Source organism: Rhodococcus sp. NPDC060086 (genome assembly GCF_042730275.1).
In the GTDB taxonomy this organism is placed as follows: domain Bacteria; phylum Actinomycetota; class Actinomycetes; order Mycobacteriales; family Mycobacteriaceae; genus Rhodococcus.
The window spans coordinates 1-56,219 of the sequence record NZ_JBHWWZ010000001.1; the positions used below are offsets into that span (position 1 = coordinate 1).

Annotated in this window: 57 protein-coding genes (1 of these 57 running past the window's edge); 16 read left to right on the top strand and 41 right to left on the bottom strand. The window is 65.0% G+C overall.

The genetic code is table 11. The features are described from left to right. Positions 1-807, top strand: an 807-nt coding sequence (locus tag ACFWB0_RS00005) for a DUF222 domain-containing protein (protein ID WP_378488363.1), incomplete at its 5' end; no start/stop codon positions are given. A 24-nt stretch (positions 808-831) separates the two neighbouring features. Here the strand turns inward: ACFWB0_RS00005 and ACFWB0_RS00010 are convergent. After that, positions 832-1,410 carry a TetR/AcrR family transcriptional regulator gene (locus tag ACFWB0_RS00010; RefSeq protein WP_378488364.1) on the bottom strand — a complete coding sequence of 193 codons (579 nt, stop codon included), beginning with the start codon at positions 1,408-1,410 and terminating at the stop codon, positions 832-834. A 71-nt stretch (positions 1,411-1,481) separates the two neighbouring features. Here ACFWB0_RS00010 and ACFWB0_RS00015 point away from each other — a divergent pair, with 71 nt between their 5' ends. From ACFWB0_RS00015 to ACFWB0_RS00025, 3 genes are read left to right on the top strand one after another with little or no spacing between them, the layout of a single operon-like run. Continuing rightward, entirely contained in the window at positions 1,482-2,045 is a 564-nt protein-coding gene (locus tag ACFWB0_RS00015) for a dihydrofolate reductase family protein (protein ID WP_378488365.1), read from the top strand. A 25-nt stretch (positions 2,046-2,070) separates the two neighbouring features. Then, positions 2,071-3,153 (top strand): alanine racemase, encoded by a 1,083-nt coding sequence (locus tag ACFWB0_RS00020; protein WP_378488366.1) that lies wholly within the window; start codon positions 2,071-2,073, stop codon positions 3,151-3,153. Continuing rightward, positions 3,141-4,301: a PQQ-dependent sugar dehydrogenase gene (locus ACFWB0_RS00025; RefSeq protein ID WP_378488367.1), complete on the top strand. Its 1,161-nt coding sequence runs from the start codon at positions 3,141-3,143 to the stop codon at positions 4,299-4,301. Before ACFWB0_RS00020 ends, ACFWB0_RS00025 begins: the two co-directional genes overlap by 13 nt. A gap of 4 nt (positions 4,302-4,305) precedes the next feature. On the opposite strand, the gene ACFWB0_RS00030 is transcribed toward ACFWB0_RS00025, so the two are convergent. Genes ACFWB0_RS00030 through ACFWB0_RS00040 form a run of 3 tightly spaced genes read right to left on the bottom strand, consistent with a single transcriptional unit; the run spans position 4,306 to position 6,727 of the window. Beyond that, the gene (locus ACFWB0_RS00030) at positions 4,306-4,758 is read right to left on the bottom strand and encodes a MaoC family dehydratase (RefSeq protein ID WP_378488368.1); all 453 of its coding nucleotides are present in this window, start codon (positions 4,756-4,758) and stop codon (positions 4,306-4,308) included. Between the two features lie 28 nt (positions 4,759-4,786). Further along, the gene (locus tag ACFWB0_RS00035; RefSeq protein WP_378488369.1) at positions 4,787-5,533 is read right to left on the bottom strand and encodes a GntR family transcriptional regulator; all 747 of its coding nucleotides are present in this window, start codon (positions 5,531-5,533) and stop codon (positions 4,787-4,789) included. A 42-nt stretch (positions 5,534-5,575) separates the two neighbouring features. Beyond that, positions 5,576-6,727 carry an acyl-CoA dehydrogenase family protein gene (locus ACFWB0_RS00040; RefSeq protein ID WP_378488370.1) on the bottom strand — a complete coding sequence of 384 codons (1,152 nt, stop codon included), beginning with the start codon at positions 6,725-6,727 and terminating at the stop codon, positions 5,576-5,578. A gap of 232 nt (positions 6,728-6,959) precedes the next feature. On the opposite strand from ACFWB0_RS00040, the gene ACFWB0_RS00045 reads away from it, so the two are divergent. Together ACFWB0_RS00045 and ACFWB0_RS00050 are read left to right on the top strand one after the other, a co-directional pair. Continuing rightward, on the top strand, positions 6,960-7,826 hold the full coding sequence (locus tag ACFWB0_RS00045; RefSeq protein ID WP_378488371.1) for an HpcH/HpaI aldolase/citrate lyase family protein: 867 nt from the start codon (positions 6,960-6,962) through the stop codon (positions 7,824-7,826). A gap of 2 nt (positions 7,827-7,828) precedes the next feature. Beyond that, the gene (locus ACFWB0_RS00050) at positions 7,829-8,830 is read left to right on the top strand and encodes a MaoC family dehydratase (RefSeq protein WP_378488372.1); all 1,002 of its coding nucleotides are present in this window, start codon (positions 7,829-7,831) and stop codon (positions 8,828-8,830) included. A 2-nt stretch (positions 8,831-8,832) separates the two neighbouring features. On the opposite strand, the gene ACFWB0_RS00055 is transcribed toward ACFWB0_RS00050, so the two are convergent. The 13 genes from ACFWB0_RS00055 to ACFWB0_RS00115 form a co-directional block, all read right to left on the bottom strand. Next, positions 8,833-9,624 carry an SDR family NAD(P)-dependent oxidoreductase gene (locus ACFWB0_RS00055; RefSeq protein ID WP_378488373.1) on the bottom strand — a complete coding sequence of 264 codons (792 nt, stop codon included), beginning with the start codon at positions 9,622-9,624 and terminating at the stop codon, positions 8,833-8,835. 91 nt (positions 9,625-9,715) lie between these two features. Further along, positions 9,716-10,477 carry an SDR family NAD(P)-dependent oxidoreductase gene (locus ACFWB0_RS00060; RefSeq protein ID WP_378488374.1) on the bottom strand — a complete coding sequence of 254 codons (762 nt, stop codon included), beginning with the start codon at positions 10,475-10,477 and terminating at the stop codon, positions 9,716-9,718. An 11-nt stretch (positions 10,478-10,488) separates the two neighbouring features. Then, positions 10,489-11,328 (bottom strand): mycofactocin-coupled SDR family oxidoreductase, encoded by an 840-nt coding sequence (locus ACFWB0_RS00065; RefSeq protein WP_378488375.1) that lies wholly within the window; start codon positions 11,326-11,328, stop codon positions 10,489-10,491. Between the two features lie 45 nt (positions 11,329-11,373). Further along, a complete protein-coding gene (locus ACFWB0_RS00070; RefSeq protein WP_378488376.1) occupies positions 11,374-12,261 on the bottom strand; it encodes a DUF6282 family protein in 888 nt (295 codons plus the stop codon). An 81-nt stretch (positions 12,262-12,342) separates the two neighbouring features. Further along, complete coding sequence (locus ACFWB0_RS00075; RefSeq protein ID WP_378488377.1) at positions 12,343-13,632, bottom strand: C4-dicarboxylate ABC transporter substrate-binding protein; 1,290 nt, start codon at positions 13,630-13,632, stop codon at positions 12,343-12,345. A 133-nt stretch (positions 13,633-13,765) separates the two neighbouring features. Continuing rightward, positions 13,766-14,551 (bottom strand): SDR family NAD(P)-dependent oxidoreductase, encoded by a 786-nt coding sequence (locus tag ACFWB0_RS00080; RefSeq protein WP_378488378.1) that lies wholly within the window; start codon positions 14,549-14,551, stop codon positions 13,766-13,768. 12 nt (positions 14,552-14,563) lie between these two features. Continuing rightward, positions 14,564-15,667, bottom strand: coding sequence for an acyl-CoA dehydrogenase family protein (locus ACFWB0_RS00085; RefSeq protein ID WP_378488379.1), 1,104 nt, complete (start codon positions 15,665-15,667; stop codon positions 14,564-14,566). Positions 15,668-15,705: 38 nt separating this feature from the next. After that, positions 15,706-16,965, bottom strand: a complete 1,260-nt coding sequence (locus tag ACFWB0_RS00090) for an acyl-CoA dehydrogenase family protein (protein WP_378488380.1) — start codon at positions 16,963-16,965, stop codon at positions 15,706-15,708. A gap of 2 nt (positions 16,966-16,967) precedes the next feature. Further along, on the bottom strand, positions 16,968-19,334 hold the full coding sequence (locus ACFWB0_RS00095; RefSeq protein ID WP_378488381.1) for a CaiB/BaiF CoA transferase family protein: 2,367 nt from the start codon (positions 19,332-19,334) through the stop codon (positions 16,968-16,970). 61 nt (positions 19,335-19,395) lie between these two features. Beyond that, on the bottom strand, positions 19,396-19,536 hold the full coding sequence (locus tag ACFWB0_RS00100) for a hypothetical protein (RefSeq protein ID WP_378488382.1): 141 nt from the start codon (positions 19,534-19,536) through the stop codon (positions 19,396-19,398). Positions 19,537-19,579: 43 nt separating this feature from the next. Then, positions 19,580-19,729: a hypothetical protein gene (locus ACFWB0_RS00105; protein ID WP_378488383.1), complete on the bottom strand. Its 150-nt coding sequence runs from the start codon at positions 19,727-19,729 to the stop codon at positions 19,580-19,582. 210 nt (positions 19,730-19,939) lie between these two features. Then, a complete protein-coding gene (locus ACFWB0_RS00110; RefSeq protein WP_378488384.1) occupies positions 19,940-21,448 on the bottom strand; it encodes a TRAP transporter large permease in 1,509 nt (502 codons plus the stop codon). Beyond that, a complete protein-coding gene (locus ACFWB0_RS00115; protein ID WP_378488385.1) occupies positions 21,445-22,065 on the bottom strand; it encodes a TRAP transporter small permease in 621 nt (206 codons plus the stop codon). Before ACFWB0_RS00115 ends, ACFWB0_RS00110 begins: the two co-directional genes overlap by 4 nt. A gap of 371 nt (positions 22,066-22,436) precedes the next feature. Between ACFWB0_RS00115 and ACFWB0_RS00120 the strand changes: the two genes are divergently transcribed. Together ACFWB0_RS00120 and ACFWB0_RS00125 are read left to right on the top strand one after the other, a co-directional pair. Further along, positions 22,437-22,877: a Zn-ribbon domain-containing OB-fold protein gene (locus ACFWB0_RS00120; RefSeq protein ID WP_378488386.1), complete on the top strand. Its 441-nt coding sequence runs from the start codon at positions 22,437-22,439 to the stop codon at positions 22,875-22,877. A 2-nt stretch (positions 22,878-22,879) separates the two neighbouring features. Next, positions 22,880-24,067, top strand: coding sequence for a hypothetical protein (locus tag ACFWB0_RS00125; RefSeq protein ID WP_378488387.1), 1,188 nt, complete (start codon positions 22,880-22,882; stop codon positions 24,065-24,067). Between the two features lie 57 nt (positions 24,068-24,124). Here ACFWB0_RS00125 and ACFWB0_RS00130 read toward each other — a convergent pair whose 3' ends face one another. Genes ACFWB0_RS00130 through ACFWB0_RS00145 form a run of 4 tightly spaced genes read right to left on the bottom strand, consistent with a single transcriptional unit; the run spans position 24,125 to position 28,815 of the window. Beyond that, positions 24,125-25,417, bottom strand: coding sequence for an acyl-CoA dehydrogenase family protein (locus ACFWB0_RS00130; protein WP_378488388.1), 1,293 nt, complete (start codon positions 25,415-25,417; stop codon positions 24,125-24,127). Positions 25,418-25,456: 39 nt separating this feature from the next. Beyond that, positions 25,457-26,221: an SDR family NAD(P)-dependent oxidoreductase gene (locus ACFWB0_RS00135; protein WP_378488389.1), complete on the bottom strand. Its 765-nt coding sequence runs from the start codon at positions 26,219-26,221 to the stop codon at positions 25,457-25,459. Beyond that, entirely contained in the window at positions 26,218-27,312 is a 1,095-nt protein-coding gene (locus ACFWB0_RS00140) for an NADP-dependent oxidoreductase (protein ID WP_378488390.1), read from the bottom strand. Before ACFWB0_RS00140 ends, ACFWB0_RS00135 begins: the two co-directional genes overlap by 4 nt. A gap of 12 nt (positions 27,313-27,324) precedes the next feature. Next, positions 27,325-28,815, bottom strand: coding sequence for a class I adenylate-forming enzyme family protein (locus ACFWB0_RS00145; RefSeq protein WP_378488391.1), 1,491 nt, complete (start codon positions 28,813-28,815; stop codon positions 27,325-27,327). A 265-nt stretch (positions 28,816-29,080) separates the two neighbouring features. On the opposite strand from ACFWB0_RS00145, the gene ACFWB0_RS00150 reads away from it, so the two are divergent. Both ACFWB0_RS00150 and ACFWB0_RS00155 read left to right on the top strand, forming a co-directional pair. After that, positions 29,081-30,172: a phosphotransferase family protein gene (locus tag ACFWB0_RS00150; RefSeq protein ID WP_378488669.1), complete on the top strand. Its 1,092-nt coding sequence runs from the start codon at positions 29,081-29,083 to the stop codon at positions 30,170-30,172. Positions 30,173-30,195: 23 nt separating this feature from the next. After that, positions 30,196-31,113 carry an enoyl-CoA hydratase gene (locus tag ACFWB0_RS00155; RefSeq protein WP_378488392.1) on the top strand — a complete coding sequence of 306 codons (918 nt, stop codon included), beginning with the start codon at positions 30,196-30,198 and terminating at the stop codon, positions 31,111-31,113. A 36-nt stretch (positions 31,114-31,149) separates the two neighbouring features. Here ACFWB0_RS00155 and ACFWB0_RS00160 read toward each other — a convergent pair whose 3' ends face one another. From ACFWB0_RS00160 to ACFWB0_RS00190, 7 genes are all read right to left on the bottom strand, one after another. Next, positions 31,150-31,563, bottom strand: a complete 414-nt coding sequence (locus ACFWB0_RS00160) for a DNA-binding protein (RefSeq protein WP_378488393.1) — start codon at positions 31,561-31,563, stop codon at positions 31,150-31,152. A 78-nt stretch (positions 31,564-31,641) separates the two neighbouring features. Then, positions 31,642-32,904, bottom strand: a complete 1,263-nt coding sequence (locus ACFWB0_RS00165; RefSeq protein ID WP_378488394.1) for a C4-dicarboxylate ABC transporter substrate-binding protein — start codon at positions 32,902-32,904, stop codon at positions 31,642-31,644. A gap of 32 nt (positions 32,905-32,936) precedes the next feature. Beyond that, entirely contained in the window at positions 32,937-33,974 is a 1,038-nt protein-coding gene (locus ACFWB0_RS00170) for an LLM class flavin-dependent oxidoreductase (RefSeq protein WP_378488670.1), read from the bottom strand. Further along, on the bottom strand, positions 33,974-34,441 hold the full coding sequence (locus ACFWB0_RS00175; RefSeq protein ID WP_378488395.1) for a Zn-ribbon domain-containing OB-fold protein: 468 nt from the start codon (positions 34,439-34,441) through the stop codon (positions 33,974-33,976). Before ACFWB0_RS00175 ends, ACFWB0_RS00170 begins: the two co-directional genes overlap by 1 nt. Positions 34,442-34,446: 5 nt before the next feature. Beyond that, a complete protein-coding gene (locus ACFWB0_RS00180; RefSeq protein ID WP_378488396.1) occupies positions 34,447-35,595 on the bottom strand; it encodes a thiolase family protein in 1,149 nt (382 codons plus the stop codon). Continuing rightward, positions 35,592-36,389 carry an SDR family NAD(P)-dependent oxidoreductase gene (locus ACFWB0_RS00185; RefSeq protein ID WP_378488397.1) on the bottom strand — a complete coding sequence of 266 codons (798 nt, stop codon included), beginning with the start codon at positions 36,387-36,389 and terminating at the stop codon, positions 35,592-35,594. Before ACFWB0_RS00185 ends, ACFWB0_RS00180 begins: the two co-directional genes overlap by 4 nt. Positions 36,390-36,432: 43 nt before the next feature. Then, a complete protein-coding gene (locus ACFWB0_RS00190) occupies positions 36,433-37,293 on the bottom strand; it encodes an SDR family oxidoreductase (RefSeq protein WP_378488398.1) in 861 nt (286 codons plus the stop codon). Positions 37,294-37,405: 112 nt separating this feature from the next. Here ACFWB0_RS00190 and ACFWB0_RS00195 point away from each other — a divergent pair, with 112 nt between their 5' ends. Next, positions 37,406-37,873, top strand: a complete 468-nt coding sequence (locus ACFWB0_RS00195; protein WP_378488399.1) for a nuclear transport factor 2 family protein — start codon at positions 37,406-37,408, stop codon at positions 37,871-37,873. A gap of 19 nt (positions 37,874-37,892) precedes the next feature. On the opposite strand, the gene ACFWB0_RS00200 is transcribed toward ACFWB0_RS00195, so the two are convergent. The 5 genes from ACFWB0_RS00200 to ACFWB0_RS00220 form a co-directional block, all read right to left on the bottom strand. Then, positions 37,893-38,108, bottom strand: coding sequence for a ferredoxin (locus ACFWB0_RS00200; RefSeq protein ID WP_378488400.1), 216 nt, complete (start codon positions 38,106-38,108; stop codon positions 37,893-37,895). A 1-nt stretch (position 38,109) separates the two neighbouring features. Then, on the bottom strand, positions 38,110-39,306 hold the full coding sequence (locus tag ACFWB0_RS00205; protein ID WP_378488401.1) for a cytochrome P450: 1,197 nt from the start codon (positions 39,304-39,306) through the stop codon (positions 38,110-38,112). A 19-nt stretch (positions 39,307-39,325) separates the two neighbouring features. Beyond that, the gene (locus ACFWB0_RS00210) at positions 39,326-40,615 is read right to left on the bottom strand and encodes a C4-dicarboxylate ABC transporter substrate-binding protein (RefSeq protein WP_378488402.1); all 1,290 of its coding nucleotides are present in this window, start codon (positions 40,613-40,615) and stop codon (positions 39,326-39,328) included. Between the two features lie 195 nt (positions 40,616-40,810). Continuing rightward, the gene (locus ACFWB0_RS00215; protein WP_378488403.1) at positions 40,811-41,551 is read right to left on the bottom strand and encodes a FadR/GntR family transcriptional regulator; all 741 of its coding nucleotides are present in this window, start codon (positions 41,549-41,551) and stop codon (positions 40,811-40,813) included. Positions 41,552-41,663: 112 nt separating this feature from the next. After that, positions 41,664-42,743, bottom strand: coding sequence for an enoyl-CoA hydratase/isomerase family protein (locus ACFWB0_RS00220; RefSeq protein ID WP_378488404.1), 1,080 nt, complete (start codon positions 42,741-42,743; stop codon positions 41,664-41,666). Positions 42,744-42,797: 54 nt separating this feature from the next. Here ACFWB0_RS00220 and ACFWB0_RS00225 point away from each other — a divergent pair, with 54 nt between their 5' ends. Both ACFWB0_RS00225 and ACFWB0_RS00230 read left to right on the top strand, forming a co-directional pair. After that, positions 42,798-44,057 (top strand): CoA transferase, encoded by a 1,260-nt coding sequence (locus ACFWB0_RS00225; protein WP_378488405.1) that lies wholly within the window; start codon positions 42,798-42,800, stop codon positions 44,055-44,057. Beyond that, entirely contained in the window at positions 44,054-45,454 is a 1,401-nt protein-coding gene (locus tag ACFWB0_RS00230) for an amidohydrolase (protein WP_378488406.1), read from the top strand. Before ACFWB0_RS00225 ends, ACFWB0_RS00230 begins: the two co-directional genes overlap by 4 nt. Here ACFWB0_RS00230 and ACFWB0_RS00235 read toward each other — a convergent pair. Genes ACFWB0_RS00235 through ACFWB0_RS00245 form a run of 3 tightly spaced genes read right to left on the bottom strand, consistent with a single transcriptional unit; the run spans position 45,439 to position 49,428 of the window. Beyond that, complete coding sequence (locus ACFWB0_RS00235; protein ID WP_378488407.1) at positions 45,439-46,341, bottom strand: LLM class flavin-dependent oxidoreductase; 903 nt, start codon at positions 46,339-46,341, stop codon at positions 45,439-45,441. The two genes, ACFWB0_RS00230 and ACFWB0_RS00235, sit on opposite strands and share 16 nt — an antisense overlap. 31 nt (positions 46,342-46,372) lie before the next feature. After that, the gene (locus ACFWB0_RS00240) at positions 46,373-47,473 is read right to left on the bottom strand and encodes a 2-oxoacid:ferredoxin oxidoreductase subunit beta (protein ID WP_378488671.1); all 1,101 of its coding nucleotides are present in this window, start codon (positions 47,471-47,473) and stop codon (positions 46,373-46,375) included. Next, complete coding sequence (locus ACFWB0_RS00245) at positions 47,473-49,428, bottom strand: 2-oxoacid:acceptor oxidoreductase subunit alpha (RefSeq protein WP_378488408.1); 1,956 nt, start codon at positions 49,426-49,428, stop codon at positions 47,473-47,475. The genes ACFWB0_RS00240 and ACFWB0_RS00245 overlap by 1 nt, the downstream gene beginning before the upstream one ends. 268 nt (positions 49,429-49,696) lie before the next feature. Between ACFWB0_RS00245 and ACFWB0_RS00250 the strand changes: the two genes are divergently transcribed. Further along, positions 49,697-50,389 carry an SDR family NAD(P)-dependent oxidoreductase gene (locus ACFWB0_RS00250; protein WP_378488409.1) on the top strand — a complete coding sequence of 231 codons (693 nt, stop codon included), beginning with the start codon at positions 49,697-49,699 and terminating at the stop codon, positions 50,387-50,389. A gap of 77 nt (positions 50,390-50,466) precedes the next feature. On the opposite strand, the gene ACFWB0_RS00255 is transcribed toward ACFWB0_RS00250, so the two are convergent. The 4 genes from ACFWB0_RS00255 to ACFWB0_RS00270 all read right to left on the bottom strand — a co-directional run bounded on the left by ACFWB0_RS00255 (position 50,467) and on the right by ACFWB0_RS00270 (position 54,296). Continuing rightward, positions 50,467-50,742 (bottom strand): WhiB family transcriptional regulator, encoded by a 276-nt coding sequence (locus ACFWB0_RS00255; protein ID WP_378488410.1) that lies wholly within the window; start codon positions 50,740-50,742, stop codon positions 50,467-50,469. An 11-nt stretch (positions 50,743-50,753) separates the two neighbouring features. Further along, positions 50,754-51,950, bottom strand: a complete 1,197-nt coding sequence (locus ACFWB0_RS00260) for an acetyl-CoA C-acetyltransferase (RefSeq protein ID WP_378488411.1) — start codon at positions 51,948-51,950, stop codon at positions 50,754-50,756. Positions 51,951-52,094: 144 nt separating this feature from the next. Further along, positions 52,095-53,312 carry a CaiB/BaiF CoA transferase family protein gene (locus ACFWB0_RS00265; protein WP_378488412.1) on the bottom strand — a complete coding sequence of 406 codons (1,218 nt, stop codon included), beginning with the start codon at positions 53,310-53,312 and terminating at the stop codon, positions 52,095-52,097. A gap of 87 nt (positions 53,313-53,399) precedes the next feature. Next, positions 53,400-54,296 (bottom strand): LysR substrate-binding domain-containing protein, encoded by an 897-nt coding sequence (locus ACFWB0_RS00270; RefSeq protein WP_378488413.1) that lies wholly within the window; start codon positions 54,294-54,296, stop codon positions 53,400-53,402. A 109-nt stretch (positions 54,297-54,405) separates the two neighbouring features. On the opposite strand from ACFWB0_RS00270, the gene ACFWB0_RS00275 reads away from it, so the two are divergent. Beyond that, positions 54,406-55,326, top strand: a complete 921-nt coding sequence (locus ACFWB0_RS00275; RefSeq protein ID WP_378488414.1) for a CoA transferase subunit A — start codon at positions 54,406-54,408, stop codon at positions 55,324-55,326. Further along, positions 55,323-56,099, top strand: a complete 777-nt coding sequence (locus ACFWB0_RS00280; protein ID WP_378488415.1) for a CoA-transferase subunit beta — start codon at positions 55,323-55,325, stop codon at positions 56,097-56,099. Before ACFWB0_RS00275 ends, ACFWB0_RS00280 begins: the two co-directional genes overlap by 4 nt. Before the next feature lie 91 nt (positions 56,100-56,190). Here ACFWB0_RS00280 and ACFWB0_RS00285 read toward each other — a convergent pair whose 3' ends face one another. Further along, positions 56,191-56,219: the 3' portion of a DoxX family protein gene (locus ACFWB0_RS00285; RefSeq protein WP_378488416.1), read on the bottom strand. 520 nt of this gene lie beyond the right edge of the window; the window shows 29 of its 549 coding nt (coding positions 521-549); its start codon lies beyond the right edge, outside the window; the stop codon is at positions 56,191-56,193.

Here is a 56,219-nt window from a genome sequence, read left to right on the forward strand (position 1 = left end):
GGGGTCGGTCGTGTCGACGGCGAACGTCACGAACCACCGGCCGTCCGCCTCGCGGGAGACAACCACTATTGTCGGGTCGAGCGTGGCGAGGTCGACCCCGCCGCCCTCGAGCAAGCCGCCCGACGCGACCTACGCACCGCCGACCAGCGCCTCCACGACGCCCTCGACGCGATCTGCACCCACGCCCTCGCCACCGGCACACTCGGGCACCACCGCGGACTACCCGTCACCGTCATCGTCACCATGAGCATCGATCAACTCGAGACCGGCCTCGGTTTGGCCACCACCGCCACCGGCGGTGTCATCCCCGTCCCCGACGCCCTCGCCATGGCCGAAAACGTCTATCCTGTGCTTGCCCTCTTCGATCACGCCGGCGCTCCCCTGCACCTCGGCCGCGGCAAACGCCTCGCCAGCGCGGAGCAGCGCCTGTTGCTCACCGCATGGCAACGCGGCTGTACACGCCCCGGGTGCGACATGCCCGCCTCGCACTGCGCCGTGCACCACCTCACCGAATGGCGGCACGGCGGCGCCACCGATATCGACAACCTCGCCCTGGTGTGCGACGCCGACCACACCCGCATCACCGGCACCGAAACCGGATGGCGCACCCGCGTCGATCCGCACGGAGGCAGACCGTTGTGGACGGCACCGCACTTACTCGACCCGGCCCGCACTCCGCGGCGCAATCACCGGCATCATCCCCACGAGATGATCGTGATGGCGATGCTCACGACTCGGCCGGTGCACATCCCGAGAACCGAATGCCGACCGTGGCGAAGACGGAAACCGCGGCCGCCCCGCGAATAATGTTACGAAGCAGCCTGTTTCACATCAGGAATCAGACGGTATCGCGCGGTCCACGGCCGTCCGCACCAGGTCTGCCGCGCGCTTCTCATCGAAGATTCCGGGGAGCGTGAGTCGGTCGAGGATGAGCCAGTTCAACGTGAGATACAGCAGGACCACCGCATCCTCACCGCCGGGCAATCCCGATTCTCGATAGTTGCTGATATTGAAATCCAGATCGGCACGCACCCGATCGGTGAGCAGGGCCTGAAGTTCGGGCCGACGGGTCGCCTCGAGCCGGAGTTCGAGGATCGCGAGATAGCCCGTGCGGAAGCCGGAGACACGCTCGACCACCTCGGTCATCAATTCGGTCATGGACTCGCGGGTCTGCGCGCCATGCGACTCCGCCATCACTTCTTCGCTGGGAATCAGACGCTCGTAGTAGCGGTGCCCCACTTGCACGAGTAAGTCGTCTCGATTGGAGAAATAGTTGGACGCGGTACCCGCGGGCACCGCAGCCTCCTTGTCCACCGCCCGAAATGTCAATCCTCTCGCCCCTTCTCGGGCCAGGACCTCGATCGATGCATCCAGGAGGGCCTGTCGCCGCTCAGGATTCGTACGAACCACTTGACACCACTCCATTTGTAGTACTACGTTCAAACCACTTCACACATAGTACTACGAAAGGTCCGGTGCTTATGCGAAAGCTCGTCTACTACGCGGCGGTCTCTCTCGACGGCTACATCGCAGGCCCAGAAGGAGAATTCGACTTCTATCCGATGAGCGACGACATGTCGTGGATCCGTGAGCGCTACCCGGAATCGATCCCGACCGAGTTGCGCGCCCAGATCGATATGCCGGCCGACACTCCCAACCAGGCGTGGGACACCGTGCTGATGGGCCGCAACACTTACCAGGCCGGGCGCATGACCAGTCCGTACGCCCACATGAAGCAGTACGTTTTCTCGCGCACACTCGAACCGGCCGACAATCCGCAGGTGGAGGTCGTCGACACTGATCCGGTCGACCTGGTCCGCACGCTCCAGAAGCAGGACGGCCTCGACATCTGGCTCTGCGGAGGTGGAAATCTCGCAGGTCAGCTCGTCGACGAGATCGACCGACTGATATTCAAGAGCTACCCGGTGATCGCGGGTGGCGGCATCCCGGCGCTGGCCGGGAACTTCAGGCCGACACAGTTCCGCGTCACCGAGCGTCGAGAATTCGACAGCGGCATGCAGCTCACCTGGTTCGATCGCGCGTAACCCCCATGCCGTCTACGGTCTGGGAATGATCGCTTTTCCCTCTGTCGACGCCACGCCTGCACTCCTCGTCGACCGCGCCGTCCTCGACGGCAACATCGCGCGCATGGCAGCATCGGCGCGCGAGCGCGGTCTCGAGGTGCGCCCGCACGCCAAAACCCACAAGTGCATCGAGATCGCCCATCTCCAGCTTGCTGCCGGCGCGCGGGGACTGAGCGTCGCGACGGTGTCCGAGGCCGAAGCATTCGCACAGACCGGATTCGACGACATCTTCATCGCCTATCCGCTCTGGGTCGACGCCGCACGCGGCGCGCGACTGCTGGCTCTGTCCGAGACTGTACGACTCACCGTCGGTATCGACTCCGTAGCAGGCGCTCGGGCACTCGCCGAACACTGCGACGCCTCGATCGGCGTGCTGGTCGAGATCGACAGCGGTCACCACCGGACCGGCGTCGCACCCGAACAGGCCGGTGCGGTCGCGGTCCGGGCACGCGCCGCGGGGCTGAATGTGCTCGGCGTGTTCACGTTTCCCGGCCACTCGTACGGGCCCGGCCTGCCCCACGTCGCCGCTGCCGAGGAGGCCGAAGCGCTCACCGTCGCGGCAGCGGCACTGCATGACGCCGGGATCGATCCGGTGGTGATCAGCGGCGGTTCGTCGCCTACCGCATTGATCGAGACACCCACCGTGTCAACCGAACTACGCCCCGGGGTGTACGTGTTCGGCGATGCCCAGCAGCTCGAGATCGACGCGATCACCGAAGCCGATCTCGCACTCACCGCGCTCGCAACCGTCGTGTCCACTCGCGGCGAGGTGGTCGTGCTCGACTCCGGCAGCAAGACGGTCGGCGCCGACAAGGCATCGTGGGCCACCGGATACGGTCGTATTCTCGGCGAGCCCGATGCGCGGATCACCGCACTGTCGGAGCATCACGCCACGGTGCACTGGCCGGACGCTGCCACTCGGCCCGACCTCGGACAGCGGGTTCGGGTGATTCCGAATCACGTGTGCAACGCGGTCAATCTCGCGGACGAGTTGATTGTGATCGATGGACGCCACGCCGACGAGGTGGTGGACCGATGGCGGGTCGCTGCGCGAGGATGCACAACGTGACATCCGTATGGCTGGTCCGTGTCGCCGCAGTTGCCCTGGCAGTTCCGCTCGTTGCGTGCTCGTCGCCGGGGCAGGCTCCTGCTGCGCCCACATCCCCCATGCCTGGAGCGCCCGCGCCCCAGGTCACCGACACCGTCGCCACGGGTCTCGACACACCGTGGGGTCTCGCGTTCCTCCCGGACGGCGCAGCGCTCGTCACCGAACGTGACTCGGGACGCCTGCTGTCGATCGGCACGGATCGTCAGGTCCGCGAGGTCGCCACGATCGACGATGTGGTCGCGCGGGGCGAATCCGGACTTCTCGGTGTCGCGGTGTCGCCCACATTCGACACTGACCGTTTCGTGTTCTTGTACGTCACGACGTCCTCCGACAATCGCATCGTGCGCGCCGCGTACGACGGCGCGACCCTGTCGGACCACCAGGTGATCGTCGAAGGTATCCCTGCCGCACGGGTCCACGACGGTGGCCGACTGAAATTCGGGCCCGACGGCATGTTGTATGCCGCGACCGGGGAAGCCGGCACTCCCCCTCTCGCACAGGATCCGTCGTCGCTCGGCGGAAAGATCCTGCGCGTGACAATGGACGGTGAGCCTGCGCCGGGTAATCCCGACCCGAATTCTCCGGTGTATTCGCTCGGTCACCGGAATGTGCAGGGCCTCGCGTTCGATGACGAGGACAGGTTGTGGGCGTCCGAATTCGGACAGAACGATGTGGACGAACTCAACGAGATCGTGGCGGGCGGCAACTACGGCTGGCCAGAGGTGGAGGGCACCCGCACTACCGGGAGTGCCGGCGGCACCGGGAGTGCCGAGGGTAGCGGAAGTGCCGAGGGTAGCGCCCGCGACGACCAGTTCATCGACCCGGTCGTGACATGGCCGGTCTCGCAGGCGTCACCGTCCGGAATCGCCTACGAAGACGGCAACCTGTGGATGGCGTCGCTTCGAGGAGAACGACTGTGGCGCATCGGCATCGAAGAGTTCGACACCACCGAGTTCTTCACGGGCGAATACGGAAGGCTGCGGACCGTCGTCGCCGCTCCGGACGGCTCATTGTGGTTGACCACTTCGAACCGCGACGGTCGCGGGGAACCCGCGGGCGACGACGACCGCATCCTCCGTATCGAAACTCCCAGCACCGAGAATCCCTGACGGGTCAGGGAACGAGAACGACGATCGTCTCGGCGACGAGCGCCGGCTTGCTGCCACCCTCGATCTCGATGGTGTAGCCCACCACGAGGTTCGCGCCCTTCGCGGTGCGCTCGAACGACTTGAACTCGGCCGACGCACGGACCTTCGATCCCACCGGAACCGGCGTGGGGAAACGCACCTTGTTCGCGCCGTAGTTGACCTTCAGTTTCACGCCCTCGAGGGAGAAGATCTGCGATCCGAGCACCGGAAGCAGCGACAGGGTGAGGTATCCGTGGGCGATCGTCGTGCCGAACGGACCGCTTGCAGCACGCTCGGGATCGACGTGGATCCACTGGTGGTCGCCGGTCGCCTCGGCGAACAGGTTCACCCGTTCCTGGGTGATCTCGAGCCAGTCGCTCTGCCCGATGGTCTCGCCGACTGCCTTTTCGACTTCGTCGATTCCGTTGAAGATCCGCATATTCGACTCCCGTGGTTGGTATGTGGCGTCAGTGTCCGGAACGCCGGAGGGTGACGCGATAGGTGTAGTGCTCGGGCAGAAAGTAACTCACCGACAGCTCGGTAGGAACCCCCGCCTCGTTCGAGTACAGCCGGTCGACCCGCAACAACGGGTGCCCGACAGCACAATTCAGAACTTCGGCGACCTGCTCGGATGCAGGTGCAACGGTGATCGACTGCGCAGCCTCGACGATCGGACTGTCGAGATACGGCTCGAGCAACCCGATGACGGTGTTGCGGCTGGATGCACCGAGCTGCAGCGCAGGTTCATCCAGTACATCTGCCGCAACCTCGTCCGGAAGATGAATCGTGGTGTGCACGAACGGTATCCCGTCGTGCACACGTTGCAGCACCACCGTGTACAACAGATCGGTGTCCAAACGCAGCCGACTGGCCGCATCGATATCGACACCGCGCCGCAGCGGCGAGACGATCTCCATGACCGTATCCGCCGACAACGCCAGCAGATCCTCGATCGAACCGAGCTGACGACGGTAACGCCGACCCGACTCGTTCGCGAACGTACCCCGACCGGGCACCCGGTAGACGATCCCGTCGGCCACCAGATCCTGGAACGCCCGCCGCACCGTCTGACGACTCACCCCGTGCTGCTCCGCCAGTTCCGCCTCGGTCGGCAGACGCACACCATCGTTGTACCGACCGGCTTCGACGGCGTCGCGCAACTGACGCGCGAGCTGCGCGTACGCCGGTTCCGTTTCACGTGTTCTGCTGTCCATGACGGAGAAGATCCTAGTGGGCTCAGTGTCCGAGGGGCAGGATCAGAGTCCGCCGCGCGCCACGAGTTGGCTCGCGATGACATTGCGCTGGATCTCGTTGGTGCCCTCACCGACGATCATCAAGGGTGCATCACGGAAGTACCGCTCGACGTCGTACTCGGTCGAATACCCGTACCCACCGTGGATCCGCACCGCGTTGAGCGCGATCTCCATCGCCACCTCCGAGCAATACAGTTTCGCCATGCCCGCTTCCATGTCGCAGCGCTCACCACTGTCGTACTTCTCCGCCGCATGCCGGGTCAGCTGCCGCGCCGCCATCAACTTCGTGGCCATGTCCGCCAGGTAGTTCCCGATCGACTGGTGCTTCCAGATCGGCTTCCCGAAGCTTTCCCGCTGCTGCGCATACGCCAGCGAATCCTCGAGAGCCGCCGTCGCCACACCGAGCGCCCGCGAGGCGACCTGTAGCCGTCCCGTCTCGAGGCCCTTCATCATGTGCCCGAAGCCCTTGCCCGGCTCGCCGCCGAGGATCGCATCCGCGGAGATCCGGTAGCCATCGAAGCTCAACTCGCACGACTCGACACCCTTGTAGCCGAGCTTGGGCAGATCCCGCGAGACCGTCAGACCCGGACCGTGCTCGACGAGCACCACGGAAATGCCCTTGTGACGCGGTGTGGCGGTGGGGTCGGTCTTGCACAGCAACGCGATCAGCCCCGAGCGGCGGGCGTTGGTGATCCACGTCTTGGAACCGCTGATCACCAGGTCGTCACCGTCACGCTTGGCGGTGGTGGTCATCGCCTGCAGATCCGAGCCGCCGCCCGGCTCCGTCAACGCCATCGTCGCGCGGATCTCGCCGGTCGCGAGCTTGGGCAGGTACTTGGCCTTCTGTTCCTCGGTGCCGAACAGCACCAGCAGCTTCGCGACCACCGTGTGTCCGCCCATCGCACCCGACAGCGACATCCAGCCGCGGGCGAGTTCCTCGGTGACCTGCACGTAGCAGGGCATCGACACCGGCGATCCGCCGTACTCCTCGGGCACCGCGAGCCCGTAGATGCCGATCTGCTTCATCTGCTCGATCCACTTCTCGGGGTACTCGTTCGCGTGCTCGACCTCCTGCACCGACGGCTTGACCTCGCGGTCGATGAAGTCGCGGACAGTCTTGACCAGGAATGTCTCTTCGTCGTTCAGGTAGCTCACGGAAGTCCTTAGGCTCGTCGCGGGTCCTCGGTCACCGAAGACGCACACTTTGTACGGCCATTTTGCGGACCGATCCGCTGCCTTGTCAATCGCGGGAGACGCCCTATCTGGACATCGAACCAGTGATATCACTGATCTGTCCCGCTACCCGTTCCTATAGAAGTAGCGCATCACGCCACAATGGCCGTACATTTAACGATGTTCCCCACCGTCGAACTCCACGAGGTTCCCCGTGACTTCCGAGCAACACCTTCGCCGGCGAGCGGTGCTCGTCGCCCCCGGCTCCGATGAACGCAAGGCCGGTAAGGCACTCGCCTCCACCGCCGACGAGGTCGTTCTCGATCTCGAAGATGCGGTCACCCCCGACCGGAAATCTGCCGCGCGCGATCTCATCGCTCCCCTGGTCCGTGAGCACGGCGGCAATCGCACTGTGTCCGTACGCATCAACGGACGCGGCACCGAGTGGTTCGAGGACGATCTACGCGCGTGTGCCGAGCTCGGCACCGCACTCGCGTCGATCGTGTTCCCGAAGGTCGAGAGCGCCGACGACCTCGCCGAGGCCGACCTCATCCTCGGTGCGCACTCCGCCGGCGGCAGCTCTGCAGTCGAGATCCAGGCCCTCATCGAGACCCCGGCAGGTGTCCAGAACATCGACGAGATCGTCGCGGGTCCCAGGCTCGCGGGCGTCATCATCGGCTACGCCGACCTCGGCGCCGCACTGGGACGTGCACGCACCGCGCTGCCCGAGCATTGGGTGTACGTACAGGACCGCGTCCTGCACGCTGCGCGCTCGGCAGGCGTACAGGCCATCGACGGGCCGTTCCTCGGCATCGCCGACGACGACGCGTTCCGTCACTCCGCGCAGTGGGCGTCCGACCTCGGTTTCGACGGAAAGTGGGTCATCCACCCAGCCCAGATCGACTCCGCTGCCGCAGCATTCACACCCACTGATCAGCAGGTCGAAGTGGCCCGCAAGGTTCTCGCTGCCCTCGAGGAAGCCGAAGCACGCGGCGCAGGCGCCGCGCAGCTCGACGGCCAGATGCTCGACGAGGCCGTCGCCGTTGCCGCCCGCCGCACCCTCACCAAGATCGGAGCCTGAACATGTCCAGTACCCCCGCATACGTCGGCGGACCGTACTTCGACGAACTGACCGTCGGCCAGGTCTTCGACACCGCGCCCGCCGTCACCCTCACCGACGGTCTCGCCGCCGCGCACCAGTCGATCCTCGGCGACCGTCTGCGCCTGCCCCTCGACAAGCACCTCGCCACCCGTGTCACGGGGGGGCCGGTCGCGCACGCCGGTTTCGTCACCGACATCGCCATCGGTCAGTCGACCCTGGTCACGCACCATGTCAAGGCCAATCTGTTCTACCGCGGCCTCCGTTTTCGCCGGTTTCCGCACATCGGCGACACTCTCTACACCACCACCGAGGTCGTCGGTCTCAAGGAGAACTCGGCCAAAGCCGGCCGCAAACCCACCGGTCTCGCGGCGCTGCGCATGAACACCGTCGATCAGGACGGCAACACCGTGCTCGACTTCTACCGTTGCGCGATGCTGCCGCTGAGCGAGAATCCCGACCGGAATCGTGTGGTGCACACCGATGACCTGTCGGCCATCGGACCTCAGGACGAACCGCAGTGGGCCGCCCCCGAGGGATGGAACCTCGACGAGTACCGCGCTACCGTACCGGGCGCGCATTTCGACGCCTCGCTTGCCGGATCGGTCCTGCAGTCCAGCGGCGACGTGGTGTCGAGCGCACCCGAACTCGCCCGGCTCAGCCTGAATATTGCAGCGACCCACCACGATGAGCGGGTCGGCGCTGCGGGCCGGCTGGTGTACGGCGGGCACACGATCGGTCTGGCGTTGTCACAGGCGTCGCGTGCCCTGCCGAATCTGGTGACGGTGCTCGGCTGGAAGTCGTGCGATCACACCGGACCTGTGCACGAAGGCGACACCCTCACCAGCGACCTGCACGTCGAATCCGCGGACGCACTCGTCGACGGCGGTGGTGTGCTGAACCTGCGGTCGCTCGTCTACGCACACCGCGGCGACGCCGAGCCCGCGCCGGTACTCGACTGGCGATTCACGGTACTGATGGCCTGAGATCAGAACGCGCTGCGACCACCGTCGACGGTGTAGATACCGCCTGTCACCCAATCGGCCTCGTCGCTTGCCAGGAACAGCGCGATCGAGGCGAGGTCGTCGGGGGTCCCGAGGCGGCGAAGCGGGAACCTGTTCGCGACCTCGGCATCGATCGCGGTCTGGTCGGCATCGGCGTCGGCCGCACCGCGGTCGACGCGCGACTGATAGACCAGTGGTGTGGGGATGGTGCCGGGGCAGATCGCGTTCACCCGCACATTGTCGGGCCCGTAGGTGACCGCCATCTGCTTGGTCATTGCGATGACCCCGCCCTTGGCTGCGGTGTAGGGGAAGATGCCGGGCAAACCGATCAAGCCACCCATGCTCGCCTGGTTGATGATCGACCCGGTACGTCGCTCGATCATGTGTGGCAGCGCGTACTTCGACGTCAGCCACACACCCTTGAGGTTCACCCCGATCACCTTGTCCCACTCGGCTTCCGTCGTATCCGCGGCGTTTCCGGCACCGTTGACACCGGCGTTTGCGAATACGACATCGAGCGTGTCGAACTCCGCGAGGGTCTCGGCGATCATTCTCCGAGAGTCCGTATCGGAGGTGACATTTGCGCTCACCGCCAACGCATGGCCACCCGCCGAGCGGATTTCGTCGGCCACCTCGCCGGCTGCGGTGAGGTCGAGATCGACCACTGCGACGGCCGCGCCTTCCGCTGCGAAGCGGAGTGCGGTGGCCCGTCCGAGACCGGATCCTGCACCGGTGATGAGTGCGGTCTTGCCGGCGAGGCGTCCGGTCGAAGCCATGAGTGAGCCTTTCATTCATTCTCGAGTGATGCTGCGCCGAACAAGTTCGACGAAACAGAATGTCACACAAGCACCGTTGCAGGGAGCCCGACTACTGCGCGGTGAGTCCGCCGTCCGCGGCGACGGTCGAGCCCGTCATGTACGAGGACTCGTCCGAAATGAGGAAACCGATGACGGACGCCATCTCGTCGACGTCCGCTCGGCGACCCAGAGGTGTCTGCGCCAACGCGGTGCTCGTGACACCCCCGGCTTCTCGCGCACGGCGTGCGAGGGGTGTGTCGACGACCCCGGGGCACAACGCGTTGGCTCGCACACCGCGATCTGCGTAGCCGACGGCGATGGACCGGGTCAGACCCAGCACACCGGACTTCGATGCGTCGTAACTACACGTGTTGGTGTTCGCGGAGATGAGCGATGCCACCGAACCGATGGTCACGACCGATGAGCGGCGCTCCTTCAACATGTGGTGCAGTGCAGCCCTGGCCGACAGGAACGAGCCGGTCAGATTGATGCCGACCACGTCGTGCCAATCCTCGACCGACATCTCGTGCACCAGAGCCGACTTCGCGATTCCTGCACACGTGACGAGTCCGTCGAGACCGCCGAGATGCGCCGCCGCGTCGTCGATTGCCTGCCCCACCGAGTCGGGGTCGGATACGTCTGCGCTGACAGCAACGGCTGTGGCTCCCCCATCGCGGAGCTCGGCCGCGAGCGCTTCTGCGGCCGGGCCGTCGAGGTCCAGCACCGCGACGGCGGCTCCCTCCTTCGCGAGCCTTCGAACAGCGGCTGCACCGATACCGCCGGCGCCGCCGGTGACGAGAACCTTGCGTCCTGCGTTGCGACCTTCAGTCATGTCCCAACCTCTCAGCTGATGCGGAGCCCGCAGTCGACAGGGATCGAGATCCCTGTGACATACCGGGCTTCTTCGGACGCCAGCCACAGCACGGCGTTGGTGATGTCCTCGGGCTCGACCCAGGCGATATCCATGATGTTGCGGCCGCGCGCACGCTCACGTAGATCGTCGATGGTCGGATTCTCGAGGTCCGGGCAGAACACTCGCAGCGTCGATTCACTGAAGAGCATGTCGGTGCCGACGTTGCCGGGGTGCACCGCATTCACACGGATCCCTTGACCACCGAATTCGGCTGCGAGAGTCTGCATCAGACCGACCACACCGTGCTTCGACGCGTTGTAGTGTCCGACGTTGCGCGAGCCGTTGTAGGTCACGACAGAACTGGTCAGCACGATCGAACCGCCGCCGGTGCGCAGCATCTGCGGGATCACGGCCTTCGTGGTCTTCCACACGCCGGTGAGGTTGACGTCGATCATGTCCTGCCATTCGTCCTCCGTCAGTTCGACGGTGGGACGGCAGCCGCAGACACCCGCATTGGCGCTGACGATGTCGATGCGACCGAACTGCTCGACGCAGTCTGCCGCCGCTGCGTCCAGACCCTTCTGGTCGCGCACATCGACCTTACGGGTGATGATCCGGCGACCGGTCTTCTCCACGAGTCGGGCGGTTTCGGCGAGGTCTTCTTCCGTCGCCATCCCGTAGGTCAGCGACGCAATGTCCTCGCATGCGTCTGTGGCATAGATGTCTGCGCCCTCGTTCGCGAGCCGCAGCGCATGCGATCGGCCCTGCCCGCGGGCAGCTCCGGTGATGAAGGCGACCTTCCCGGCCACCCGTCCCTGAATGTCGGTCATTTCGGCGTTCCTTCTGGCTCGTAGTTGTACTTGCTTCATGGCCGGCTAGTGCATACCCAGCAACAGCGCCGGGTTGTCGCAGGTCATCACTTTCAGATCGGTTTCGTCGATGCCCTCGTCCCACAATGCGTTCACGTAGGAGTGCAGACCGGCCGCGGGATGAGGAATCTTGGTCGTCCACCCGTAGTCGGTGGCCAGCACCACCTTTGCCGGGTCGAGCCGCTTCAGGGCCGACACCACATTCGCGAACGTCGATGGTTCACCCATACAGGTGTGGGCCGCGAACTCGATGCTGGCACCGAGGTCTGCCAGCTCGATCACCTCTTGTTCGGTCAGACGCGGGCCCGTGGTCGCGTGCATCGCATGGGTGACGAGAACATGACCCTTCGATGCGTATTCCTTCGCCACGGCGAAATGCTCCGCGGTCGACACGTGTCCGGTCGCGAGTACCGCGTCGTATTCGGTGATCAGGTCCAGAATCGTACGTACTTCGGGGACGATCGCACCGTCCGCGTCGATGACACGAATGCCCTCTTCCTTCTCGCCGAAGAACGCCTTCACCTTCGCCGGTGCGTCCTGCTCCGACGACAGCGTGGGCAACCAGACGACCTTTGCTCCCGCGCGCAATGCGCATTCGACCGCATGCGGGTTCAGGCCTCCGACCGGATGGTCGAGACAGATACCGCCGATCGACTGCACCTCGGGGACAGCCACATTGGCCAGGTGTGCCGCGACCGTCGACGGAAACTCGTGCGCCTTCAGGACGATCGCCCGCATGCCGTGATCTGCGGCCTCACGCGCCGCCTCGATCGGGTCCACGCTGTGCGGTGACTTGGCCGCCATTTCCACGAGCGGTTCCGGACCGAAATGGCAATGCATGTCGATCGCACCGTCGAGTGCGATTGCGGCCGTGCCGGAGTGACGTTCGGTCATCGTGTACCCCTCATGAGAGAACGTTCTGGAGGGGACGCAGGGGGCATCCCCTCCAGAACGTGGTCGGCGCCGCCGCGAAGATCAGGACGGGCGGTAGGGAAGGAAGATCTCCTCGTAGACCCGGTCGACGTACGGCGCGATGTCGATCTTGCCGGGCTCGTACCAGGTGGCGAAGCCGTTGTAGTCGGTCTCGTTGGTGTAGCCGAGTTCTGCGATGATCTCGCTCCACTTGTCGGCGCTGTCGCGCACCGACGTGACGAATCCGGCACCGTCGCTCAGACCGCTGTTACCTGCGATCGCCTCGACGATCTTGTTGTTCGCATCCTGCACCGCGACGCGCGCGTCGTCGGCGAACGGTTCGATGGTTCCGCCGTACTGCTGGATCTCCTGGACGGATTCGACGGTGACGGGCCAGATCTTACCCTCGATGCTGCCGGTCACGAACGCGTCGAGCCGGTCCCACATCAGCTGCTGCGCGACGAGCGGAAGCGACTCCCACACATCGAGGTTCATGGCCATGTTGCCGCTGGGTACGGCAAGACCTGCAGCGGGATCGATCACGGTCTGCGGTGCGACCTCGAGGATGCCACCGATCTGCGCGGCCGCGGGGCTGAGCATCGAGCAGTCGATGACACCGCGCTGCAGCGCCTCGTATGCCTCCGTGTACGCGACAGAGGTGGGAGTCGAACCGAGTGCGGAGACCTGCTGGTTGCCGGCGGTGCTGCCGACCGAGATGCTGCGCCCCTGGTAATCGGGGAGCGCGGTGCGCTTGTCGGAGCAGAACAGCGCGTTCATGCCTGCGTTGTAGGCGGGAAGCATCAGCTTCATGCCCTTGTCCTCGAACTCGGCGACGATCTCGGGGGTGTTCAGCGCGATGTCCGCGGGCCAGGCATTCGACTGGAGGACACCGGTGACGACGCTCTGGTCCGACAGCACACTGGCGTCGAGCAGCGCCGACGTTGCGGGGAACTCCTGCGGCTCGTACACGGCGAGAACCTGCCCGATATCGAGACGGCCGTCGACGATGGCGTTGTCGATTTCGGTGGCCTTCGCAATCGCGTCGGAGTAGGCGATGTCGAAGGTGATCTTGCCGTCCGACCATTCTTCGACAGCGGATGTGTAGGCATCGATGAACGCACCGCCGGTCGAGCCCTGAGTGCTGGGCGACTGTGTGAACAGCACAATGGGGTCGACGTCGGCGAAAGCCTCTCGGTATTCCTCCATCGTCGCGCCGAAGGCGACGCCCTCGCCGCCTCCGTTGGAACCACTCCCGCCGGTGGAAGTTTCGGCGCAACCGGCGAGCAGTAGCGCACTTGCCGTCATGAGGATGGCGGCGCGGGGAACCATGCGCGCTCGGGAGAATGTGACCACTTCGAGTACTCCTTGTCAGGCTCGACCGTGAGCTCCAGTGATATCGACACCTTTTTCGGATACTCCACGCGGAGTGATCACCCTCACGGTTACACTGCTAATCATGCGACTAGATTAGGGTGATGTCAAGGCCTCATTCAGCGGTGACGCCACCGTCGACGAGGATCGCTTGCCCCGTCACGTACGAGGCGTCGGACGATGCGAGAAACGCTACGACAGAGGCGATTTCTTCGGCCTCACCGTAACGACCGAGGGGGACGCTCAGCGGCTTCGAGGGATTCTTCACGGTACCCGTCGTCGGCACGATCGCCGCGGTATTGGCGGTGAGATTGGTGCGGACAGCGCCGGGGCACACGCTGTTCACCCGAATACCCTGCGGCGCGTATTCGACCGCGAGCGTCTGGGTCAGCATCTTGACGCCACCCTTCGATGCGCGATACGGCGCGAGACCACCCTGCGTGGCGATGAACGACGACGTCGAACCGCACGTGACCACCGAACCTCCGCCTCTCCGCAGGAGTGACGGCAGGGCACTACGCACGGTGAAGAACGTGCCGGACAAGTTGATGTCGAGAACCCCGTACCACTCTTCGCGAGTAACCTCATGGCTGTCGAGCCGCGCCCCGCTCACACCGGCCGCGGTGAACACCACGCTGATGTCGCCGAGTTGCGACACCACATCGTCCACGGTTGCGTCCAGAGTCTTGTCGTCCCGAACATCCGCAGCGAATGCGACTGCTGTACCACCGAATTCGCGAATCTGCGAGGCAACGGCCTCTGCGGCATCGACGTGGAGGTCGACGATCGCGATCGCAGCGCCTTCCTGCGCCAGCCGGATCGCCGAGGCCGCACCGATCCCGGAGCCACCCCCGGTCACCAGTGCGACGTCACCCTCGAGGCGATGCATCGTTGTCGTCATCTTCAACTCCCGTCAGATGCCGACCAGGTCGGCCAGCATGTCGTTGTGGTGCATCTTGCTTCCGAACAGCGGCTCGATCGCCTTCGCGCGACGGAAGTACAGATGCGGATCCGCTTCCCACGTGAATCCGATTCCGCCGTGGACCTGGATGTTCTGGGAGGCGCACAGCGTGAGGCATTCGGAGCCCTGAGCCTTTGCCATCAAGGCGGCAAGGCGGAGCTCCGTCGATTCGTCGGCAGCGACCATCGACGCGAACATGACCGTCGCCTCGGCTGACTCGATCGCGATCGCCATGTCTGCGCACTTGTGCTTGATCGCTTGGAACGAGCCGATGGGCCGGTTGAACTGGACCCGCTGCTTCGCGTAGTCGACCGCCATGTCCAACACGGCCTTCGAGGAACCGATCGCCTCGTTGGCGAGCAATATCCGGACGAGGTCGACGATCCGTACGATCGCCGCATGGTCGGACCCCAGCAGTCGCGCGGGGGTCTCCGACAAGTCCACAGATGCCAACGGGCGGGTGAGGTCGAGGGTCTCGCGCGACTCGATCGACACACCGGGCGCAGTCGCCTCCACGACGTACAGCGCGACCGCGTCGCCGGACGGAGTCACAGCCGGCACGACGAGCAGGTCGGCGATGGTTCCGAACGCCACGTAATCGACCCGGCCGGTGAGGACGTGCGTGTCGCCTTCGCCGGAGGCGCGAACAGTGGCTCCGTCCACTTCGAGGTCTCGGTCGGCCGACAACGCCAGCGTCCCGATGGCCTCTCCTGACGCCAGACCCGGCACCAGTTCCGTCCGCTGCACTTCCGAGCCCAGCGCTCGGATCGCTTCCATGGCGCCGATCGTAGTGATCATCGGCACGGGAGTGAGTGCACGTCCGAGCTCCTGTACCACCACGCAGGTCTCGAGAAAACTGAAGCCGCTGCCACCGAGGTCCTCTGGAACGTGAATACCGGGGACCCCCATATCGGAGGCAAGCAGACGCCAGGTGTCCGCATCGTATTCACGGGTTTCGGCGAGCTCGCGTACCCTGGTGATCGGTGCACGTTCCGACAGGAGCCTGCGCAATGACGCGCGGAATTCTTCTTGGTCCTCGTTGAATTCGAAGTACACGATTGTTCCGTTCTGCCATGGATCGGCGGAAATCTGGATCAGGCGCTCTTGCGTCGCCCGATTTCCTGGAACGGGCCACTGTCGAGCCGCGGTTCCTTGGGGAGGCCGAGCAGCTGCTCGCCGATGATGTTGCGCTGGATCTGCGAACTGCCGCCGTAGATCGTGGCTGCACGGGAATAGAGGGCGATATCGTCCCAACAGCGCGAGGAGTTCTCGGTTCCGGGCTGCGGGGTCACGAGAATCCCGTTGTTGCCCTGACCTTCCGGCGTCAAAGCCTCGAGTCCGAGAATCTCGAGGCCGATCTCGGTATAGCGCTGGAAGAACTCTGCCCAGTAGATCTTGGAGAACGAGCCGTCGGTTCCGGGGCGCCCGCCTTCGAGCAACCTCGTCAAGGCGCGGTATCCACGGAACCGCATCGTCTGCACCCGCTGCCAGCACCAGGTGAGTTCCTGACGGATATGCGGATCCGACGTGAGCCCTCGTTCACGGGCCAGTTCGATGAGGCGATCGACCTCGCGTCCGAACCGGACCGCGTCGGTGGTGGCGCGCACACCTCGCTCGAAGCCGAGCAAGGTGTTCGTGGTGTGCCACCCCCCGTTGACCTCACCCAGCACATTCGCCGCTGCGGTGCGCGCATCGGTGAAGAACACCTCGTTGAAGGCGGTGTAGCCCGCGGCGTTGATGATCGGACGCACTTCGACGCCGGGCTGATCCATCGGGACCAGCAGGAACGACAGGCCCTTGTGCTTGACAGCCGTCGCATCGGTCCGGCAGATCGCGAAAATCCAGTTGGCACTACTGCCCGCCGAGGTCCACGTCTTCTGGCCGTTGATGACCCACTCGTCACCGTCGAGCACCGCACGTGTCCGTAGCCCCGCAAGATCGGAGCCGGCCTCCGGCTCCGAGTATCCCTGGCACCAGGAAATTTCACCGGACAGCGTCCTCGGAATGAAGTATTCCTTCTGCTCTTCGGTACCGAGGACCGCCATGGTGTTGCACAGGAGCTTGATACCGAGCGTGTCGTTCTCGGTCCCTTCCGGGACACCGAGGCGCATCAACTCCTCGTTGAGCACGACCTGCTCGATATCGGAGAGGCCCCCGCCGCCGTATTCACGCGGGAGCGAAACGGCGAGTAGATCATTGTCGGACAGTACTTTTCGCCACGACTTGAGGAACTCGTCCTGCTCGGCTCCGGGAAGTGCGCCGATTCCCTTCCAGTCGTCAGGCAGGTTCGACTCGAGAAGCTCGCGGATCGACGCCCGATACTGTTCCGCCTCCGGCGGATAGGTGATGTCCATCGTCAGTCTTCCTTCGCTGCTGCCGTGGGCAGTGCACACACGGACGCCATGAGTGAGGTCACCTCGTCGGGGGTGTACCCGAGTTCGGTGAGGATCTCCTGCGAATGCTCGCCGAGCACCGGCGCGCCACCCTTGAATGCACCCGGAGTATCGGACAGGTGCATGACCATGCCGACCTCGCGGCACCAGCCGTATTCGGGATGGTGGTGCTCGACGACCCGGTTCGAGTCGAGAGCCCATTCTTCCCAGAGCAACTCGGGCATGATCGGGTAGTCGAGCGGGATCTCCGCAGGTACGTTGCTGTTGTCGAGGGCCTTGAACGCGGCCTCGCTGTCGAGATCGGCGAACAGGGCGGTCAGGGCGGCGGCGAGTGCGTCGGCGTTGACCGCACGGTCGGTGCTCGTCGCGAAGCGCGCATCCGTCGCAAGCTCGGGACTGCCGAGTGCGCCGGCGAGACGGGTGAACGCGGCGTCGCCGAACACCGCGATCGCGATCCATCCGTCGGCCGTGCGGTAGAGGCGGTAGAGCGGTGACCAGCCAGTCTGGTCGGCATCGAGTTCGTGTGCGGGCACCGCTTTTCCGTCGAGTGTCGCGGAGTGCTCACTGACCACGAACAGGCTCGAGTGCAGCTGCGGGCTCTCGACGGATTGCGTCTCGCCGGTGTTGAGACGGTGATTGAGGGCGAGCAGAACCGTGACCGCACCGAGGAATCCGTTGTACAGGTCTTCGTTGCCGATGACACGGCGGATCGGCGGGTTGCCTTTGCCGGAGCCCTCGAAGTTGAGGCCGACCATGCCGGACACCATCGGCGCGAACGACTTGAGGCTCGACTTCGGCCCTGCCGATCCGAAACCCGGAAGATACGCGTAGATGACGTCGGGGTTGATCGCCTTCAACGTCTCGTAGCCGAGCGCGATCTTCTCCGCCTTGCCGGGCCGGTAGTTGTGCATCACCACGTCGGCGCCGGCCACGAGCCGATGCGCGATCTCTTGGCCCTCGGGCGTCCGCAGGTCCAGTGCGATGTTGCGCTTGCCGCGGTTGGCGCCTTCGAACAGGTCGCCGAGGGGACGCATCTGATCGCCGATGAGCGGCTCGATCTTGACGACGTCGGCGCCGAGATCGGACAGCAGACGGGCGCCGAATCCTGTTGCGAAGTAGGAGCTGAAGTCGAGGATCTTCACACCCTCCAGCGGCCGCGCCACCGGAGCGGGCTTGTCCGACAGGGGTGCCCAGACATCGGATCGAGCGATCTCGGCCGTGCGGGAGTTGTGCTCACCGACCTTCGGCGCGGGTGCGGGGGTCGCGGGCTTCGACTTCTCGAAGCGGATCACCGGGCCGATCTGCTGGATCGTGCCGTGTTCGTCGTCGGGCAGCTGGATCGGCACGCCCGCGAACGTGACCTGGTCGTCCTCGAAGATGTCCTCGGGATGATTGAGGGGCAGCGCAGCGATGTCGGCGGCGTGCAGCAGCTCGAGCCATTCGTCCCGGTTGCGCTGCTTGAACGCCTCGGGCACCTGGTTGCGGGCGATATCGAGCTCGACGTCGTTGAGTGGCACGGCCATTTCGGGTCCGTCGATCGTCTGCGTCCGGTCACCGAATCCGAGGATGTCCATCGTGCGCTTGTACGCGCCCGGTCCACCGGTGTGAGGGACGAGCCATTTGCCGTCGGCACACTGGAACGGGTCGGTGATGAGGCGCTTGCTGCCGAACCCCTTCTGGTTGCCGCTCCGGGCGAGGTAGGAGATGTCCTTCTCGTTCCACCACCAGTTCATCGACGCGATCGAGAGCATGCCGTCGAGCAGGGAGGTGTCGAGCTTCTGGCCGGCGCCGTTGAGCTTCCGTGCGCGCAGAGCCGAGAGGATGCCGATGGTCGTGATGAACGCGGTGCCGTACGACACGGTGGGATGCCCCATGAAGATGGGTCCCTCGCGGTGGCCGGTCTGCTCGGCCATCTGGCCGAGGCGGGCGTTGAGCAGGGCCTCGTAGCCGGGACGCGCCGCGTGGGGCCCGACGTTGCCGTATCCGGTCACCGATACGTAGACGAGTTCCGGGAACTCGGCATGCAGTTCGTCGTAGCCGAGCCCGAGTGCGTCTGCCTTGCCGACACCGAACGACTCGACGAACACGTCGGCGTTCGCGATGAGACCGCGGATCGCTGCGCGTCCCGCCTCGGTGTTCGGATCCGCTTCGACGCTCCACTTTCCGCGGTCGGTGGACTTGCGGACGTTCGCCGTCGAGTCCGGACCTCCGCCGGGGCGCTCGACCTTGATGACACGGGCTCCGTAGTCGGCCAGCATCATCGTCGAGATGGCAGCAGGCATGCCCCAGCTCGCATCGATCACTACGAGTCCGTCGAGTGGACCAGCCATTGCGCGCTCCTTCTTCTCGTACGATGCCGCGTCGGACGCAGCCATGCTTCTTCGGTGTCAGCTAGTCGGACGAGGGCAGAGGCTTCGCCGTGACGAGCTCCATGGGCGTCCCGTGGCAGGTGAACTGCCCCTCGCCCTTCTTGACGCAGATGACCTGGGTTTCGCAGGTGGCGCACGTGTAGCGCTTGCCGACCTCGTTCATGTGAACTCCTGGGGTGTGGTGATGACGACCGAGACGGGGTCGACTATCGGCCGAACGTGATCTCGAGTGCTGCGCCGCAGCAGGTCAGCGACGAGCCGCCTGCCTTGGTGACGATTGCTTCCGAGCCGCAGTTGTTGCAGCGCAGACGGTTGCCGTTCGCAGCTTCAGTTCCCTCGGTGTTCCCTGCACTCATGTCCACTCCTTCGCCGTGTGATGGTCGGGGCGGCGAATGTGCGCCTGCGTCCCCGGGTGAACGTTACCTAGTTCACTATAATGATGCTCATAGATTAGGGCAAGTGTTTGCGGTGAGTACTTTCCCGAACCGACGACGACGCCCCCGCCACCGCGCCCCTACAGGGCCACCAGCGCGAGGGCGTCGACACACCCAGTGTCAGGACGACGCTCAGCCGCCACTCGAATGATCGGGCAGGAACGTCGAGATCTCCGGGAAGAAGATCAGGATCAGGACGACGACGATCGCCATCGGCAGGAACCATGCAGCGGCGACGAACACATCCTTGAGCGGAATATCCTTGCCCAGGTTCACCTTCGGATCCTTCACGATCGAATGGACGATCATCGCCAGGATGCCGACCGGCGGCGAGAGGATCGCGAGCTCACCCATGAAGACGACGAACGCACCGAACCACAGCATCGAGATGTCGAGACTCTCGAGCGTCGGGATCAGGATCGGCACGGTGAGCACCATCATCGGCAGCGGATCCATGAAGGCGCCGAGGATCAGGTAGACCACCATCATCAGCAGGAGGAATTCGACCCGCCCGAGGTTCATATCGGTGATCAGATCGGCGAATCCGTTGCTGATGCCGGTCAAGGTCATCATGCGGGAAAGCGCCTCGACGCCGACGAGCAGGAGGAAGACCGCACCGACCGTCGAGACGGTACCGATCGAACCGTCGAGGAGCGCGCGACTCGCGCCGCCGGTCTTGCGCTTCCAGATGAAGACGACACCGACCGAGCAGAGCGCGGCAACCGCGCCGGCCTCGGTGGCGGTGAAGATGCCCGAGAACATTCCACCGATGATCACCATCACCAGGACCGGAATGGGCCAGATCGACACGAGGCTCTTGAATCGCGTGCTCCACGAGACGCTCGATGCCTCGATCCGGCTTTCCTTCGTCCCCGCGACGTCCTTGGCGAAGACGGCAATCAGGATGATCGCCATCGTGAACATGAGCGAGACGAGGATGCCGGGGCCGATACCGGCGAGCAGCGCCTTACCGACGGGGACCTCGGCGATGCCCGCGTACAGAACGAGCAGGATGCTCGGCGGGATCAGCTGACCGGGTAGGCCTGCGACCAACACCGCGCCGACCGCGAGTCGTCGGTCGTATCCGGCCTTGAGCATCTCGGGAATGCCGATGCGGCCGAGAGCATAGGTGGTTCCGGTCGTGGACCCACTGACCGCAGCGAGACCGGAGCCGGCGATGTTGGTGCCCACCGCGAGACCGCCCGGAAGCCAGCCCAACCACTGACGAGCAGCGGTATAGAGCGAATCGGTCATGCCGGAGCGCCACAGCAACAGGCCCATGAGCACGAACATCGGCACGACGCTGAGGGTCCAGCTCGCCACCTCGTCGTAGGGAAGAGACGTGAGCGCACTTGTCACCGTCCGCTCGCCACGCATCGCGTAGAGGCCTGCGAACGACGGGACGATCATCGTCAGTGCCACCGGAACCCGCAGGCACAGCAGCGTAATCATCATCACCAGCGCTGCGCAGCCGATCGCGACCGGAGTCAGCGGCATGAAGATCGCGGCAGTCGACCCCAGTAGCAGCACCATCAGAGCACCGAACAACACCCATGATCGGGTCGAGAACTTCTTGCTGGGACCGACAACCGGTGGAGTGGGGCTCGAGTCCCGCGCTTCGGCAGTGGTAGTGGTAGTCATTTGCTCTCCGAATTCGGCGCGGTTGCATTCGGCGCGGTTGCAGAAACGGCGGATACACCGGCTTCTTCATCGATCTCGTCGGTGATGCGGGCTACCTCGGCGTCGGTCGCGTCGACCGAGTCCTCCCCTCCGCGGAGGGCACGCACCCCTGCAAGGGCGAACTGCACGCACAGGACACCGAAGGCGATGGGAACGAGGAAGTACACGGGCCACGCCACGACGGTCGAAACGCCTGCAGTCTTTCCGATGTCGCGGGAGTGGAGGGCTTCTTCGAGGCCGAACCACGCAAATCCGAAGAAGACCACGACACCGAGCATGTATCCGAAGAACAGCACTGCTCGTCTGATCCGCGTGGGGAAGTAGTGCGCCACGAGGTCCGCGACGATGTGCTCTCCCCTCGCCTGTGCCGCCATGAAGCCGAGCAGGGCGATGATCGGGACATAGATGTACTGGGTAACCTCGAGCGTGTTCGGGATGGGCGACGACGCGAGCGCTCGCATGAGCGCGTTCGCCGTCACGTGGAGCATCATCACGAACAGCACGATGACTGCAGGTATCTCGATGAGAAGCAGTAGCCGACTGCTCGGCTTGCTGGAAGCGCTCGGGGATGCGCTCATGTCAACTCCGCTGATGTGAGGGGGCAGGCGTGCGGGGACGCCCGAAGGTCATGTCGTAAGCATCTGGACAAGCGCGGTGAGGGCTTCGCCGACTCGACCGAGATCGATGTCTTCGATCCGGTTCTCGGAATCGACGCTGCGGTGCACCATAATTTCGCCTGCCTGTCGTGATCTACATCACTCGTCGGTCATATCATTCGCCTAGATTGGTCAAGAGTCAAGCTTTCATGCGAATGATTTGCCTGAACTTCGATTCGCGGCGACCCCTCCGCGAGGGACGAAGGCTTGACGGGCCGAGACTGGCATCACACAATCACAATAGATGATCACCATTATCTGCAATAGATGTCAATGTCGAACCGAGGACTCTTATGACACCGACAGCGGCCCCACCCAAGCCCTTACCACTGGCAGACGAGACCACCACCCCCTACTGGGACGCCGCGCGCGAACGGCGCCTGACGGTGCAACACTGCGACTCCTGCCTCCGCTACCTGCATCTTCCGGTGGACGCCTGCCCCACGTGCGGTGCCGCGGAGCTGACATGGAAGGACATGTCGGGTCGCGCGACGCTCTACTCGTACACGGTCATGCACGACGCGCCCGCACCGGGATTCGCCGATCATCTGCCGTACATCGTCGTGGTCGCTGAACTCGAAGAGCAAAAAAATTTGCTGATCACCACGAATCTTGTGGACGCCGATCCGGCCGACCTACGAATCGGACTCCCCCTGGAAGTCACCTTCGACGAGCTGGCGCCAGGCGACGTCGTGCCCCAATTCCGACCCGCATCCCGACACAGGAGCGCCTGACCATGTGGGAATACCGCGACAAGGTCGCGATCGCCGGCATCGGCTACACCGAACTCATCCGCCGCAATCCACGTACCCTGCTGTCGCTGACAGTCGAGGCCACCGATGCCGCGCTCGCCGATGCCGGCCTGACCCGCGCAGACGTCGACGGCCTCGCGACCACCCCCACCATGCCGGTGTACGGGGGTGAGAAGGGCAACCACGACGGTATCGACGTCGTCACCCCCGGCCATCTCGCCGGAGCGTTGAGGATCCGCGACAACATCACGTGGCTCGGCAACACCATGCCGATGGTCACCCACGCCGCCATCGACGCGATCAACGCCCTCGTGGCCGGGGCCTGCACACACGTCGTCCTCTACCGCGCTCTGCACATGCCGCAGGGCAGGTACTCGAACTTCACCTCTGCGCGGGCAGGCGGCAAGGACCAATTCTTCGCGCCCTACGGCTTCTCGATGCCCGCAGGGTGGGCCGCGACCGTTGCCCGCCGCTACCTCGATCTCGCGGGCGCAACACGAGAATCGTTCGCGCGCTTCATCGTCGACAACCGCGAACGCGCCCACCTGAACCCGAATGCGTTCTTCCGCGGCAAGACTCTGACGACGGACGAGTACCTGTCGTCGCGCATGATCGCCGACCCCATCACCATGCTGGACTGCGACCTGCCCGTCGACGGAGCAGTCGCCATCGTGCTCACCAGGGCCGACCGCGCCCGCGACCTGCTCAACCCTCCCGCGTTGATCTCCGGCTACGCAACGAGCAACCACATCGGGGCGACCGGTGTGCCGATGACGCTCGAAGATATTCTCGCCGGCTCCGAAACCACCGGAGGCAGACTCTGGAACGCTTCCGGCATCGGCCGCGACGAGATCGACATCGCCCAGCTGTACGACGGATTCTCGATCTTCACGTACACGTGGCTCGAAGGCCTCGGCTTCTGTGGTCGCGGAGAAGCCGCCTCGTTCATCGACGGCGGCAACGCCCTGCCGACCGGGACGCTACCGCTCAACACGGGCGGCGGGTGCCTCGCCGAGGGCAGGCTGCACGGCATGACCCAACTGACCGAAGCCGCCTATCAGGTGACGAATCGCGCCGGAGAGCGTCAGATCCCGGATGCGAAGCGGTCCGTCGTCACGGTCTCCAACGGCTTGGCAGGATCGACGGCCTTCGTCATCTCCGCCGACCACTGACAGCGCACACGAGCAGGGCCGGAACCCGGCGGGTTCCGGCCCTGCTCGTGCTCTGATTCAGTCCTCGAGACCGGCCAACTGTGCCGCGAACTTGCGACGCGCAAGCTCCTCGAGCTCGGGCAGGTGGTAGCTCGGGAACAGCCCGTCGTGCGGCTCGGCATCACGCAGCAGCTGCCGAGCGAGACCCACCTTGTGGATCTCGGTGGCACCATCGGCCAAGCCCATGTGGTAGCTCTCGAACAGCCACTTGCCCAGCGGCAGTTCCTTCGACACGCCCAGCGACCCATGCAGCTGCACCGCACGAGAGGTCACGTCGAGCAACACCTTCGGCATTGCAGCCTTGACTGCAGCGATGTCCTTGATGACCTTCCGATAGTCCTTGTACCGGTCGATCCGCCATGCGGTCCGCAACACGAGCAGGCGGAACTGCTCGATCTGCAACCACGAATCGGCGATCATCTCCTGGACCATCTGCTGGTCGCCGAGACGCTTGCCGCGCGTCGTGCGCGACACGGCACGTTCGAGCATCATGTCGAGCGATGCCTGTACCAGGCCGACGGTGCGCATCGCATGGTGAATGCGCCCGCCACCGAGACGGGTCTGCGCGACCTCGAATCCCTGACCGACTCCGCCCAGGATGTGGTCCTTCGGGATCCGTACATCGGTCCACCGCGTGTACGCATGGGTACCGACCTCGTAGTCGTGACCCCACACGCCCGTGTTCCGGACGATCTCGAGCCCCGGGGTGTCGGCCGGAACGATGAACTGTGACAGCCGTTTGTGCGGCTCGGCATCGGGGTCGGTGACCGCCATGATGATGTAGAACGACGCGAAGCGCGCATTACTGCCGAACCACTTCTCGCCGTTGATGACCCATTCGTCACCGTCGAGGACTGCGGTGGTCTCGAACTCGACGGGGTTCGATCCACCCTGCGGCTCCGTCATCGCGTAGCACGAGACGATCTCGTTGTTGATGAGCGGCTTCAGGTACCGCTCTTTGAGTTCGGGGGTGCCGTAGTGAGCGAGGATTTCGGTGTTGCCCGAATCCGGCGCCTGCGCACCGAACACGATCGGCCCCGAGTGGGTGCGACCGACGATCTCGTTGAGCAGCGCGAGCTTGAGCTGCCCGAACCCCTGACCGCCGAGTTCAGGGCCGAGATGCGTCGCCCACAGGCCCTTCTCCCGCACCTTGTCCTGCAGCGGCGGAATCAGCTTCTGGCGCAGCGGGTCCTTCAGATCCCACGCGTGGGTGATCACCTTGTCGACCGGCTCGACTTCGTTCTTCACGAATTCCTCGGCCCAGTCGAGGACCTCCTGGTATTCGGGATCTGTCTCGAATCCCCAGCTCATGCGCATTCCTTTCTCGAAAAGTCGTGTGTGCGTGGAAGGTCAACGCATCGCAGTACGGCCGCCGTCGACCGGGATGATCGCGCCGCTGGTATAGGTCGATCCGGGGCCTGCGAGGTAGAGCGCGGCGCCGATGATCTCGTCGGGGTTGCCGGCCCGCCCGAGCGGAAGTGCCTTGAACTTCTCGGCGACGACGTCCATGTCCCACGACTTGCTGATGTCCGTCAGGAACGGGCCTGCCATGATCGCGTTGACGCGCACCGTCGGCCCGTACTCCTGCGCGAAGCCCTTCGTGATGATGTTCAGTGCAGACTTGGCCGCCGCGTACGGTAGGTCGCTCGGCGTGGGTCGTTCCGACGCGATGGAACTGATGTTGATCACCGAACCTCCGCCTGCCTCGACCATGCGCGGGGCGACAAGTGTCGTCAGACGGAACGCGCCCTTGAGGTTCACGTCGAAGACCTTGTCGAACAACGCCTCCGTGATGCTGCCGAGGGAGTCGTACAGCGGCGACATTCCGGCGTTGTTGACGAGGATGTCGATCCTGCCGAACTCGGAGTAGACCTGCTCGACGAGGCCTTCCTGGGCGTCCCAGTCACCGACATGGCATGCGATCGGAAGTGCCTTGCGTCCGGTGGTCTCCCTGACCTCGGCGGCAAGCTTCTCGCAGCTGTCGATCTTTCGGCTGACGATAACGGTGTCGGCACCGGCCTTCGCGAACGCCAGCACCATCTCGCGCCCCAGGCCACGGCTTCCGCCGGTGACGAGTGCGACTTTGCCTTCCAACGGCAGCGCCCGGTCGGTCATCGTGTTTCCTCCTTGTCGGGCGAGATCATCCCGCCGGATTCGCTTGTCTTGCAGACCCGCTCGACCCGATCGTGCGCAAGTGGGACGACGGCCTTGCCGGTCGCGTTGCCGTCGAGCATGCCGAGAAACGCGTCCCACGCGCCCTCGATGCCGCCGGTGAACTCCGTGTGAACGGGACGGATCGCTCCGATACGGAGCCACTCGGCCATCCGGTTCTCGAATTCTTCGCGCGCGTCGAGATGATCTCGGAGGAGAAAGCCCTCCATCCTGGCTCGACGCCAGACGAGTTTGATGAGGTTGTTCGGCCCCGGCTGAGGGCTTGCCGAATTGTAGATACTGATCATCCCGCACAACGCGATCCGCGCGTGGTCGTTGATCACCCTGATCGCGGCCTCGAGGTGCTCGCCGCCGACATTGTCGAAATACACGTCGAGCCCCGTCGCTCCCACCTCCGCCATCGCTCTACGGAGCAGATCCTTGACCGGACCGTCGTGGTAGTCGAACGCGGCGTCGGCTCCGAGTTCCCGGACCAATGCCACCTTGTCCGGACTGCCCGCGCTACCGATCACCGTGGCACCACGCAGTTTTGCGATCTGTACAACGGTGGACCCGACAGCTCCTGCCGCGGACGACACGAACACCACATCTCCCGACTCGATGCGGGCGATTCGTTCACACCCCACCCACGCCGTCATACCGGGGATACCCATGAGCCCCAGATGGTCGGCGGGAGCGAGGTCGTCGTGCGCGAGTACGGTGCAGTCGCCCGACGGTACGAGAGCATGTGTCCGCCAGCCGTACTCGTGCTTGACCAGCGATCCGACGGGAACGGATCCGTCTGCAGAGTCGGTGACACGGCCGATCGTGGGGGCGAGCATCGGCTCGTCCAGCGGGTACGGCTCGGCGTAGTTGGCCTCACCACCGATCCTGCCCCGCATGTACGGCTCGACAGACATCATGAGGTTCTCCACCCGCACGAAACCCGGCTCAGGGGAGCCGACCACGACATCGACGAGTTCGACATCGGAAGCACTCGGGCGACCCGACGGCCGGGAACGGAGTATCCATTGGCTACTTGCTACGGAAGACACAGGTCCTCGATCTCAGGCGGATTCGGCGGTGACCTGTGCAACCAGGTCACGACGCACGAGCTTGCCGGTGGCGGTCCTGGGCATTTCGTCGACGAAGAGGACATCGTCGGGGGTGCGGGATCCCCGCAGTCGCTCGCGGCACCACGCCCGAACCTCCTCCGGCTCGGCATGATCGTCACCGACCGGCACGATCACGGCGCAGATGCGTTCGCCCCATTCATCATCCGGGACACCGATCACAGCGACCTCGCGCACGTCGCCATGGCGGACGAGGACGTCCTCGATCTCGGCGGGCGCGATGTTCTCGCCTCCGCGGATGATCGTGTCGTCTGCGCGACCACCGATGAACAGGAACTCGTCCTCGATGCGTGCACGGTCGCGGGTGGGGAACCAGCCGTCGGCGTCGAGCACCGAGCCCTTGCCCATGTATTCGCCGCTCACCTGCGCGCCGCGCACCCACAGGAGACCCGTGTCGCCGTCTGTCAGCACGGTGACATCGTCCTCGGCGCGGATCTGCGCCTCCATGCCGGGCACGACCCGCCCGACGGACGACAGGCGGTGGCGCAGCGCCTGGTCGGCGAGCGCCTCACGGTGATCGTCCGGTCCGAGTACCGCGATCGTCGAACTGGTTTCGGTGAGGCCGTAGGCATTGACGAAACCGGTGTCGGGGAACGCGACGAGGGCACGTTCGAGCACGGGTTGCGCCATGCGGGCTCCGCCGTATGCGAGCGACGCGAGCTTCGGTGCGCCCGCCGATTCACCGCCGAGATGTTCGACGACGCGGGCAAGCATCGTCGGCACCACCATCGCGCTCGTGACCTCCTCCTCCCGGACGAGATCGAGCCATCGTTGCGGGGTGAAGTCCGGCAGGTACACCATGCGACGACCCGCATAGATGTTGCTCAGAACTGCACCCATACCCGCGATGTGGTACGGCGGCGTGCTGATCAGCGTGGCCTGATCCTCACCGGCAGAACCGAATTCGACGGTGTTGAACAGGTACGACGTCAGGTGGTGATGACGGAGCAACACGCCCTTGGGTGCGGAGGTGGTGCCGGAGGTGAACAGCACCACCGCGGTGCTGTCGTCATCGGCGGGCAGGTGATCGGACGGTCCGGCCGCGCGCGCGGCGTCGAAGAATTCGTCGGTGGTCAGCAGATGCTCGGCCGCGCCCTCGAGCTTGTCCCTGTACACCGGGTCGGCGACGATCAACGGCCCATCGAGCTGGGCGACGAGGTCGCGCAACTGCTCGGTCGCGAGCCGGTAGTTCAGTGGCGCGATCGGGATTCCCGCTTTCGCCGACGCGAACGTGAGCACGGGCAGGATCGGCCCGTTGACCCCGACGAAGACGAGATGCGCTGCTCCGTGCTGCTTCAGCACCGTCGCACCGCCCGACGCCACATCGTCGAGCTGAGCGTAGGTCAGCCCCGACTCGCGACGGCCGATGGCCACGCGGTCAGGGACGACCGAGGTCGCCATGTCGAGAACCATTTCGATACCCATTGCACCACCTGAATTGAACGATCCGGGGTTGTCCGAGCCCTCGCCGGTCCACTGCTGCAGCAACCGGGCGCCGTCCCTCGGACTCTAACAATCATGCGCCTGAATGTGAAGCTAATCATGACAATGGTTTGCACGAATGTGTAGAGTGCGGTGAAGAGTGGCCCCGGTCACCTACCTGAACATCCGCTCCGCGGCCGGTCCAGTACTGCAAGGCACCGCCCGGACCATGATCGAAGACGAGGTGAACCCGATGAGCGATCGGGAGATGCTGGACAGCAGCGCCGTGGGCGTCGGCCCAGTGGACGTCGGCACAGTGGACGTCGGCACAGTGGACGTCGCTACCCTGACGTCCTGGCTCGACAGCAAAGGTGTCGGCACCGGGCCGATCACCGACACTGTCCCCCTGACCGGCGGAACCCAGAACATCCTGGTCCGCTTCGTCAGGAACGACCGCGAGTACGTGTTCCGCAGGCCACCGCTGCACAAACGCAGCAACAGCGACGAAACCATGCGCCGGGAAGCGCGAATTCTCACCGCGCTCGCCGGGACAGACGTTCCTCACCCGCGGCTGGTCGCAGCGTGCGACGACCCGGAGGTCATGGGCTTCACCTTCTTCGTCATGGACTCGATCAGCGGCTTCACCGCCACCACCGACGTGCCGGAACCCCACGCGTCGTCGGTGGAGTTGCAGCACGCGATGGGCTTGGCCATGGTCGATGCGGCGGCGGCACTCGGCCGCGTCGACCCCACCGCACTGGGACAGCAACAGTTCGATCGTGCCGACGGGTGGATCGAGCGGCAGGTCGGACGCTGGCGTAAGCAACTCGATTCGTACTACGAGCTGGACGGCTGGCCCGGACCCGACCTCGATGGCGTCGACGAACTCGGCCGGTGGCTCGACGAACATCGCCCCACCGAATGGAGGAAGGGCGTCATCCACGGCGACTTCCACTTCGGCAACGTCATGTTCCGGCACGACGGCCCCGAGGTCGCTGCAGTCGTCGACTGGGAGCTCGCGACGATCGGTGACCCGCTCCTCGACCTCGGGCATCTACTCGCGACCTGGCCGGATCCGGACGAGCCCCGCACGAAAGGGCTGGCCCGCCGACTCGATGGCCTACCGTCCCGAGCCGAACTCATCGCACGGTACGGCGCAACCAGCGGTCGCGACATGACCGGCTTCGACTGGTATCAGGTGCTGGCCTGCTACCGCCTCGCCATCATCCTCGAGGGCACGCATGCCCGCGCATGCGCAGGCAAGGTCGACGAGTCACTCGGAAAGCGTTTCCACAGCGTGTCCCAGGCATTGCTCGACCAAGCTCGCGCACTCGTCTCCACATCACCGCAGGCCGTCTGAGCCTGCTCCAGGAAGGATTCCTCGTGACCACCGATCCCCGGGCAACCACCGAGTACAAGTACCTGCAGTACGAGACCCACGACGAGGGCACCATCGCCCGCATCGTCCTCGACCGCGTCAAGTACCGCAACGCCCAGAACCGCGGGCTTCTCGTCGAGCTCACCGCCGCATTCCTGCGCGCTGAGGCCGACGACGACGTGCGCGTGGTGATCCTCGCAGGCAACGGTCCGGTCTTCTCCTCCGGGCACGATCTGGGCAGCCCGGATTACCTGGCCGAACGCAACCCCGGACCCGACCAGCACTGGTCGTATGCCTGCACCGGCGGCACGAAGGACGCCGTCGAGTCGCGGTTCCACCAGGAGTGGCACTACTTCTACGAGAACACCCGCCGCTGGAGGGATCTCCGCAAGATCACCATTGCCGAGGTACACGGAAACGTCTTCTCCGCCGCACTGATGCTCACGTGGGCATGCGATCTCATCGTCGCCGCTGAGAACACGCAGTTCGCCGATGTCGTCGCAACACGACTGGGCATGTGCGGTGTCGAATATTTCGGTCATCCTTGGGAATTCGGCCCCCGCAAGGCCAAGGAACTGCTCTTGACCGGCGACAGCCTCGACGCCGAGGATGCACGCGCACTCGGCATGGTCAGCAAGGTCTTCCCGGCAGAGGACCTGACCGCAAAGACCCTCGAGTTCGCTCGCCGCATCGCCCAGGTGCCGACGATGGCAGCGCTGCTGGTGAAGGAGTCGGTCAACCAGAGTCAGGACGCGATGGGCTTCTCCAACGCGCTCGACGCCTGCTTCACGATCCATCAGCTCAACCACGCACAGTGGACCCATCTGTCGGGCGGCAAGGCGGTCGTGGGCACTCCCGAACTCGGGATGCCCGACTGGAAGACCGCTCCTCCGATCAAGCGGGCAGATCCGCATACTCCCTGACCGCAGTCCAGGCGCCTGACGCAGTCCGGTCACAGCTCAGGATTCGGCGCGTTTCACCAGTCGCTCGTAGCGCTGCCGTGCTGCCTGCGTGCTTCCCAGCCCCAGACCGAACGCAATTTCCTGCCAGGTCATCCCCCGTTCACGGGCGATTCCGAGAACCAGCGCCTCCAGCTGGTCCATCTCTGTCCTGGCCTTCGGAATGAGACCCAGAGCTGCCGTGACGTCGGCGGCGTCCACCTCGGGTTCTTCGGGACCCGGCTGGTGGACACCGCCGGCGAGTGCGGCGACGATGCGGATCGCGCCGAGAGGATCGAGCATCTCAGGATGCGATTGACGCGCACGCTGTTCCGCAGTGGCGCCGTGGCGTTCGGCGATCCGGAACAGACCGGCATACTCGCGGTGCGCTCGGTCGCGACTGGGGTTCGGTGGGGTGAATTCGTTGTCTGTCATACACACAGCGTGAGCCGTGAACATCGTGTTGTCAACAATATGTTGTAAACACAATGTTCACGGCTCATCGCCTGTTGCTCAGGACGGGCGGTGCTCGAGCAGCACCTCGGCGAAGAGTGCATCGACGAACGCAGTCGTGTCGAGCTTCTCAGGGCTGTACCACTCGGCAAATCCGGCGTAATCCACTGCATTCTCGTAGCCAAGCTCTGCCACGGTCGTCTTCCACTGCTCCGACGCATCCCGGGCCCGCGACACGAACTCGGCGCCACCGGGGGCCGTCTCCGCAAGGTCGTCCACGATCGTTTCGTTCTTCGTGATCAACGCGTCGCGCGCGTCGTCGGCGAACGGCTCGGCCGAACCGTCGAACTGGGTGATCGTCGCCGAGGCATCGACCGTACCCTCCCAGATCTTGTTCATGCTGCCTTCGATGAACACGTCGAGCCGATCCCACATCAACTGCTGCGCTACGACCGGAAGCTCTTCCCACACATCGATGTTCATTGCCAGTGCGCCCGAGGTGTTCGCAAAGCCCGCATCGGGGTCGATCACGACGTGGGGTGCGACCTCCATGATCCCCGCGATCATGCCTGCGGTCAGCGTCGTTGCGGCGCACGCCGCGACCCCGCGCTGCAGGCTCTCGTAGTACTCGGTGTACCCGATCGAGACGGGATTGCCGCCGAGAGCGCCGACCTGGGTCCCGAGAGTCGCCGATCCGGACGCGATCGATTGCCCCTGCAGTTCGGCCAGATCGTTTCGGGCCTGAGTGCAGATCAGCGCGATCGAGCCCGAGTTGAATGACGGAAGCAGCATTTTCAAGTCGTGGTCCTCGAATTCCGACACGATCTCGGGCGTCGAGAATGCGACGTCGACCGGCCAGGCGTTCGACGACAGACTACCGACGATCACACTGTTGTCCGACAACACGCTGGCGTTGTTGAGGGCGAATGTCGCCGGGTACTCCTGCGGTTCGTACGCTCCCATGACCTGCGCCAGGTCGAGCCTGCCGTCCTGAACCGCATTGTCCGACTCGGTCGGTGACGCCACGCCGTTCGAATACACGATGTCGAAGGTGATCTTGCCGTCGGACCATTCGGACACCGCTCGGGCGTAGTTCTCGATGTGCTGACCGCCCGACGCACCTTTCGCAGCAGGCGACTGAGTGTGGATGACGATCGGGTCGACGGACTCGAACGCTTCCTGGTATTCCTCGATGCTCGCGCCGTATTCGACACCGGCACCGCCGCCCTGCCCGCCCGTACCTGCCGATTCGGCACAGGCCGCCAGCACCGTCGCTCCCGCAGTGACGCTTGCGATCGCACACGCAACCGATCGAAACCTCATGATCTACTCCCTTGTTTCATGATTCCCGTTGACTATGCCGACACCGGATTCGGCTGTGGCGCGGCCGAACTCCTGAGACCGAGCTTCTCGAGTTCGGGAAGAACATCGGAGGCGAACAGTTCGAGACTCCGCCAACCGATTTCGGGGGGAAGTCCACCCATGAGCGGCTGGAACATCAGTTCGGACTCGTCGCCCCGCTCGCGGGCGAACTCCACGCACTGTTCGGGCGTGAGCACGACGAACTGCGGCTGCTTCTTCAGGTCGTCCACGGTCTCGACGTGCGTGTACCCCGTCGTGCCGACACCGCGTTCCTTCGCCCACTGCGCGTTCATGTTGGTCGTGTACATCAGGTGCGGCGCGAGCAGTTCCCACTCGCGATCGGGGTCGTCCGTCACGTGCAGGAACAACGGACCCGCAGGCGCGGGGCGCGGTGGAATCGGAAGTCCGAGCTTCGTCCGCTCAGCGTCGTACAGCGCGTACAGCCGTTCCTTCTCCGATCCGGCAGGCATGTAGTTGTCTCCGAGTCGCGCCGCACGTGCCGCGGATGCATCGGCCGAGCCGCCGATGTAGATCGGGGGACGCGAGGGGCCTGCAGGTGTCGGACGTACCCGCACGGTGCTGCCACGGAACTCGAACTGCTCACCGGTCCACGCCTTGTCCAGGACATCGACGATCTCCTCGAGGATCCGCACCCGTCGCTTCATCGGCACGTCGAACATCTCGAATTCGTCGGGCCGGTAGCCGATCCCCATCGTCATCTCGACGCGGCCGCCGCCGCCCACGAGATCGAGGGTCGCAAGGTCTTCCGCAAGCCGCAGGGGATGATGTAGCACCGCCACGAGCGCGGAGAAATGAACGTGGATCTTCTCGGTCCGCCCGAGCATCGCCGCACCCAGAATCATCGGCGATGCACAGTAGCCGTCCTCGGCACCGTGGTGCTCGGCGATGTACACGGTCTCGAACCCGAGCGAATCAGCCCATCCGGCCTGCTCGACAGCGGCCTGATAGAGGTCGACAGCAGGTGCTCCGATCGACGGTGCACGCATGTCGTAACGCAGTGACAGTCTCATCACGGGTGCCTTTCTCCTACGGGCCGGTCCCGCTCCAGTGCGAAGGTCGGCAAGGTATGGGTATCGAAAACGGTCGGGGACAGGACTACCCGGTCGCCGATCCGAGGGGAGTCGGCACCTTCTCCGACGAGGTTGGTCACGAGACGCACGCCCGGCGCGTCCTCGAACTCCACCAGCGCCACTGCATACGGCGGCGTCGATCCGGACGGCAGAAACGCGCGGTGCACGATGGTGAACGAGTAGATCACTCCCCTACCCGCAACCGCAGACCACTCGAACTCGTCGTCGTGACCGCACGGGCAGCCCGGACCGGGGTACCAGTGCCATCTCCGGCATGCACGGCAGCGTGGAAATACGAGTTCCCCGCGGCCGACTCCGTCCCAGAACGGTGCGAGTTCCGGAACATCCTTCGGGGGTGCGTATTCCGGAACGGACATTTCGGCAGCGGAAAGGTCTGTGTCGGTCACGCTTCTCACCGGTCCTTCGTCAGGATCAACGTCGTGTGCTCGCCGCCCGCCAATGCGGCGACCAGCGCCGTCGAGGCATTCGGCACCTGTGCCTCGCCTCGTATCCCACGAACCTGACGCACGGCTTCGATCACGTGGACGATCCCGGGGATATAGGCGTACGCGAGGTGGCCACCGTGGGTGTTGACGGGCAGTGAGCCGCCGGGCCGGGTGTGTCCGGCGCGGTGGAACTCCAGCGCTTCACCGCGACCGCAGAGTCCGAGATCCTCCATCTGGATCGCCTGCGAGATGGAGAAGCAATCGTAGATCTCGGCCACATCGACATCCGCCGGGGTCAGACCGGCATCGGCGAAGGCTCGTGGCCCGGACACTGCGGAACCGAACGAGCACATGTCGTCGGCTTGCGTGAAGTACGAGCTCATCGAGGGGCCTACCGCCACGGTCGACGATCCGGCCACGACAACGGGCAGTCCAGCGAGGTCGCGAGCGCGTTCCACCGTGGTGACGACGAGTGCGCCTGCGCCGTCGGAGATCAGGCAGCAGTCTGCCGCCCGCAACGGTGATGCGATCATGGGCGACGCCAGATAGTCGTCCTCGGTGAGCGGCTTCGGACGTTGGGCGTTCGGCGTCATCGCCGCCCACACCCGGTTCGAGACCGCGATCGAGCCGAGGGCATCGGGATCGATCCCGTACGTGTGGCAGTAACGCTGGGCCCACGCCGCGAAGTACACCGGTTGCCCGTACCAGCCGAAGGGCATTTCCAGGCTTGCCTTCACCGGATCCTGCGCGTGGAACCCGTAGGGCCCGCCGGGCTTCGATCCCGCATAGCCGTAATACACGAGCACGGTGTGCGCGCGGCCCGATTCCACTGCTGCGCGCGCTGTCTCGACGGCGGCGAGCGGCCCTGCACCCGCGGGTATCCCCGGGGCCGCCGTGTACATGCGATCGATCCCGAGCGCGACCGACACCTCGTCCGGCCCGGGATATGCACCTGCCGCCACCACAGCGTCGATATCCGACGCTGCCAGTCCCGCATCGGCGAGCGCGTTGCGGCACGCGTCGAGGACGAGCTTGGCGATCGGGCGCTCCACGGATCGGCCGAACTGCGACTCACCGACTCCGGAAACCACCGCCGCCGACGCTCCCGTGGTCATGCGCGCAATCCGCGCCACGCCGTCGTGCCGCCATCGACGGGGACGACGATCCCGGTGAGGAACGACGAATCGTCGGAGGCCAGGAATGCGGCAACCTTCGCGATCTCGTCGCCGGTGCCGAATCGGGGAATCAGATGTGCACCCACCATCGAACGCTTCCGTGCTTCGCGGACCTCGTCCGATTCCGCGGCGTCGAGGTAGGCCCGGCTCATCGGGGTCTCGATCGAGCCCGGGGCGAATGCGTTGACGCGGACATCGGGAGACAGTGCGATCGCGGAGGTACGGGTGAGCTGGATGACCGCGGCCTTGCTCGACGGATACGCAGTACTGACGTATCCGACCATGCCCGCGACCGAGGCCGCGTTGATCACGGATGCGCCGCGACCCGACGCACGCAGATGCGGTGCAGCATATTTCGTGGCGAGCCACACCGACTTGACGTTGATCGCATATACCTTGTCCCAGACGTCCTCGGGAAGCTCCTCGAAGGTCGTGTGCTCGGTGAATGCGTTCTCCATGACGCCTGCGTTGTTCACGAGTGTGTCGAGACCACCCGCGGTAGAGACGACCGTGTCGATCATGCCCGCGATAGCCGAGCTGTCCGCGAGATCCACGGTGATCGCGGCGGCAGCAACGCCCATCGCTTCGATCTCGGCTGCCACCTCTTTCGCGCCGTCACCGTTGAGGTCGGCGACACCGACGAACTCGGCGCCGCGCCTGGCGTACTCGAGGGCGATATCCCGGCCCATTCCCTGGGCCGCCCCGGTGACCAGTGTCCGCTTACCTGTCAGCATGTTCTGCTTCCCTTCTCCGTCGACTGTGTCGACAACATCTCGATCAAGACCGGCCCGTCACGGCCGTGGTGCGCCCGGCTTCGAGCAACGTCACGGGTTGCTCGTATCGGCCGCTGGTGTACGGCGACCGGCCCGCGATGCCCGTCATCCCGGCATCGATGGGGAACGTCACGCCGGTGACAAAGGCCGCCTCGTCGCTCGCGAGGAAGAGCACACCGGCGGCAACATCCTCCGGCGTGATGGCTCGGCCCATCAGTGCGCTGTCACCGAGCGTCGCGGTGGCACCGGCGAGATCATCGGCTCCGTCCGCGACGACGGCAGCAGTCATCGGTGACACCACAGCCCCGGGAATCACGGTGTTGACCCGCACCCCGAACGGCCTCAGTTCGGCGGCAACCGAGTTCGAGAGCCCCACGACTGCGGCCTTCGCCGCGCTGTACACGTGCGGCCCGACTCCACCGAGGACCGCGGCGGGGCTGGCCGTGGAGATGATGACGCCCGATCCTTGCGGCTTCATCACGCGAGCAGCATGTTTGAAACCGCACAACACGCCCCGCAGGTTCACTGCAAGGGTCAGGTCCGCCTCGCTCATCGGCGTTCGATCGATCGGTCCCAGAGTTCCCATCACTCCGGCGTTGTTGAACATCACGTCCAACCGGCCGAAGGCCTCGACGGCCAGATCCACCGCCGACTCGATATCCGATTCGGCGGTGACATCGGTACGCAGGAAACGGATCCGATCGCCGAGCTCTGCGGCAAGTGCGTGGCCGGCCTCCTGCACATCGGCGACGACGACCGACGCACCTTCCGCGTGCAACGCACGCACGACGGCCTCGCCGATACCGCTGGCGCCGCCGGTGACGACTCCGACCCGCCCCTCGAATCGGTTACCGCTTCGTATCACGACCGAGCCTTCCTGTTGTCGACGTCGACAAGTTCAACTTCTCGAATCATTTTCTACCCATGCAACTTTCGTCGCTTATAGTCGACCGGACCCATACGACTCAGGAGGAACCATGTCCACCGACCCACTGCACGCTCAGATCGACGACCTCATGTCGCGGGTGATCACACTCGAATCGGAACGAGTCGCATCCGGTCTGATGCACCGATACGCAGCCCTACTCGACCATCCGCTGCCGGAGTCCTTGGCATCCTTGTTCGTCGCCGACGGAACGTTGGTGACCGGCCGCGGCACGTACCGGGGTCGCGACGAGATCGCCGGATTCTTCCGATCGGCACGGTCGACGGATGATTCCGACAAACGCCATTTCATCTGCCTACCGGACCTCCGGGCGCACGCACCCGATCGCGTGCACCTGGAGTGCTACTTCGGATACACCGCACGGGCTCGAGAGGGTTCCGGGATCGGCTGGGGAACATACAGAGCCGATATCCTGACCTCTTCGGGCGAGGCGTTGTTCGAGTCGTTGGCGATCGACCTGCACGTCGGTACCGACCTCGCGCGAGGGTGGGCTCGCTGACCTACCCGGTGACGCTGACCTACCCGGTGACGGTGATCGCGTGCTCCGGGCACGCGTCCACCGACGCCTCGGCCTGGCCGACAAGCTCCTCCGGAACCGTGAAGTCCTCGCCGGCCTGGGCGACGAAACCCTCTTCGTCGTCGCTCAGGAGATCGGGGGCGACGGAGTAGCAGCGCCCGTGTCCCATGCACTTCTCACGTGTGATCGACATCGTCGTTGCAGATGTTCCGGCCATGTCAGACCTCCCATTCCAATTCGAGTTCCTTCAGGGTCAGCTGAGAACCGCGCTCGACCAGGTCGGCACCGTTCTTGATCCGGTACTCCGGGATCAGCTTGTGCCACTCCTCGAGAACCACGGCGAGTTCGAGCCGTGCGAGGTGCATGCCCAGGCAGCGATGCGGTCCGGCACCGAACGCGAGGTGCTGGTTGATCCCCGGCCGGCCGAGGATGAACTCGTCCGGATCGTCGTACTTGCGAGGATCTCTGTTCGCGGAGCCGATTCCGAGCCAGATCACGTCCTTCGCGGCCATGTCGATGCCCTCGAACTCGGAGCTCTCCTGCACCTCACGCCCCGCCTGGATCACCAGCGGATACATCCGGATGAACTCCTCGACCGCATCGCGGGTCGACTCGGGTTCCTCGATCAGCATTCGGCGGTCCTCGTCGTGGGTCGCGAGGTGGGTGAAGATGTATCCGAGTGCCGACCGAGTGGTGTCGAGGCCCGCCAGCATGATCGACATGCAGGTGGTGAGAATCGTGTCGTGCGAGAGCGGTTCGCCGTCGAGCTCGGCCTGTACGAGGCGCGTGACCATGTCTTCGGCCGGGTCCAGTGGATTTTCGCGGCGTTCTTCGATTGCGAGAGTGAAGTAGTCGAGGATCTTCTTTCGCGGGACTTCGGCGCCGTCGAGATCGCCCTGCAACATGCAGTTGAACATCTCTTCGGTCCACGGCAGGAAGAAGTCACCGTCCTCGACGGGCAAGCCCATCAGCACCAGGAACAGATCCGTCGGGTACCGGATGGCGAACTCGGCAACGAAATTGCAGTGCCCCTTGGGTTGCAACTCTTCCAGCAGTTCCACGCAGCGAGTGTGCGCCAGTTCCTCCATGCGCCGTACCGCGGCGGGCGCGAAGAACGGATTGATGATCCGACGGAACTTCTGGTGCTCCTCACCGTTGAGATCTTGAGGAAGCAGCGGGATCTTGCTCTCGGGGAACAATGCCGTTCGCACGGCAGTCGTCCAGTTCTTGTGATTCTGAAACCCTGCGAGGACATCGTCGTAGCGGGTCAGCATCAGGAAACCGCGGTCGGTCGTGTCGTTGAAGTGGAACCGCGCGGCTTCACGCTCTTCGTCGAGAAGCGCGTAGTGGCCGTAGATTTCAGATTCTTGTGTGTAATCGATGTGGCTGACGGGGCAGCCCGCTGCATTCGTCATGTGTTTCCTCCGTTAACGGTCAGGCCGGGCGGTGAGGCAGGAAGATCTCCTCGTAGACCTTCGCGCTGTAGTCGTCGAGATCGAGCGCCTCCGGGCTGTACCACGTAGCGAACTCGTCGTAGCTGACGTCTTCATAGCCCAGTTCGGACAGGGTGGACGTCCACTTCTCGGTCGACGTACCGATTCGGTCGACGAACGCATCTCCGTCGTCGAAGGCGGCATTGGTCCTCTGCGCATCGAGGAGTCGCTCGTTCTCGGCTGCGAGCGCGGCACGAGCGTCATCGGCGTAGGGGCCGACGGTGCCGTTCGCTGCGAGAACTTCCTTCATTCCGTCGGCCGTATTGGGAAGAATCTTGTCTTCGATGTTCGACTGGACATACACGGCGAGGCTGTCCCAGATCAACTGTTGTGCGACGAGCGGAAGCTCTTCCCACGCCCCGGCACTCATGGCCATTCCGCCCCAGCCGACCGCGACTCCGGCGTCCGGGTCGATCACCACCTGCGGTGTCTGCCCGAGGAAGCCGCCGAGCATGCCGACGGTGAAGGACGTGACCGAGCAGTCGGCGATGCCGCGCTCGAGTGCCTCGAACAGTTCGGTGTAGGCGATCGAGACCGGCGTTGCTCCGAGCGAAGCGACCTCGGCGTTGATCGCGAGGCCGGACGCGGTGACCTGGGCGCCCCTGGTGGAGGCGAGGTCGCGTCGTTCAGTGGCACAGAACAGGCCATTGGAACCGGAATTGTATGCGGGCAAGAGGAGTTTGAGGCCTTTGTCCTCGTACTCGGCGACGATCTCCGGAGTCGCGAATGCCACATCGTTCGCCCATGCATTGGATTGGAGCGGGCCGAGCACCGGAGTCTGGAGCGACGCGAAGCTCGAGTCGATCAGCGCGGTAGTCGCGGGATACTCCGATGGTTCGTACTGCGGGATGACGTGCGCGAGGTCGAGACGGCCGTCCATGAGTGCGTTGTCGATCTCCGCAGGGGGCGCAACAGCATTCGAATAGGCCACGTCGAATGTAATTTTCCCACCGGACCACTCGGTGATCCGATCGAGGTATTTCTCCACAGGCACTCCTGTCGCCGACCCCTGCGGAGCGGGCGACTGGGTGTAGAGCTGAATCGGGTCGAGGTTCTCGAATGCCGCGATGTAGTCGTCTTTGGTGGCGCCGTAGTCGATACCGTCGCCGCCCCCACCGCCGCCGACGGCAGAAGCCGACTCGGCGCATCCCGCAACGAGGGCTGCGGCGAGTGCCAAAGCCGCGGTAGAGCCACCGATCGATCTCAACCGGGTAGTGCGAGAAGAAGTCATGCGCTGCTCTCCATCGTCGAGGGTGCGTGGCAGACTCACGCATCCGTGATGCAAATCACGACTATCATGCGTATGATTAGTTCCATTGTCAATACTTATTCATGGTGCAGGTCACCTACAGCCGCGCAAAACGAAGGCGGGACGACCGTGAAGGTCGTCCCGCCGCAGTGTGGCCGGATCAGAGGCGATCGTGCGTCAGTTCACAGCACCCCACGCTATGGGCGTCTCGAGCGCCTCCGGGTAGTGCTTCTCCTCGTAACGCCAGATACCGGCAATGTGCTCCTCCATCGCAGCGAGCGCAGCGTCCGGGTCGTGATCGGCAACGGCTTCGTAGATCTTCGCGTGGATGTCGAGGGTGGCCCGACGATGCCGCTCCGAGTACTCCATGCCCATCGCCGATCCGTCCAGCATGTCGAGCAGCGCGTGAATCAGGTAGCCGAACAGTGCATTTCCCGACCCCTTCGCAACGGTGTCGTGGAATACCCGGCTCATCTCGAGGAAGATCTCACCGTCGTCGAGGTTCTCTCGCATGTGGTCGACGGAATACTTCAGGTCGGCCAACTGCTGCTCGTTGATGCGCTCGGCGGCCAACCTCGCCATCATCGGCTCCAGCGCGGTCCTCGCCTCCACGATGGTCCGGAACGGCGCGTTCTCGAACTGCAGCAGGAGCGTGATCGAGGTAGCCAAGCCCTCACTGTCGGGCTGCTGGACGATCGGCCCACCGCCCGGCCCCGGCTTGAGCGAGATCACCCCCTGCAGCTCGAGAAAGCGCAAGGACTCGCGCAAGGTCCCCCGGCCGACGTCGTATTCGTCGAGCATGACGCGCTCCGGAGGCAGCCGATCACCGATCTTGTTGCCTCGCCGATTGATATCCTGAACGATCCGCTGCGCCACCAGCATCGCCGTCTTCTGTGGCCGCAGCCCTGCTCGTCCCATCGATGAACCTCCGCCGTCCGAACTCCCCCGGGTTCCCGGACCGAGTACCCCAGATAAAATCTATGACAATCTTTACACTATAAGGTTCGTGTTACAACGTTTCCTTGAACATTCATCCAGCACGCAGCTGAGACCCGGACTCCGTCACCTCGTCGACCAGACCCCACACGAGCGCGCGGTCCACCTCCAGCGGACTCGCGGTCACGAACAAATGCATTGCTCGCCACCTCCCGATCCGCCGCGGAACGCTTGCGGTGCCGCCGGCCCCCGGTATCAGGCCCATCGACACTTCGGGGAGACGGAAGACCGTGCCGGGGGCCGCGACCACCCGATTCGCGAATGCCGGTATCTCGATCCCCGCGCCGACGCAGTGTCCGTGCACGCGCACCTCGAGCCGATCCGCGAGACGCGCAACCAGCCGTCCGGCCCCACCACGGGTGCGGATCATGTGCGCGATGGCCGTATCAGGTGTGCGGCCGAATTCATCGAGATCGCCGCCTGCGCAGAACGACGGACCCGCCCCGTCGACCACCACATGCTCGATACTGTCGTCGAGCTCCGCCAGTCGTAGCGCCTCGACCAGCGCATCGCGCAACTGTGTGCCATAGGCGTTGCGACGCTCGGGCCGATTGAGCGTGATGCGCAGGGTCTCCCCGTCGCGCGTGAGGAGCACAGGATCGGCGGGTGCCGGTGGTGGCAGAGGGCGGGATCCGCGCTCGTCCAGCCAGCGCAGGAACTCGGGGCCGCCCTGCAATGTCGAGTACCCGAGCGACTCGATGTCGATCGCGGCAGCGACTCCCACGGTGTCGGCGGCACGAAGCACATGCCGCACGACCAACGACGCGTGCGGGTTCTGCGCGACGGCATCCGAGAATGCCGACAGACTCGCATCGAGGTCGTCGGTGCCGACCACAGTCGACGACCGCGGATCCGCCCCTGCGGCGTACGTCAGATCGAGGGCCTCCAGTAGAGGAGCAAGCGCGGACTCGTCGATCGCATCACCGGTGAACCTGCCGACGAGCAGATGATCGCTCGCCCTCGCACGTTCGGCTGCGCGCTCGAGCACCGAGTCCGGTGCATCATCGAGGTCGACGATCAGCAATGGATACAGAACCGCACCGCCGTCACCGAGGATCGGTGCATCCGCAATGCCGTCCGCAAGCTCCACGACAGAGATCGTGTTCGTGGCCATCAGTTCCGTCCTTGTGCTCTGCCTGCCCATCCCGGGCAATGTAGCATCACAAACGTGTTCGAATCCCTGTCCGCGGACTCCACACGCGACTGGGCCGAGAGCGGAATCGCTTGTCTGACCGGCAGGCCCGACGGCCCGCCCCTGATCCCACCCGGCCGTGCCGCGTCCGTCGCGCGGGCGGCAACAACGTGGATCGAGTCCGCGACGCACGGGGCCGTACGGCTCGACGGTGCACGGTTGCTGTCCGAGCGTGCCGCATTCACCGGCCACCGTCGTGCCGGTGCCGTCTCCGCGGGCGGGTCCTGCAGGTTGCTGCCCACCGCCGACGGCTGGGCTGCCGTCTCGTGCGCTCGCCCGGACGATCCGCTCCTTCTCGGCGCGTTGGTCGGCACCGACGTCGGCGACGATCCGTGGCCGGCCGTCACCGCGTGGCTTGCAGAGCACACCGGCGAGGACCTACTCGACCTCGCCGAACCACTCGGCATCGCGGCGGGCCCGGTCGCGCCGATTCGCGCGGCAGTGCCGGAGTTTCTGGTTCCTCGCCCCGCCGAGGGGTTGCTGGTCGTCGATTTCAGTTCGCTGTGGGCCGGTCCGTTGTGCGCACACATTCTCGGCCTTGCCGGCGCCCGAGTGGTGAAGGTCGAGACCCCGACACGGCCCGATGGTGCCCGCTACGGCAACGCCGACTTCTACCGATTGCTGCACGGCGGGCACGAGTCCGTGGTCCTCGATCCCGGCGACGATCTCCAGCGCCGAGAGCTCGCCGAACTGGTCGCCGCAGCCGACATCGTGATCGAAGCGTCACGTCCACGGGCCCTCGCCGGGTTCGGTCTCGACGCCGACCGTTTCGTCGCGAGCGGCGGCACCTGGGTATCGATCACCGCCCACGGCCGCGAATCGTTCCGCATCGGTTTCGGCGACGACATAGCAGCCTCTTCCGGACTGATCGCTCATGACACCCAGGGCCCTGTATTCGTCGGCGATGCCCTGGCCGATCCGCTCACCGGCGTCACAGCCGCTGCTCTCGCACTGTCGCGGCAGGCAGACGGCCGCGGAACGTTGTGGGACGTATCGATGTCGGCCCTGGTCTCGTCCACCCTGGTCTCGTCCACCCCGGTCTCGTCCACCCCGGTCTCGTCCAACCTCTGCACAACCCTGCAGCCGCCCGTGTACGAAAGCGCAGGGCGCTGGTGGGTCGACGCACCGTCCGGCACCGTCGCACTCGCCGAGCCGGAGCGCCGCGAACCGGCGGGTGCCGTCGCCGAATCCGGTCGCGACACCTCGAAGATTCTGTCCGAGCTGGGGATCCGATGACCGTTCTGCTCCTGCGCGATGTGGAGGTCGACGGCGTTCCCGGCATCGACGTTCTCGTGCGCGGCGGGGTGATCTCGCAGCTCGGAAAGGGCATCGAAGTGTCCGGGAGATGCAAGGTCGTCGACGGCCACGGTGGCGCACTGATCCCCGGTCTCCACGATCACCACATCCACCTGCACGCCCTGGCGGCCGATCGAGTTTCTGTGCGGTGCGGGCCACCCGACGTCACGTCGGCGGACGACCTCGCTCGCGCTCTCGAAGCCGCACCGGGTGACGGCTGGATCCGCGGCGTAGGATACTTCGAATCCGTTGCAGGACTGCTCGATTCCGATTCACTGGACCGAATACACGACCGACGACCGGTGCGCATCCAGCACCGCAGTGGCGCCATGTGGGCACTGAATTCCCTGGCCGTCCGGCTCGCTCGGCTCCACACGGCCGATCACCCCGGGGTCGAGCGCGACGACGACGGGCGCCCCACCGGCCGGGTCTGGCGCGCCGATACATGGTTGCGCGACCGACTTCCCGCAACCGCACCCCCGGCGCTGGATGCGATCGGCGCGGAACTCGCACGTTACGGCGTCACCGGGGTCACCGATGCGACGCCCGATCTCACGCCGAGCACGGTCGCTGCGCTCGTCGACGCGCACACCACCGGTGCACTCCGCCAGCGTCTGCACCTGCTCGGCGCACCACACCATTTCTCTCCGGCCACGCCGGGATGCACCGTCGGTCCGTACAAGATCGTCATCGCCGACTCCGATCTCCCCGACATCGACGCCCTCACCGCATCCATCCGTCGCGTCCACGCCGCACGACGCGCCGTCGCGGTGCACTGCGTCAGCCTCGAGGCGTTCGTGATCCTCCTCGCGGCCTTCGACGACGTCGGCTCCATCCCGGGCGACCGGATCGAGCACGGCGCGCTCGTCCCGGCCGAATCCATCGAAGAGCTGCGGCGACGCGGTGTCCACGTGGTGACGCAGCCCGGCTTCCTCGCCGACCGCGGCGACACGTATCTGCGCGACGTGGATACCCACGACCTACCCGATCTCTACCGGTGCCGCAGCCTGATCGATGGCGGGGTTCCAGTGGCGTTGTCGAGCGACGCACCGTACGGACCGGTAGACCCGTGGCGGGTCATGTCGGCCGCCGTGACTCGGCGTTGCCCCACCGGAGACATTGTCGGTGCCGCGGAACGGATCACGTCGGCCGAAGCACTCGACCGCTGTCTCGCGCCTCTCGACGACCCCGGTGGACCCGCACGGCAGGTGACGGTCGGCGCCGATGCCGACCTCGTCCTGCTGGACCGTCCGGTCGCGGAAGCGGTCGGTGATCTCGGTGCAGACAGGGTGCGTGCCACCTGGATCGGCGGTCGCTGTGTCTACGCGAAGTGCTGATCGCGCACCTGTGCGATGACCTCGCGGCCGAACCGCTCGAGTGTCTCCGGCGGCGCGAAGTCGTGGAAGCGGAGAACGAACAGTTCGACACCACGCTTGCGTTCGAGAGCAATCTGTTCGATCAGGTCGTCGCCTGTACCGATCAGTGGTGCACCCCAGCCGCTTTCCGGAAGTCTGCGTGCCACCGATGCCGTCACGTCGGGGATGTCTGCGGCCTTTTCCGCGAATCCGACCGCGTACTGCACCGAGATCCGGGCATCCCCCTTCAGCGGCGCGAGCTCCTCGAGCCGGCTTCGCGCGTGCCCCACGCAGTTCCACCACTGCGCATGACGCGCGACGAGCGGCATCGTCAGCGTCTTGCCTGCACCGCCGATGTGCACCGGAATGCGATCCTGCACGGGAGTCGGCAGACCGTACGCGCCGCGCATCCGGAAGTGCTTTCCGTCGTAGTCGAACTGCTCGCCCGTACACATCAGGCGGAAGATCTGGAGGGTTTCGTCGAGGGCTTCCGCACGTTCTCGGCGCGACCCGACCTGGATGCCGAAGGTCTCGAATTCCGCCTCCACCGACCCCCAGCCGAGCCCGAGGTCGAGCCTGCCGCCGCTGATGTGGTCGACGGTGGCAGCCATCTTCGCCAGCAACGCCGGGTGCCGGAACGGCGCGCATCCCACCAGGTGTCCGAGCCGAATGTCCGAGGTGGCACCGGCGAGCGCGGTGAGCAGCGTCCAGCTTTCGAGTGAATCCGTCGGCCTACCACCCGGTGAATACAGGTGGTCCATGAGCCAGAACGAGTCGAATCCGGCGTGTTCCGCTGCTCTCGCCCGGGCCTTCACCTCGTCGACGCCGAGGCGGAACTGTGGCACGAACACACCGAATTGTGTTGTCAACGAACATTCTCCAAGCTTGATGGGGTTGGCGTCACGATACAGTCCAGGTACTCGTGCCACTGAGCAACGACTGCAGATCGGCCGGCTCCTGAGCCGCAGCGGCTGCGGCCTGAGCGCGCGCCTGGTCGTCGTACGTGGGCCGCGACACCGACCGTACGATTCCGGTGACGGTGTAGGTGAGGTCCTGCGCCGACAGTCGCGACAGCGCATAGGCGTATTCGGAGTCGTCACTGTGCGCGTCGTGCACGACGATGTCGTCTCGGTCGACGTCGACGATACGTGCCACGCGAAGCCCGAACCCTCTGCGTACGACACAGAGTTCGTCGTCGGTTCCGAAGATGATCGGCTCACCGTGCCGCACATGGATGAGACGGTCCTCCGCATTGTCCTTGCGGAGCGAATCGAACGAGCCGTCGTTGAAGATCGGGCAGTCCTGCAGGATCTCGACGAAAGCAGCCCCGCGATGTTCGGCCGCTGCGAGCAGGACCTCGGTGAGTCCCGCACGATCGGAATCGAGCACACGCGCCACGAAACTCGCCTCCGCGCCGATCGCGAGCGACATCGTGTTGAACGGTGCGTCGATCGACCCCATCGGCGTCGATTTGGTGACCTTGCCGGTTTCCGACGTCGGCGAGTACTGCCCCTTGGTCAGCCCGTAGATACGGTTGTTGAACAACAGGATCCGCATGTTCACATTGCGCCGCAGGGAATGGATCAGGTGATTACCGCCGATCGACAAGGCATCGCCGTCGCCGGTCACGACCCATATCGACAGGTCCGGCCTGGTGACCGCCAGGCCGGTGGCGAAGGTCGGGGCGCGGCCGTGGATCGAGTGCACGCCGTATGTGTCGAGGTAGTACGGGAACCTCGACGAGCAACCGATTCCCGAGACGAAGACGATGTTCTCACGCTTCAGACCCAACTGCGGCAGCACGGTGCGGACCGTCGCGAGGATGACGTAGTCGCCGCATCCCGGGCACCACCGCACTTCCTGATCGGAGGTGAAATCCTTCGCCTTCTGCGGGACATCGGTGCGCGGCACTCCGTCGAGGGCGCTGATCCCGAGGTCGGTTCCGACGAGTCGGTGTGCCCTGCCGTTGCGCACGTCGCCGTTCACGGTGTGGTCTCCCATCATCGATCACCTCGCGGGACGGTCACGACCGCGGAGACCGCGGCGGGGGTCTTGGCACTTTCGGAGTCGCGCAGGGTGCCGTCGAATTCTTCGAGGAGCGCTTCGTGCAGTTCGTCCGCGCGGAATGCCATACCCGCGACCTTGGTGACAGGTTGGATATCCGCATCGCATCGCGCCTTCAACAGCAGCGACAGCTGGCCGAGGTTCATCTCCGGAACGAGCACGCGCCGATAGCCTTCGAGCACATCGCGGAGGTTCTTCGGCATCGGGTTGAGATGTCGCAGGTGAGCTCGGGCGACTGCATGGCCGCTGCGCCGTGCGCGCCGCACCGCCTCACCGATCGGCCCGTACGACGAACCCCACCCCAGGACGAGGATCTCAGCATCGCCCGCGGGGTCGTCCACTTCGAGATCGGGGACGTCGATGCCTGCGATCCGCGCTGCGCGCACACGGGTCATCAACTCGTGATTCGCGTGGTGGTAGGAGATGTCGCCAGTGCCGTTGGCCTTCTCCAACCCGCCGATGCGGTGTTCTCGCCCTTCGGTGCCGGGGATGGCCCAGTCGCGCGCAAGTGTCTCGGGGTCGCGAGCGTACGGCTGGTGGCCCGGATCGCTGTCACCCGGCGGTGTGGCGAATCCGGGATCGATCGGGGCAAGGGTATCGACCTCCGGAATACGCCACGGCTCCGAGCCGTTGGCGATCGCGCCGTCGGACAGGAGCATCACCGGGGTCCGGTATGTCACGGCGATGCGGGCCGCTTCGAGCGCCGCATCGAAGCAGTCGGCCGGCGATTGCGGCGCAACGATCGCGACCGGCGACTCACCGTTGCGACCGAACATCGCCTGCAACAGGTCTGCCTGCTCGGTCTTGGTGGGCAGGCCGGTGGACGGCCCGCCGCGCTGGACGTCGACGACGACGAGCGGCAGTTCGGTCATCACGGCCAGCCCGATCGCTTCGGATTTCAGCGCGACCCCCGGCCCGGATGTACTGGTGACTCCCAGCGCACCACCGTACGACGCCCCGACCGCCGCACCGATGCCTGCGATCTCGTCCTCCGCCTGGAACGTGTGGACACCGAACCGTTTGAGCCTGCTCAATTCGTGGAGGATGTCCGACGCGGGCGTGATCGGGTAGCTGCCGAGGAACACGTCCATGCCTGCGGCCCTGCCCGCAGCGACCAGCCCGTAGGCGAGCGCAGTGTTGCCGGTGATCTGCCGGTAGGTGCCCGGCGGTAGGTCTGCCCGATCCACTTCGTAGGTCGACGCGAAGGACTCGGTCGTCTCCCCGTAGTTCCAACCCGAGTGCAGAGCAAGGATGTTGGCGCGGACGATGTCGGGTTGCGACGCGAACTTGGTTTCGAGGAATGTCTCGACCGCAGTGATCGCGCGACCGTACATCCACGACAGAAGACCGAGCGCGAACATGTTCTTCGCGCGGTGGGCATCCTTTTTGCCCACGCCGGAGGGCTCGACCGCGCCGAGCGTCATGGTGCTCATGGGGACGGTGTGCACCTGGAGGCGCTCGAATCCGTCCGATTCGAGCGGGTTGCTGTCGTACCCGGCCTTCGAGAGGTTGCGTTTGCTGAATTCGTCGCTGTTGACGATGAGGATGCCGCCGTCGGGCAGGTCGTCGACATTCGATTTCAGCGCTGCCGGATTCATCGCCACCAGTACATCGGGCCGGTCTCCGGCGGTGAGGATGTCGTGGTCGGCGATCTGGATCTGGAAACTCGATACCCCAGGCAAGGTGCCCTGCGGTGCGCGGATCTCCGCGGGGAAATTCGGTTGCGTGGCGAGATCGTTTCCGAAGGCCGCGGCTTCGGCGGTGAATCGGTCTCCGGCAAGCTGCATGCCGTCACCGGAGTCTCCGGCAATGCGGATGACGACCTGATCCAGCTTGGTCACGTGCCGGTCGAGCTCGGTCACGTGCGACGTGCGGGTGTCCTTCGACTCCATACCTGCCTCGCTTCCCCCGGGCCTGCGCAGTCCGGCGCCTGCGCTCCATAGTCGTCTTCTGTGGCGCGCGTGCAACCGGTTCCTGCAGTTTCTGTGGATTTTCCCGGTCAGGCGCCCAGTACGGTGTCGTCCCGAAGTCGCCCCTTTCCCACTGTGTGAGATTTTTGAGAATGCCATTTCCCTATGCGATAGGGTCGTTATCAGTCCCGCACCGGACAGGACCGGATCAACACGCGAGACCTCGACAACACTCGGAAGGACGGTGGCCATGACTCGCACCGCACTCGTCAGCGGCGGCACCGGCGGACTCGGAGCCGCTGTGACCGCACATCTTCTCGACACCGGCTGGCGTGTCGTGGTCCCGTGGGTGGCTCCCGAAGAACTCGAACGCGTCGGCACCCACCCGAATCTGCATCTCGTCAAGGCCGACCTCTCCGACGAACAGCAACTCGAGGATGCCCTGGCGGTCGCGGCCGACGACCCCGGCGCGCCCCTGTTCGGTGTCGTCAATCTGGTCGGCGGCTTCTCTTCCGGTCCTCGTGTACACGAGACACCGATCGGCGTGCTCGATTCCCAGTTCGACCTCAACGTACGCACGGCCTACTCCGTCAGCCAGGCCGCGCTGCCCCACCTGATCCGTCGCGGCGGTGGATCGATCGTCTGCATCTCCGCCGCCGCGACTCACAATCCGTTCTCGGGCGGCGCCTCGTACATAGCCTCCAAGGCTGCGGTCTCGGCGCTCGTCGAGACCATGGCCGTCGAGTACCGCGACGACCACATCCGCGTCAACGCGCTGCTCCCCGTCGTCATCGACACCCCCGCCAACCGCGCGGCGATGCCCGATGCCGACACCAGCAGGTGGTCGCAGCCCGCCGAGGTCGCGAAAGTGATCGAATTCCTGCTGTCCGACGCCGGGTCGCCCATCACCGGCGGATTGATCCCGGTGACGAACGTCGGCTGACGCACTCGCAACAACGGCAGTAGACGGATACACCGGTTCAGAACCGGTGTATCCGTCTACTGTGTGCGCGAATACGGTCAGGCAGGTATCGGCCGGCCGAGCTTCTTCGCCCGCGCCACCGCGCGACGCTCGGAATAGTTCATCCCACCCCAGATACCGTGCGATTCGTCGTTGGCCAGCGCGTGGTCGCGGCACTCGATGATCACCGGGCACGTGCGGCAGATCTTCTTCGCATCACGCTCGGCACCGGCCACCGGGCCGCGACCCGATTCCTTCTGCGGAAAGAAGACGGAAGTCTCGAACCCGCGGCAGCGCGCGGCGAGCATCCATTCCCTGTCGTCGAGCCCGCTCATACCGGTCCCCCTCAGGCCGTGGTGATCGACGCGGCCATCCCCTGGCCACCGCCGATGCACATCGTCACGAGCGCACGACCACCGCCGCGGCGCTTCAGTTCGTGCAGGGCCGTCGTCGCCATCCGGACACCCGTCGCCCCGATGGGGTGACCGAGAGAGATTCCGGATCCGTTGACATTGAGCTTGTCCCGATCGTCCCAACCCCACTGCGACAGCACACCGAGCACCTGGCACGCGAAGGCTTCGTTGAGTTCGACGAGATCGAAATCGTCGAAGCCGAGGCCCGTGCGGTCGAACAGCTTTCGGGTGGCGGCCACCGGGCCGAGCCCCATGGTGGCGGGATCACATCCGGCCGCGGTCCATCCTTCGAGGAAGCCGATCGGCTCGAGTCCGTACTCGTCGAGCTTGTCCTCTGCGACTACGAGAAGTGCTGCAGCCGCATCGTTCTGCTGACTTGCGTTACCCGCGGTGACCACACCATCCGGAGTGACAGATCGCAGCTTGGCAAGGGACTCGGGGGTGCTGTCGGGACGGATACCTTCGTCCCGCGCGACCACGGTGACGTTACCCTTCCGGTCCTTGACCTCGACCCCGACGACCTCGTCGTCGAAACGTCCGGCCTCCCAGGCAGCATGGGCGCGACGATGACTCTCCGCGGCGAGCGCGTCGGAGTCCTCGCGTGTGATTCCGCACTGCTCTGCGACGTTCTCCGCCGTCTCGATCATTCCGCTGATCTTGCCGAACCGCCATTCGGGCTGCGACCGTTCGCGGCCGCGGTCGAGGCGGTCGTACAGGTTCAGGCCACCCGAACGCGCGCCCCAGCGGGCGCCCGTCGTGTAGTGCTCGATGTTGCTCATCGACTCGACGCCGCCGGCAACCACGACGTTCGCGGCGCCCGTCTGCACCATCATCGCGGCGGTCACCAGCGCCTGCAGACCGGTGCCGCACCGACGGTCCGTCTGGATTCCCGCCACCGAGATCGGCAGACCCGCATCGAGCGCAGCCCACCGACCGATGCACGGCGCCTCCGAACTCGCGTAGGACTGCCCCATCGCGACCTCTTCGATGAGATCCGGGTCGATACCCGAGCGAGCGACGGCCTCCTTGATCACCGTGGTCGCGAGGGTCACCGCCGAGACGTCCTTCAGCGACCCTCCGAATCGGCCGACAGCGGTACGAACGGGGGCAACGAGTGCCGCACGGGTCATGGCCTACTCCTCAGGGAACGACTATTTGTACGGCCATTTTCGAATATGTACGCAACTGCGTCAATCGCTCGGTGCTGCGCCTTCGATCCGAATCACCGATACGAACGGCTCCCCATTCCTATATGGCCGGATATTTCGTCCCGACTAACCGACGACCCCGGCTTCGCGCAGTCCTGCGACCTGCTCGTCGGTCAATCCGAGACCGGCGAGAACGGCATCGGTGTGTTGACCGAGTGACGGCACCGGTCCCATGGGCAGTTCGACGTCGCGGAAGTTCATCGGCGGGAGGATCGCGCGCACCGCGCCCGATTCGGTCTGCACCTCACGCCACCGATCACGCTCACCCAGCTGCGGATGCTCGATCAACCCCTTCAGGTCGCGCAGACGTGCTGCCGGGATACCTGCCGCGGCGAGCTTGTCGTCCAGCTCGGCACTACCGTATGCGCTGGTCGCATCGCCGACGAGCTTGTCGACCTCCTCCCGCCGCGCGACCCGTTCGACGTTGGTCGCATACCGGGGATCGTTCGCGAGCTCCGGCATCCCCAGCACCTCGGTGAGCGTCCGCCATCCACGATCGTTCTGCACACCGATGAGAATCTCGCCGTCGGCGGTCGGGTACTTGTCGTACGGCGTGATCGACGTGTGCGCGAGGCCCATCCGCGGGACCTGCCGATCCTGATACATCTGCAGGTACATCGGATATCCGAGCCACTCGGCGGTCGCGTCGAACATGGACACGTCGATCGTCGCACCCAGTCCCGTTCGGTATCGCCGCAGCAGCGCCGCCTGGATCGAGGTCAGCGCGTACATGCCTGCGGCGATGTCGGATGTGGGGATGCCCGTCTTGACCGCGGTCTCGGGGGTACCGGTGATCGAGCACAGTCCGGACTCCGACTGAACCAGCAGGTCGTAGGCCTTCCGGTCGCGCATCGGACCCTCGGTTCCGTACCCGGACATGTTGACGACGATCAGCTCCGGATGATCGGCCCGCAGGTCGTCGGCGCCGAGTCCGAGCCGGTCGACGGCGCCGGGAGCGAGGTTCTGCAGGAATACGTCGGCGCCTGCGATGAGCGACTTCACCGCATCGACACCGGCGGGAGCCTTGAGGTCCACCGCGAACGATTCCTTACCGCGGTTGAGCCACACGAAGTGCGCGGCGAGGCCGAGAACGGCGCTGTCGTAGTCGCGGGCGAAGTCGCCGTCGCCGACCCGCTCGACCTTGACGACGCGCGCACCCAGATCGGCGAGATGCCGAGTCGCCAGAGGTGCTGCGACCGCCTGCTCGAGGCTTACGACAGTGATGCCTTCCAGCGGCAGCTCCGCCCCGTCTGCACCATTTCTGTCGGTTACGTCGCCTGTCACGTCGGTGTCCTCCCTCGAGCTACGGTCGCCTGCATGTTTATCACTCGCGCTCTCCGGCCACCGACCGTGAGCGTGAAGTACTCCACCTCACGCGTTCGGGGTGGGCAGCGCTTCCTCGGATAGCCGGAGCACCTCCGCGAGCGCCGCACTGGTGTCGCCTTCACGCCACACGAGACGCACGTCGATCGGGCCCTGCTCGGCAAGCGGCACGAACACGACCTCCGAATTGACGACGTGCCGTGCCACCGACGACACCGTCAACGTACAACCCACTCCCGCAGAAACGAGCGCCACCAACGACAGCGAATCGGGTGCGCTCTGCACGATTCTCGGCGTGAAGCCGTCGTCGTGCGCAAGTCGCAGCAGGAGCTCGCGCAGCATCGACCCCGGCTCGGAGGGCAACATCACCCACGCTTCACCCGCGAGGTCGGCCAGCTGCACCACGGGCTCGTCCGCCAGCCGGTGCTCTCTCGGCAATCCGACGACGAGATCTTCGCGCGCAATCACCCGCGACGCGATCCCCGGAGGGAAGAACAGCAGCCGCACGATACCGATGTCGAGCGTGCCCTCCGAGAGCCGGTTCAGCACTTCGCTCGCGTAGGCCGAACTCGCGAGCACGAACTCGATACCCGGGTGCGTACGGCGTACGAGCTTCGCCCACTGCCCGACCAGGTGGTGCGACGAGGAGCCGGCGAATCCGATTCTCACGCGGCCCGTGCGGCCGCGCCCGGCAGCGGTCACCGCCATCTCGGCCAGGCGGACCGCATCGAGGATCGCTCGGGCCGGCTCGATGAGAGCCTGTCCGGCCTCCGTCAGCTGAACGCTGCGTGTACTGCGCTCGAACAGGGTTATTCCGAGCTGCTTCTCGAGTTGCTTGATCGTCCTGCTCAGCGGCGGCTGACCCACGTGCAGACGCTGTGCCGCCCGGCCGAAGTGCAGCTCTTCCGCCACGGCCAGAAACGCTCGGATCTGATGTATCTCCACCCGGACATTATTGCGCAATATGCAATAATGATGGCGACACTTTGTATTGGACTATATCTATGGCTCCTGCCACAGTCGACAACAACGACAGACGCGGCAGGAGACCGGTATGCCAGCAGACAAAGTGATGACCATGCGTGATGCCATCGCGACACACGTCCAGGACGGCATGACGATTGCCCTCGAAGGCTTTTCGCACCTGATTCCGTTCGCTGCAGCCCACGAGATCATCCGCCAGGGCCGCAAGAACCTGACGCTGTGCCGGATGACGCCGGACATCATCTCCGACCAACTCATCGCCGCCGACTGCGTCTCGACGCTCGTCGCATCGTTCTTCGCGAGCGGATCCGCGGGATCGCTGTACGAGATCCGTCGACGCATCGAGAAGCACGACCCGGTGAAGCTGGACGTCGAGGAGTACAGCCACTACGGAATGGTGTGCCGCTATCAGGCGGGCGCGGCCGGTCTGCCGTTCTTCCCTCTGCGCTCGTACGCCGGAAGCGACCTGCCCGCACTGAATCCGAAGATCAAGCTCGTCGACGATCCGTACGGCAACGGCAGCACCTACGTGGTTCCGCCGCTGAACCCGGATGTCACGATCATCCATGCGCAGCGCGCCGATCGGGCAGGCAACATCCAGATCTGGGGTATCGCCGGGGTTCAGCAGGAAGCCGTGTACGCGGCGAAGCGCGCGATCGTCGTGGTCGAGGAGATCGTCGACGACAACACCGTGCGCTCGGACCCCAGCCGCACCCTCATACCGTCGCATGCCGTCGACGCCGTGGTCGTGTCGCCCCGCGGCGCGCACCCGTCGTACGCGCAGGGCTACTACGACCGCGACTGTGCCTTCTACCGGCGCTGGACCGAGATCAGCAAGGATCCGCAGGCACTTCGGACGTGGCTGAAGGACTGGGTGTACGAACTCGCCGACCACGACGGATATCTCGCCAAGCTCGGCGACGACTACTGGAGCGATCTCGAGGTCGCGCCGCGATACTCCGAAGCGGTCAACTACGGGAGCAGAAGATGACCACTACCGAGCCGTTCACCACGACCGAGCTGATCGTGTCGGTCGCCGCCCGGGCGCTCGCCGGTAAGGACCGCGTCTTCGCGGGTGTCGGCCTGCCGACCCTCGCGGTGGACCTCGCGTGCCGCACCTCGAACCCGGACATCGAACTCATCTACGAGTCCGGTGTGTGCGGCGCGCACCCCGAGGCGATGGCCGAAGGTATTGCCGACTCCGTGGTCGTGTCCGGCGCCGAATCCGTCGTCTCCATGGCATCGCTGTTCGGATACGTACTGCAGGGCGGCAATGTCGACGTCGGGTTCCTCGGCGCGGGCCAGATCGACCGCTACGGAAGCCTGAACACGAGCTTCATCGGCGACTGGGACAAGCCCACCGTGCGGCTCCCGGGTGCGGGTGGCGCTGTGGAGATCATGCCGAACGCGGGCGAGGTCTTCGTCGTCATGCGCAGGCACGACCCGAGCGCGTTTCCTGCCGAGCTCGACTTCTGCACCTCCCCGAGCCCCGTACGCGCCCGTGAGGCCGGCGTCGGCATCATGCCTCGAGGGCGCGGCGTCACCAAGGTGTTCACCAGCCTCGGCGTGCTCTCGCGCAGCGGTCCGTTCGACGAACTCGAACTCACCAGCGTCCACGCCGGTGTCACCGTCGACGAGGTGCGCGCGGCAACGGGATGGGATCTGCTCGTCTCACCCGAGTTGACGGTGACCGAACCGCCGACCGCACACGAGATCGACCTGCTGCGCAACGAGATCGACAAGGTGCGCCTCTACCTGCGGTGACAGGCAACTTTCCTCCGCCTGCATGGGTTTCCGTTGGTCGTGAACCAACGGAAACCCGCACGAGCGGAGGAAAGTTGGGTGAGCTGTCGCGTCAGGACACCGACACGGATTCGTCGTCCT

Bases quoted from the DNA above. Each gene is read 5' to 3' on its own strand.
- ACFWB0_RS00015 (WP_378488365.1), top strand. From the start codon at position 1,482: ATGCGAAAGCTCGTCTACTACGCGGCGGTCTCTCTCGACGGCTACATC.
- ACFWB0_RS00020 (WP_378488366.1), top strand. From the start codon at position 2,071: ATGATCGCTTTTCCCTCTGTCGACGCCACGCCTGCACTCCTCGTCGAC.
- ACFWB0_RS00025 (WP_378488367.1), top strand. From the start codon at position 3,141: ATGCACAACGTGACATCCGTATGGCTGGTCCGTGTCGCCGCAGTTGCC.
- ACFWB0_RS00030 (WP_378488368.1), bottom strand. From the start codon at position 4,758: ATGCGGATCTTCAACGGAATCGACGAAGTCGAAAAGGCAGTCGGCGAG.
- ACFWB0_RS00035 (WP_378488369.1), bottom strand. From the start codon at position 5,533: ATGGACAGCAGAACACGTGAAACGGAACCGGCGTACGCGCAGCTCGCG.
- ACFWB0_RS00050 (WP_378488372.1), top strand. From the start codon at position 7,829: ATGTCCAGTACCCCCGCATACGTCGGCGGACCGTACTTCGACGAACTG.
- ACFWB0_RS00055 (WP_378488373.1), bottom strand. From the start codon at position 9,624: ATGGCTTCGACCGGACGCCTCGCCGGCAAGACCGCACTCATCACCGGT.
- ACFWB0_RS00060 (WP_378488374.1), bottom strand. From the start codon at position 10,477: ATGACTGAAGGTCGCAACGCAGGACGCAAGGTTCTCGTCACCGGCGGC.
- ACFWB0_RS00065 (WP_378488375.1), bottom strand. From the start codon at position 11,328: ATGACCGACATTCAGGGACGGGTGGCCGGGAAGGTCGCCTTCATCACC.
- ACFWB0_RS00070 (WP_378488376.1), bottom strand. From the start codon at position 12,261: ATGACCGAACGTCACTCCGGCACGGCCGCAATCGCACTCGACGGTGCG.
- ACFWB0_RS00080 (WP_378488378.1), bottom strand. From the start codon at position 14,551: ATGACGACAACGATGCATCGCCTCGAGGGTGACGTCGCACTGGTGACC.
- ACFWB0_RS00090 (WP_378488380.1), bottom strand. From the start codon at position 16,965: ATGGACATCACCTATCCGCCGGAGGCGGAACAGTATCGGGCGTCGATC.
- ACFWB0_RS00095 (WP_378488381.1), bottom strand. From the start codon at position 19,334: ATGGCTGGTCCACTCGACGGACTCGTAGTGATCGATGCGAGCTGGGGC.
- ACFWB0_RS00100 (WP_378488382.1), bottom strand. From the start codon at position 19,536: ATGAACGAGGTCGGCAAGCGCTACACGTGCGCCACCTGCGAAACCCAG.
- ACFWB0_RS00105 (WP_378488383.1), bottom strand. From the start codon at position 19,729: ATGAGTGCAGGGAACACCGAGGGAACTGAAGCTGCGAACGGCAACCGT.
- ACFWB0_RS00110 (WP_378488384.1), bottom strand. From the start codon at position 21,448: ATGACTACCACTACCACTGCCGAAGCGCGGGACTCGAGCCCCACTCCA.
- ACFWB0_RS00115 (WP_378488385.1), bottom strand. From the start codon at position 22,065: ATGAGCGCATCCCCGAGCGCTTCCAGCAAGCCGAGCAGTCGGCTACTG.
- ACFWB0_RS00120 (WP_378488386.1), top strand. From the start codon at position 22,437: ATGACACCGACAGCGGCCCCACCCAAGCCCTTACCACTGGCAGACGAG.
- ACFWB0_RS00125 (WP_378488387.1), top strand. From the start codon at position 22,880: ATGTGGGAATACCGCGACAAGGTCGCGATCGCCGGCATCGGCTACACC.
- ACFWB0_RS00130 (WP_378488388.1), bottom strand. From the start codon at position 25,417: ATGAGCTGGGGATTCGAGACAGATCCCGAATACCAGGAGGTCCTCGAC.
- ACFWB0_RS00135 (WP_378488389.1), bottom strand. From the start codon at position 26,221: ATGACCGACCGGGCGCTGCCGTTGGAAGGCAAAGTCGCACTCGTCACC.
- ACFWB0_RS00145 (WP_378488391.1), bottom strand. From the start codon at position 28,815: ATGGGTATCGAAATGGTTCTCGACATGGCGACCTCGGTCGTCCCTGAC.
- ACFWB0_RS00150 (WP_378488669.1), top strand. From the start codon at position 29,081: ATGCTGGACAGCAGCGCCGTGGGCGTCGGCCCAGTGGACGTCGGCACA.
- ACFWB0_RS00160 (WP_378488393.1), bottom strand. From the start codon at position 31,563: ATGACAGACAACGAATTCACCCCACCGAACCCCAGTCGCGACCGAGCG.
- ACFWB0_RS00165 (WP_378488394.1), bottom strand. From the start codon at position 32,904: ATGAGGTTTCGATCGGTTGCGTGTGCGATCGCAAGCGTCACTGCGGGA.
- ACFWB0_RS00170 (WP_378488670.1), bottom strand. From the start codon at position 33,974: ATGAGACTGTCACTGCGTTACGACATGCGTGCACCGTCGATCGGAGCA.
- ACFWB0_RS00180 (WP_378488396.1), bottom strand. From the start codon at position 35,595: ATGACCACGGGAGCGTCGGCGGCGGTGGTTTCCGGAGTCGGTGAGTCG.
- ACFWB0_RS00185 (WP_378488397.1), bottom strand. From the start codon at position 36,389: ATGCTGACAGGTAAGCGGACACTGGTCACCGGGGCGGCCCAGGGAATG.
- ACFWB0_RS00195 (WP_378488399.1), top strand. From the start codon at position 37,406: ATGTCCACCGACCCACTGCACGCTCAGATCGACGACCTCATGTCGCGG.
- ACFWB0_RS00200 (WP_378488400.1), bottom strand. From the start codon at position 38,108: ATGGCCGGAACATCTGCAACGACGATGTCGATCACACGTGAGAAGTGC.
- ACFWB0_RS00205 (WP_378488401.1), bottom strand. From the start codon at position 39,306: ATGACGAATGCAGCGGGCTGCCCCGTCAGCCACATCGATTACACACAA.
- ACFWB0_RS00210 (WP_378488402.1), bottom strand. From the start codon at position 40,615: ATGACTTCTTCTCGCACTACCCGGTTGAGATCGATCGGTGGCTCTACC.
- ACFWB0_RS00215 (WP_378488403.1), bottom strand. From the start codon at position 41,551: ATGGGACGAGCAGGGCTGCGGCCACAGAAGACGGCGATGCTGGTGGCG.
- ACFWB0_RS00220 (WP_378488404.1), bottom strand. From the start codon at position 42,743: ATGGCCACGAACACGATCTCTGTCGTGGAGCTTGCGGACGGCATTGCG.
- ACFWB0_RS00230 (WP_378488406.1), top strand. From the start codon at position 44,054: ATGACCGTTCTGCTCCTGCGCGATGTGGAGGTCGACGGCGTTCCCGGC.
- ACFWB0_RS00240 (WP_378488671.1), bottom strand. From the start codon at position 47,473: ATGGGAGACCACACCGTGAACGGCGACGTGCGCAACGGCAGGGCACAC.
- ACFWB0_RS00245 (WP_378488408.1), bottom strand. From the start codon at position 49,428: ATGGAGTCGAAGGACACCCGCACGTCGCACGTGACCGAGCTCGACCGG.
- ACFWB0_RS00250 (WP_378488409.1), top strand. From the start codon at position 49,697: ATGACTCGCACCGCACTCGTCAGCGGCGGCACCGGCGGACTCGGAGCC.
- ACFWB0_RS00255 (WP_378488410.1), bottom strand. From the start codon at position 50,742: ATGAGCGGGCTCGACGACAGGGAATGGATGCTCGCCGCGCGCTGCCGC.
- ACFWB0_RS00260 (WP_378488411.1), bottom strand. From the start codon at position 51,950: ATGACCCGTGCGGCACTCGTTGCCCCCGTTCGTACCGCTGTCGGCCGA.
- ACFWB0_RS00275 (WP_378488414.1), top strand. From the start codon at position 54,406: ATGCCAGCAGACAAAGTGATGACCATGCGTGATGCCATCGCGACACAC.
- ACFWB0_RS00280 (WP_378488415.1), top strand. From the start codon at position 55,323: ATGACCACTACCGAGCCGTTCACCACGACCGAGCTGATCGTGTCGGTC.